Origin of the sequence: Pseudomonas fluorescens (genome assembly GCF_005938625.1) — a bacterium.
Lineage (GTDB): Bacteria > Pseudomonadota > Gammaproteobacteria > Pseudomonadales > Pseudomonadaceae > Aquipseudomonas > Aquipseudomonas fluorescens_BD.
Genome location: NZ_VCNJ01000034.1, coordinates 1 through 57,671, shown reverse-complemented (window position 1 = coordinate 57,671; position 57,671 = coordinate 1). Strand labels below are relative to the sequence as shown.

Genomic DNA, 57,671 nt, shown 5'->3' with positions numbered 1-57,671 from the left:
TCAAAGGCACGATTGCCGCCGCCAGCATCGATGCCAGGGCCGGCAGCCTGAACAACAATGGCGGCACGCTTACCAGCCAGACCAAGCTGCGGCTGGGCGTTGACGGGCAACTCGACAATCAGGACGCCGGCCTGATCAATGCGACCGGCAAACTCGACATCGGCGCCGCCAATCTGAATAACCAGAACGGCGGCTCCCTGCTCGGCAGCGCCATTGCCATAGACTTTGGCAGTGCACTTGGCGACCTCAATAACGCCAAAGGTCTGATCACCACCAAAGGCTTGTTGACCCTCGATAACCTGCGCGATCTTAACAACCAGAATGGTGAACTCTCCAGCAACCTGAGCTATGCGCTCACAGCGCGCAATCTGGACAACAGCGACGGCAAGCTCTTCAGTCGTGAGGGACTGGATCTGACGGCGACCAGTACCCGCAACCTCAACGGTCTGATCTCCGGCTGGCAGCACCTCAGCTTGCGCGGTGGCAGCCTCGACAACCGTAACCACGGTACTTTGTCGAGCCGCGACGGCGACCTGCTGGTGGATCTCACCGGTGACATCCAGAACAGCAACACCGGTGCGCTGGTCAGCAAAGGCACCTTGAACGTCACGGCGGCCAGTCTCGATAACTCTGACAAAGGCGTGCTCTCCAGCGAAGGTGGCCAGACGCTGGTCATCGCTGGCAGCCTGAACAACGCGCAGGGTGGTTTGATCGACAGTGGTGTCAGTCTGGATATCCAGGCCGGTTCCCTGAACAACACCAACGCTACCGTCAATGCAAAACAGGACATTCGCTTCACCGGGACGGATCTGGACAACAGCGAAGGCGTGCTGGCGGCCGATGCAGCCATCACCCTCAACCTGCTCGGCACGCTGACCAACACCCGAGGCCAGTTGGTTAGCGCCGGCCCGCTGGTTATCGAACGCGCTGCGCAGATCAACAACCAGGGCGGCAAACTGCTCAGTCAAGCGCTGCTGACCTTGTCCACCGTTGGTCTCGACAACCGCAACGGTGGTCGTGTCGCCGCCAATGTCACGTTGACGCTGACCGCCAATGGCGCTGTGCAAAACGGCAATGACGGCCTGATCTACAGCGATACCGCTGATCTGACGTTGACGGCCGCCAGCCTCGACAACCAACAAGGCTCGCTGCAAAGCGAGGGTGCGCTGACGGCCAGCGTTGGCGGCGCCATTGATAACCGGGGCGGTCGTGTGGTCGCCAAGTCTGGCGTTCTCGCTATCACGGCGGCCAGCCTCGACAGTCGTGGCGGTGTGCTGTCCAGCCTGAAAAAAACCTTCAGCGCGCAAGTCTCCGGGGTACTGCGCAACGGGCAGGGCGGGGTGATTCAAGCGCAAGGCCTGACCCTCAAAGCCTTGGCCGGCCTCTATAACGACGGTGGCCGCATCACCGCGCAGAACGGCGATGCGATCATCGATAGCGGTCCGTCCGGCAACGTCGATAACCGCAATGGCAGCCTCATTGCGCTGGAGCGTGTCAGCGTTACCGGTAACGACTTCTACAACAATGGCAGCGCCGACAGCCTCGTCGGTGGCAAACAGGTCGACCTCAGCCTGCGCGGCCTTCTCAATAACCGCAAAGGCATTATCGAAAGCGCCAGCACGCTGGGCGTCACCGCTGGCAGCGTCGACAACCAGACCGGGCAACTGCGTGCATTGGGCAGCACTGGTAAAACCGCGTTCAGCATGGATGGCGCATTCGATAACCGGAGCGGCACCGTCGAAAGTGCCAACAGCGATTTCATCCTTGGCGCGGGTGCCTTGCTCAATGCTGGCGGCAACATTCTGCATGTCGGCAGCGGGATTTTCGATATTGCCACCGGGCAACTCGGCAGCGCGGGCGGCAGCTTCGTTACCCGTGGCGGGCTCACCTTGGCGGCGGATAGCTGGACCAACAGCAGCCTGATTCAGGCGGATCGCCTGACGGTCAATATCAACAGTCTGAATCAAACAGCGAGCGGGCAACTGCTGGCGGTGAACAAGCTGACCGGCAATGGCGGCAACTGGAACAATGACGGGTTGATTGCCAGTGATGGCAGCCTCGATCTCACGCTGGGCGGCACCTACTCTGGCGCTGGTCGGGTCAGCAGTCTCGGTGACCTCGGTCTGAGTGCCGCGCAGCTTATTCTGGGCACTGCATCCAGTGTCGGTGGTGGTGGCAATACCACGATCAACGTCGGTGGACTGCTCAGCAATGGCGGTCGCCTGACCTCGGCTGGTGATATGACGCTGGCGGCCGGCAACATCGCCAACAGCGGCACCCTGGGGGCTGCGAAGAACCTGACATTGACGGCGGGTGCGCTTCGCAACGAGCGTGGATTGATCTTCAGCGGCGAAGCCATGCAACTGCTGACGCCCACCTTCACCAACAGTTATGGCCAGGTCTACAGCCTCGGCAGCCTGTTGATCGCCAGGGACAAAAACAAGACGTTGGCCGATCTGCTGGACAACCGTTCCGGCTCGATTGAAAGCTCCGGCGAAATGACGTTGGCCGCTGCCACAGTCAACAATGTGATGGACGTCCTGAAGTATTCCGATCATGAGAAGAGCGGGGCAACCATTACCGAATTGTCTTGCGCGCTGATTGCTGGACCTGGCTGTGATTTTCGTAGTGGCGGCCGCAGAAACGGCCTGTGGATCGTCGATGAAGTCGATCGCCTGAAAGTCGGTGAGCACTCTGAAGCCGCATCGATCAACAGCGGCGCCGGCCTGACGATCAATGGCGGTCAGGTGAACAACACCAGCAGCTTGATCACGGCTTCCGGTGACATCAGGATTACGGCGTCGTCGATCACCAATCAGGGGGTCCAGGAACAGGAAATCAAGACGACCCGCAAGTTCGTCAGTTGGGTCGACCAGACCGCTTCGGCGATCAGACTGGCCGCGATATTCCGAGCCAATAACCCGACACCGTCGGCCACCTATGAACAGGATTTGAGTAACTTCCTGGGGTTGATGGGGGAGAAATTTCAGCCCGTGACCACGGTCACCAACGGGCAGTCGCTGGACGCCATTATCCAGGCGGGTGGCAACATCACCCTCGATGCGACGAACAAAATCGATAACAGCGTCGTACGCCCTTACTACGCTTATGTTACCGGCGGTAAGACCACCACCAATACCGGCGTTGGCAGTGGTTATTCAACACAAGTGCGGATCAATCCGCAGCTGCCGCCGGATCTGGCACAACAACAGGTAGACCCGATCGATTTGCCAGGCTTCAGCCTGCCCACCGGCCAGAATGGGTTGTTCCGTCTGAGTGGCGTGGGCAGCAGCGATCCGGTTGCAACCGGTCCGCAAAGCTGGACCCTCAGCGGCGGTAAAGTCACCGCCGGGGCAACATCCACTGCGCTGACCATCAATCGTGTTCAGGGCTTGCCCAGTAATGCCGGAAAATCCCAGCCGCACAAATACCTGATCGAAACCAACCCTGTGCTCACCGACCTCAAGCAATTCATGAGTTCGGACTATTTGCTGCAGAACCTCGGTTACGACCCTGACCAGAGCGCCAAGCGTCTGGGCGATGGTCTGTTCGAACAAAAACTGGTCCAACAAGCCGTCGTTGCGCGTACGGGCCAGCGTTTCATTGACGGGCAGACCTCCGACGAAGCCGTCTACAAACGCCTGATGGACAACGCCATCGCCAGCAAAACTGCGCTGAATCTCAGCGTCGGCGTCAACCTGACGGCGCAACAAGTCGCTGCACTGACCCATGACATCGTCTGGCTCGAAGAGCGCGTAGTGAATGGCGAAAAAGTGCTGGTACCGGTGCTGTACCTGGCCAACGCCAACAATCGCCTCGCCGCTAATGGTTCCCTGATCCAGGGCAATGACGTTACGTTGATCGCCGGGGAAAACCTGGAGAACTCCGGGACGTTGCGCGCCAGCCAGAACCTCGATGCCACGGCGAAAAAGGATCTGGTCAGCAGTGGTCTGGTCGAGGCAGGCAACCTGTTGAAACTGACCGCTACCAATGACCTGACGAACAAGGCCGGCGGGATCATTTCCGGTCGTGATGTCACGCTGGAAAGCAAAAACGGGGACGTCATCAACGAGCGCACCGTGACGACCCACACCAGCAGCGGTGCGCGTCATGAGGAACGTGCAGATTTCGTCGACAGCGCTTCACGCATCGAAGCCGCTAATGCTTTGGTCATCAACGCCGGACGCGACATCGACAACACCGGCAGCGTACTGAAAAGCGGCGGCGATATCACGTTGACCGCCAAACGCGATGTGCTGATCGATTCAGCCGAGCAGAAATCGGCTTACAACGACGCCAATCACATCAATACCTCGGTGACACAGTATGGATCTGAGGTGAATGCCGGCGGCGCATTGAAGGTCACGGCGCAGCGCGACATCAACGTTGTTGCGAGTCAGGTCGAGGCCAAAGGCGATGTCGATCTCAATGCCAAACGTGATCTGACGATCTCTTCCGCGGCCAACGAAACCCATGCCAGCGGCTGGAACAAGAAGTTCCGCGCCGAAGAGGATCATGTCAGTCAGCAGTCGAGCGTCATCAAGTCTGGAGGCAACCTGACCCTCAATGCCGACAAGGACCTGAATCTGGTCGCCAGCCACGTCAAATCGGCGGGTGAAGCTTACATCTATGCCGGTGATGACCTGAATCTGGTGACGGCCGATAACATCGATCACTCGTTCTATACCAAGACCAAAAAAGGTGACTTCGGCAAGAAAAAATCGACCATGACCGAAAGCGAAAGCATCGCGTCAGTCAGCTCGAGCATTGAGGCCGGTAGCAAACTGGTGATGTCGGCCGGGCAGGACATTAATGCCGAAGGCGCCAAGGTCAAATCTGACGGTTCGTTGCTGGCAACTGCCGGCCGCGACATCAACCTGATGGCGGCCGAGGACTACGCCAGTCAATCCAGCGCCTCATCGAAGAAAGGCTGGTCGTCGAGCAAATCGAGCAGCGCTGAAGTCACCCAGACCCACCTGAACAGTACCGAGTGGGTGGCCAAGAGCATGGAGCTCAAGTCCGACAACGACATCACGCTGAGCGCGGCGTCCTTGCGTGCCGAGGATGAAATCAAGCTGACGGCGGCCAATAACGTATTCATCGGTGCAGCCCAGGAAACGCAGACCTCCAGCCAGTCGCAAAGCTCAAGCAAGACCGGGGCGAATCTGACGGGTTACTTGTCGAACACGCAGAAGTCGCAGAGCGGCCAGCAAAGCTCCACACAAAGCATCGGCAGCGACATCAGCGCCGGTAGCCTGCAAATCAAGAGTGGCCAGGACACCGTCATTGAAGGCAGCACTCTGGTGGCCGACAAGAACATCACGATCAATGCCGGGCGCAATCTGGAGGTCATCAGCGCTGAAAGTACGTCCACTGCCGGATCGTCGTCCGGCAGCAAAAAGGTCGGTGAAATCGGTACCTGGTGGCAGGGCGCGACGGGGATCGTCAAAACCAAGGAAGGTGAGCAAAGCACCGTCACACGCCAGTCGGGTAGCCAGATCGCTTCGTTGGGCGGCAACATTTCGTTGACTGCCGGGGATCATTACACCCAGACCGCCAGCCAGTTGGTGGCGCCGGTCGGCGACATCGATATTGCGGCCAGGCACGTTGATATCGGTGAAGGTTACGACACCCTCAGCGCCACCAAAACCGCCAGCACCAACCGTACGGCGGTGGGTGGCACGGTGAGCATTCCGTTGCTTGATGCCTTGCGTGGCATCCAGCAAATGGGTGAAGCGGCCGAGAAGACGACTGATGGCCGGATGCTTGCACTGGCTGCCGTCAACGCGGCAATGAGTGCCGACCAGGCACTGGACGCCGGCCAGTCGATGATGCAAAACCCTCTGGGTGGGGTGAAAGTCAGCGTCAATCTGAGCAACAGCCAAAGCCAGATGAACAGCAGCCAGAGCGGCAGTAACGTCGTCGGCAGCGGCGTGATGGCGGGCGGCAACATCAATATCGTCGCCAAAGGTGCGGGGGCGGACAGCAACATCAATGTGGTCGGCAGTCGTATCGAAGGCGGCGGTAATGTTTCGCTTGATGCCACTGGCGCGATCAATCTGCTGTCGGCGCAAAACACAGCGCATCAGGAAAGCAGCAACAGCAACAGCGGCTGGAGTGTCGGGGTCGGCTTCGGCTTTGGTGAACAGAACGGTTTCACCCTCGATCTGGCAGCCAACAAAGGTCGTGGCAATAGCGATGGTGATGACGTCACGCACACCAACACCTCGGTCAAGTCCGGTGGCACGCTAAGCCTGAAAAGCGGCGGTGACACCAACATCAAAGGCGCGACCGCCAGCGGTGAAACGGTCAAGGTCAAGGTCGGCGGCGACCTCAACATCGAGAGCCTGCAGGACACCAGCACCTACACCTCGAAACAGTCGAGCGCCAACGTCGGCGTCAGCGTCTGCGTACCGCCATTCTGTGTCGGCAACAGCAGTGTCAGCGGTGGTGTTTCCCAGCAGAACATGAACAGCGAATACGCCAGTGTCTCCGAGCAGTCGGGCATCAAAGCGGGCAATGGCGGCTTCCAGGTTGAAGTGGCGGGCAATACCGATCTGGTCGGTGCTGTCATTGCCAGTACTGACAAGGCCGTGGCTGACGGCAAGAACACCTTGAGCACCGGCACACTCACCACGTCGGATGTGAAAAACAAGGCTGAGTACGACGCCAGCAGTATCAATCTGAGTGGTGGTTATGGCTTCGACGCTGGCAAGGGTGGCACTTCGAACGGTGCGAACTCGAACACTCGGGGCGGGCCTGTCAACTCGGTCAAAGAAGGGGCGAACGCTTCAACGCCGATCGTCCTGTTTGCCAGTGGCAGCTCCAGCAGCACAACCTACAGCGGTATCAGTGGGGCTGCCGTCACTATTACCAACGAGGCCAAGCAGCAAGAGCTGACCGGGAAAACCGTTGAGCAAACCATCGCGGCAATCAACACCGATGTGTCCAGCGATCGTGATGGCAGCAACAAGCTCAAGCCGATTTTCGATGCGCAAGAAATCGGTGTGAATTTTGAAATCGTCGGCAAGTTCGTTCAGAACGTTTCGCAGTTTATTGAGAACCGGGCGAAAGAGGCTGACGACAAAAAGAAACAGGCTGATAACGAGCTACTGGCCGCGCACGACCCACGATTGACCAAGGAGCAGCAGGATGCTCACAAAGTCAGGTACCAGGAGCTTAAGCAAGAGATAAAGGACATTGGTGAAAACTGGGGGCCTGAAGGCACCTATCGCCAGATCGCGACCGCACTGGTCGCTGGCGTGAGCGGCGGCGTAACGGGCAGCAGCGCCCAGTTCGCGCAGAACATGGTGGTCAATTACGTTCAGCAGCAAGGCTCGGCTTACATCGGCAAACTGGTCTTGAAGGGCTTGAAAGAAGGCAGTCCGGTTCACGCGGGTCTGCACGCAATTCTAGGATGTGCCGGTGCTGCTGCCAGCAACCAGAGTTGCTCGGCGGGCGCGCTCGGTGGGGCGGCGTCCAGTGTATTGACGGCATTGTTTGCCGACCCCGACCCTGATGAAACAGCGACGGATAGAGAAAACAAGCGCAACCTTTTGACGGCATTGGTCGCGGGTATTGCCGCGATGACCAATCCGAACGGCGCGGCAACGGCGACCAACGCCGCGATTGCCAACGTCGATAACAATTGGTTGGCCACCCAGCAGGAAGTCCAGCGGGATAAGGAGCTTGCTGCCGAGACTGACCTGTACAAGAAAATGATGATCTCGATGAACTGGGAGCTCATTTCGTTACGTCAGGACGGGTTGACAGGGGTCGGAATTGTTGACGGCTTCAAGGATGGCATGGCGGGAGCTGGGCGCGATGCACTGGATGGTGCTGCACAGTTCATGCGACATCCAAAGGAAGGCGTGGATGCCATGATCGAATTCGCGTCTTCAACCGAGGGGATATCCATCCTCGGCGATGAACTGTCGAAGTCGTTCTCTGCGCAGCTCAAAGAAATGAACAAGGCGCTTGAGGAAGGCGGTGATGCCAACGCCTTTAATCTCGGCAGACAGATGGGGCAGGCTGTTGCACTGGTGGTCAGCACTGTGGCAGGCGGTGGTACGAGTGCAGCGAAGAGCGCGGCTGTCCTGTCCAGGATGGGGTTTGATCTTTCAGTTAGAGCCATCAAAAAAATAGGGTCATCGTTTGATATCGGTACCGTCAAGGATTGGGTTAAGAATTCGAAGAAGAAGACTGTGCCGGATGGCACTCATGATGGTGCAGGGGGAGGCGGGGGCGCTGGTACTCCAGATGCAACTATTCCATATGCGCCACCAGGGACACAGATTTTCCAAGGCCAGGCCCCGGTATGTGGGCCGGCTTGCGCCGCAATGGTAATAACTGATAAAACAGGGAAGTCAGTTAGTCTGGAAAGCGCTATTGGTAGTTTCGTAAATGGTATAAGGGAGTCTGGTGTTAATACCTTGGAGCTGGCGGATGTAATATCCAATGCGGGGGTTAAAAATACAGTCAATTTGTCAATGTTTCCAGAGCAGCTTAATAAGGCGTTGCAGGAAGGTTTGAGTGTCATCATACAAGTTCCTGCTGGTGCGCAAAGGCACTTCCTTATTGTTGATGGTGTTAAAACTGTAGAAGGTGTTAGTTATTATATGACGCGCGATTCAGTTGCTGGGCCTCGCGGTGTTCTTCAAAGGATTTTGGAAGGTGCCATGACAGGTGGTGTTAACGCTATTGTGATTGGGAAATGATAATGAATATTGGTGATTTTGTTGACTTGCAAGGGTGGTTGGTAATTATAGATTATAGGTTGTTCCTTATTCCGGAGAACTACTCGGAAAATTATGAGGAAGGTGACCGGTATGAGATTTCAAAGCCGGAGATAATATTTGCTGTTGCAGAGCTGATTCTCCCGCTTGCTGGGGGGAAGAGCTTTATATTCCATAAGTCAAAATTATCGGGGGTCGTGGTGGGCAGCTCTCCGATAAGAATAGATCCAGTAACTCTGTCTGTTGAAGAGAGAGGGCGCGGGTTTTTGTCCATAAACGTTGCAAATGACTCTTTAGATAAATACAGGGAGCAATATAAGACGTTTCTTGAAAAGGGGCGTTCTGTTAATTCTGATGACTGGTTGGACTATTTTTAGGAAACCAGGAAGCAGAAAAAACACCTGGCAAAACAGATCCGTCTCTAGGGGTTCATTTCGGTTTTCCAAGCCTGAGTTTCGAGAGCGCTCATGTACCTGAAGCATACTTTGCCAGAAATAGGGCAGTGGTTCCACGCAGTTAGTGATGTCGGTTCTGGTGGGCGGATAATGAGGTGGATCACTTTTGAATAAAGCGTGTTTTGTCTCGTGTTCTCCAGAAACGAAATTCGACTAAAGTTTCGAAGTGTCGAGTTTTCGTGATAAATGGGGCTGTTTCAGGAGTCGGTGATTGACGATGACGATTTGACGTTGAAGAATTTGGCATTAGCTTCTACGTTCCGGACATTGCTGATGACGAGCAAGTGTTAGTCAGTACGTTGTACATCAACTTGCGTGCCGCCAATGGTCCCAGCCTTTTTTGCCTAAAGCAAAAGATCGCAGCCTTCGGCAGCTCCTACACATACCCCTTGGAGTTGCCGAAGGCTGCGATCTTTTGCTTTTACTTCGGATAAAGCGGCGGCAACCCACTGTCACCCACCGGATCCTGCACCCGTTCCGCCGCCGGTATAGTGCGGATCGCCCGCCACAAATCCTCACCCTGCCAATGCTGCCCCGTCTCGCTGTACAACGCACCATTGAGCCCATCCAGCGCATCCGACAACGGCACAAACCGCGCCGCCATGTCCGCCAGCGTCTCCGGCTGCTGCCGCGCCCACGCATCCAGTGCCTGCCGCGTGGCCTGCGGATCATTCGCCTGACTCGCCCGCTTGATGTCATCCATCAACGTGCGCGGGCTCGGGCCGGTTTGGGCGGCGCGATGCACCGCCGGTTGCCAGCGTGCGCGCCACCACAGGCCGAAGCCGAGCAGGGTGGTGCAGGCGAGGATCAGGGTGCTGAGTTTCCACCACCACAACACATCGTTATCGACGATGCTCGGCTGCAGGTTGCCGGTCGGGGTGTCGACTTGCAGGCTCGGGTTGGTGGCCACTTGCAGGGTGCGCGCCGGCAGGCTGCTGTGTTCAAGGTGATCTTCGAAGGTGTTCCACCAGACCACGTCTACCGTCGGCAAGTCGATGGCGCCGCTGCGACTTGGCACCAGCGCTTCGCGTTCTTCGCGGCTGCCGACAATGCCCCGGTCAGTGCTCTGGTTGCTCAGCACCGGTTGATCGGGGTAGCGGCGCAGGCCGTTGACGTCGGTAGCGGGCAGCGCCGGCAGTTGCGAGGCGGCCAGGCCTTCGACTTTAAGCGTCAGGCTGCGGGTCAGGGAGTCGCCGACCTGACTGTGTTCCGGTTCCGGGTTCCAGCTTTCGCTCAGGCTCAGGCTGCGCGCGGGCAGCCAGGGCGCGTCGACCGGGTAGGTCAGGGGTTTGGGTTTGACCGTCAGCGGGATTTCGGACGAACTCACGCGCATCAGTTTGCCCGGTTTCGGCCCCTGCGCATTGGCGTCCTGAGACGGCTGCGTATCGACCAGTGTTGCGCTGAAGGTCTGCGGCGTAATGGTCAGCAAACCGCTGTGCTGCGGGTAGATTGCGTAGCGCATTTCGATCACGCCATGGCGCACACCGTTGAGATCTTTTTCGTAGGTGCGCGTGTCGCCGAGTTGCTCGATGCGCGCATCGGCGATTTGCAGCGGCGTCAGGCTGCTGTCGTCGTACAGCGATACCGAGTGGTAGATGCGCAACGTCAGAATCGCCTGCGCCTGCACGTAGACGCTGGACTGATCGAGGCTGGCTTCGATGAACACCGGATCGAGGCTGTTCTGGTTCTCGCGGGTGTCGCTTTCGACCACTTGTACGGTGATCGGCTGGCTCTGCGCGTCGCCCAGTTGTAGCGGCGGGATCACCACGCTGCCGTTCTCTTTGGGCAGCAGGGTGATGATCCAGCGCGTGGTCGCGCGGTTGTCGCCATTGAGCGTGTTGAGCTGGTTGACCTGCCGCGTGCCGCGCACTTCGAACAACGCTTCCAGCGCGGTCAAGTCGGGTTTGCCGAACTGGGTGACGTCGCTGGTTTCAAGGGTGAGTTCGACCGTCTCGCCGGAGTTCAGGCGACTGCGATCCACGCTGGCCGTCAGCTCGGCCGCCTGGGCGGGGGCCGTGCAGAGCAGCAGGGGCAGCAAGAGAGCGGTGAAGCGGGTCATCGAGTGTTTTCCTGATCCTGATGTTGTTGCTGTTCGTACCAGAATTTGCGTCGCAGCAATTCGCCCGGGTCATCCGGGATCTTGCCCAGCCATTGTTCCAGTGCCTGACGCTGCTCCCCCTGGAGGTTGTCTTCACTCGGGCGCAGGGTCGGCACGGTGTCCGTCTGTTCTTCCTCGTCGCTGCCCGGCACTTCATTGGGGCCTGGCTGCGGCGGCGTGGTCGGTGGCGGTTCGCTGGCCGATTCGGTCGGTTGCGCGTCGCTCTGGGTTTCACTTTTTACCGCCGGTGGCGGTGTGGTCGCGGGCGGTGGTTCGTCGCCGGGCAGACTCTGTTCGGCCGGTTTGTTTTCCGGTTCGGCGGGCGGCGGCGTGGTTTTCTGCTTGAGCAGATTTTCCACCAGCGTCTTGTTGGTCTGCGCCGGACGTAAATCCGGTTGCTGTTCCAGCGCCTGCTCATAGGCATCGATTGCCGCTTCCAGCTCACCGCTTTTCGCCAGCGCGTTGCCACGATTGTAGTGGGCGCGGGCATCGCTGCCTTCGGCGAAACGCTGAGCGGCGCCACTGTAGTCGCCGGCCTCGTACAACGCCACCCCTTGCCATTGATGATCGTCAAAATGCTGCGCGGCTTCGGCCGGGCGCTTCTGTTTGAGCAGGTGCAGACCCTGTTGGTCGGGGCGCAGCCACAAATCCTCGAAGTCAAAAGCGTAGCTCGGTTGAGGCAAGCAAAACAGCAACGGCAGGCAGAACAACCAGCCACGCCGTCCGGCACAGGCGGCAAGCAGCAACAGCGGCAACAGCAGCCAATAACCCTGATCGGCCCAGGTGTCGAGGCGCACGGTCTGGCCGTCTTCGCGCAGGCTGCGCGGACCGTTGAGCAGGCCGAGCGCGCCGAGATCAGCCTCGTCGAGGCGGGCAGGGTGGTATTCGCCGCCGACGCTGTTGAGGAATGCGCTCAGGCCCGGACTGTCCAGTTGCGGCACGCGAATCGCGCCTTGTTCGTCCTTGAGGAAGCTGCCGTCCTCTTGGGCGATTGGCGCACCTTCGGCGGTGCCGACGCCGAGCATCAGCAACTGCGCCGATTGTCCGCTGAGTGCGCGGCGAATACCTTGACGTTCTTCTTCATCGAGCGACGAGCCGATCAACAGGATCCGCCCCTGACCGAGCGCACCCTGTTTCAGCAGGGCCAGCGCTTTACTCACGGCCAGATCGGCGCGATGACCGCTTTCCGGCATCAACGAAGGCTTGAGTGCATCGAGCAAATTGCGGCTGGTCGCGAGGTCATCCGACAGCGGCACCAGCGTGTGCGCGCTGCCGGCATAGACGACGATGGCAGTCTGCGCATCGCTGCGCGCCTGCAACAGGTCGAAGAGCTTGCGACGCGCCTGCTCCAGTCGCGTCGGCGGCGAATCGGTGGCGAGCATTTCCGGAGTCAGTTCCAGCACCACGACCAAGGGATCGGCTGGCTTCTGACTGGTCTGTTCGACCCGCTCCCAGCTCGGTCCGAGCAGGGCCAGAATGGTCAGCAACCAAGCCACGCCGAGGGCGACCCATGGCAGTTTGCTGTCGCGACCATTGCCGCCACTGAGCAGCGTGGCATGAAACGCTGGTGGCAAAATCATCTGCCAGCGCCCGGCGCGTTTCTGCCGGTGCCAGAGTTGCCAGATCAGCCAGCCCAGCAGCGGCAGCAACAGCAACCACCACGGACGGAACCAGTGCGGCCAGAGCGCAATCATCGGCGCCTCCGCAGACGCAGGCGCTTGAGACGCTCGCGCCAGTCAGGCAGCGGACTTTGCAGATACAGCTCCTTGGTGAACAGCCGTTGCAGCGGGTTATCCGGCCACAATTCGCGCGCGACGAGCAACAGGCTCAGCCACAACGCCAGCGCCAGAGGCCAGTGATACAACGCTTGCGCCGGACGTGCCTGGGTCGGTTGCTGGGTCACCGGTTCGAGTTGATCGAGGGTGTCCTTGATCGCTTGCAGCTCTTTGCCGTCGTGAGCGCGGAAATATTGCCCGCCGGTGACTTCGGCGATGGCTTTGAGCGCTGGCTCGTCGAGGTCCAGGCTTGGATTGACGCCGAGCAGGCCAGTCGAACCGCTGTCCTCGGGATTAGCGCCGATGCCGATCGGATAGATTTTTACCCCTTCGCGGGCAGCCAGTTTTGCCGCCGTCAGCGGATCGATTTCGCCACCGTTGTTGGCACCGTCGGTGACCAGAATCAGCACACGGCTTTGCGCCGGACGCAGGCGCAGGCGTTTCAGCGCCAGACCGATGGCGTCGCCGATCGCAGTGTTCTTGCCGGCAATGCCGATCCGCGCTTCGTCGAGCCAGACGCGCACGGTGTGGCGATCAAAGGTCAGCGGCGCTTGCAAATAGGCCTGACTGCCAAACAGGATCAAGCCGACACGGTCGCCATCGCGGCTTTCAAGGAAATCACCGAGCAGATGCTGAACCAAGGTGAGACGACTGACCTCTTCGTCCTGCCATTGCATATCAGGGAAATCCATCGAGCCGGACACGTCTACCGCGACCAGCAGATCACGCCCACTGGCAGCAATCGGCAGTGGCTCGCCGAGCCATTGCGGGCGCGCGGCGGCGGTCAGCAGCAACAGCCACAAGAGCATGAACGGCGCCTGTTGACGCCACGCGGGCAGGTTGGCGCGAGCGCGACGGCGGGCGAGGCCTTCCAGATCGGCGAGAAAGCTGACTTTCAACGCGGGTTCGCCGCTGTCCGCCACCGGCAAGACCAGACGCATCAGCCACGGCAGCGGCACCAGCACAAAGATCCACGGCCAGGCGAACTCAAACATGTTTGCGAATCCACGTGTCGACAGCCTGGGTCAGGCCGGCGATGGCTTTGTCGTCGAGTTTGCACTCCGGTTTGTACGCGCCTTCGACCAGCACCATCCAACGGGTCAGGCCCGCCGCCGGGCAGCGGTTGTCGAGGAACGCCAGCCATTTACGCCCGTTGAGGGTATGACTCTGGCTGTAGGGATAGTGGTTGCGGCACAGGCGTTTGAGCAGGCCGTTGAGTTGCTGCAGCCAGGCCCCGGCCGGGGCGCCGTCGTAGGGTTTGGGCATTTGTGCGAGTTCGGCGAGGGCGGCGATGCGCACAGGATCGAGCGGTTGCTCGGCACGGACGATCGGGCGTTTCTTCATCGGGATGAAACGGCGCAGTCGCCAAACGGCGAAACCCAGCAGCGGCAATAACAACAGCAGCAACCACCAGCCCGGCGCCGGCGGCCAGAAGGCAATCGGTGGCGGCGAGATCAGCGGTTGCAGTTGTTCGAGGCCGTTCATCGACCTTTCCCCGGACGCTGCGGATTGAGGAACTCACGCATCTGCTCGACCATTTCACTTTGCGTGCTCAGCGGCATCAGCAGCACCCGCAGTTTTTGCGCGAGCAATTCCCAGCGAGCGATGCGTGCTTCGGCCTGGGCGCGATAGGTCTGGCGCAGGTCGAAATTCAGCGTGTCGAGTTCCAGTTGTGCGCCGCGTTCGGCGAACCGTAGAAGGCCGGCGGCGGGCAGGGCGTGATCAAGGGGATCGGACAGCGGCAGCATCAACAGATCGCAATGGCGCGACAGCAGACTCAGTTGCTGCTCGGCGCTGTCGGACAGTGCACGTTCGTCGCAGATCACGATGGCCAGGCTGCCGGGGCGCAACACTTCGCGGGCACGGCGCAGGGCCACGCCAAACGCATCGCGATCCGGCTCACGCTCGCTGTGCAGCGACTGATTGACCTTGACCAGACGGTTGAGCAATTGCAGCAGGCTCTGTTTGCTACGCCGCGGTTTGATTTCGTAGTGTTCGTTGTCGCCGAACACCAATCCGCCGACGCGGTCGTTATGGCCCAGCGCAGCCCAGCCGATCAACGCCGCGACTTGCGCCGCGAGCACCGATTTGAACATCAGCCCGGAACCAAAAAACAGCCGCGTGCTTTGCTCGACCATGATAAAAATCGGCCGCTCACGTTCTTCATGGAACAGCTTGGTGTGCGGCTCTTGCGTACGGGCGGTCACACGCCAGTCGATGGTGCGCACATCGTCGCCGGCCTGATAGACCCGCACCTGATCGAAGTCGACGCCACGACCACGGAATTTCGAGTGATGCAGGCCGATCAGCGGGCTGCGCTGACTCGGCGTGGAAAACAGCTGCACTTCACGCACGCGGTGACGCATCTCGATCAGCTCGGCGAGGCTGACGCGGATGCCCGGTTCGGACGGCAGGGGGGCGTTCATGGGGGTCAAGCGACGGCTACGACGTCGAGAATCCGCTGCACCACCCGATCCTGATCGATGCCGGCGGCTTCGGCTTCAAACGACAAAATGATGCGGTGACGCAACACATCGAACAGCACCGCTTGAATGTCTTCCGGGCTGACGAAATCGCGACCAGCCAGCCAGGCGTGGGCGCGGGCGCAGCGGTCGAGGGCAATCGAGCCGCGGGGGCTGGCGCCGTAGGCGATCCACTCGGCCATTTCCGGGTCGAACTTGGCCGGGTTGCGCGTGGCCATGACCAGTTGCACCAGGTATTCCTCCACGGCGTCGGCCATGTACAGACCGAGGATTTCCTTGCGTGCGGCGAAGATTGCCTGCTGGCTGACGCGGCGCTCGGGTTTGGTTTCGCCGTTCAGCGCTTCGCCACGGGCCTGCTGGAGGATGCGGCGTTCGACGGCGGCGTCCGGGAAGCCGATTTTTACGTGCATCAGGAAACGGTCGAGCTGCGCTTCCGGCAGCGGATAGGTGCCTTCCTGCTCGATCGGGTTCTGCGTGGCCATTACCAGAAACAACGGCGACAGCTCATAAGTGCTGCGGCCGACACTGACCTGACGTTCGGCCATGGCTTCGAGCAGCGCCGATTGCACCTTGGCCGGGGCGCGGTTGATTTCGTCCGCCAGCACCAGGTTGTGGAAGATCGGCCCTTGCTGAAACACGAAACTGCCGGTTTCCGGTCGATAGATTTCGGTGCCGGTGATGTCGGCCGGCAGCAGGTCAGGGGTGAACTGGATGCGATGGAACTGGGCTTCGATGCCCTCGGCGAGTTCTTTGATCGCTTTGGTCTTGGCCAGACCCGGCGCGCCCTCGACCAGCATGTGGCCGTCCGCGAGCAGGGCGATGAGCAAACGCTCGATGAGTTTTTCCTGGCCGAGAATCTGCGTTGAAAGAAAGGTTCGCAGCGCCAGCAGCGCTTCACGATGTTCCATCGGTGACTGTTCCTGGAAAGGGGTGGCCACAGGCGTTCGGATAACGCCGGGGCTGGGGGCGTTACTTTAATCCATCGTGGGGGGTGGCGACTAACGGCATTTTGCGCAAAGTGCGGGAAATGACTGGGGGAATTGTTGGATTTTTGTAGTGCCGGGGAGGGGTAGTGTTCTTTCGGACGCCTTCGCGAGCAAGCTCGCTCCCACATTGACGGTGTGCACACAGTTCAAATGTGGGAGCGAGCTTGCTCGCGAAGAGGCCTATTCAGACACCATCAAACTTCGTTGATGAGGGTACCCGTCCCATCGAGGATATTCGTCAAGGTCTCGACAACCTCATCCATATCCACCATATCCGGGTTGAAGCTGATCTCCAGCACATCATCCCCATTCAACGCATCGGCATCCGCCGCCGCAATCTCGATCTTCAACAGAGTCTTGCTCAGTGTGACTTTCACCCCGTCGAGAGTCGAAGGCTCGCCATCCAGCGTAATCTCCAGCTCGTCCTCATCCGGATAACGGCTCATCAGGAACATGTCGCCCTTGTCGCTGTGGCAGCAGAGCATGGCCATGTTGTCTTCTTCGTCATCGCACGGGTTGACGATCAGTAGGGCGGTGGTCATTTGCATGGGGGAATTCCTGGTTGGGCGGGCGCGGCAGGCGGGACGCAAAAAAGCGATTTTGCCAGCCTGAGTAAAATTCTGCTGCACATCGTTGAGCCAGGGCGTGATCTTAAGGACGTTTCCTCAATGCGGGTACGAATTGTCCGGCGGCCTCGTAGGTTTTCAGAAAAGGCGATGGATGGCGCAAGTTAGGCGTGTTTTCGCTTGTTTTGGTGGCTTTTTATCGGCAGATTTTGCCGCTCAAACGCAAGGGAGTGCGATGGACGACATGAAAAAAAGGATCTCTTTTGATGAAGCAGTATTTCGAATGGGCGCAAGAAATCCGGCATCTGTCCGAAGAACAGGTTGAAGCGCTTTACCAGCGCTACCTCAATGGCGAAAAAACTGCTGACTTGATCGCCGAGTACAAGCTCGCGGACACGGTACGCAGTGTGCTGAAAGTACTGCCGCCGATTGTCAGCGCCGACCTTAGATGCCCGTATTGCGATTTGCCGATGTGGATGCGCCGGCCCGCCCGCGGCACCCCGGTTTCCCTGCGCAGCGCTTACAAATGTGTGAATTGCGAGCATCAATACTTCACCGCCGGTTTTGGCTCGCGACGCAACGTGTGTGGTTGTGATGCCTGTGTCCGACTGCGCAAACAGCAAATCGCCGATCAGGCCGAACGTGACCGCAGTGATTTAGCCATGCGTTACGGCACGCCACGCCCACCCGTGCCCTTTACCAGTCTTGGATTCCAGCAAAAACTTGCTCTGCTGGCATTACTGGATGACGGCGGCCAAGGCGCAGGCGAACGCATTGCCGCGCTTGATGCTGAAATCAGAGGAGAAAAGCTCACGTCCACTGACACTTTCAGTGAGGAGTTGGTGAAAGGCCTGCACGAGGCGGGCGCCTTGCAGGTCGATACGGCATCGGACATTCGGGCGTTCAATCGGGCCGACGATTTCAGCATCAGCACGTATTCGACCATTTACTGGCGAGCCAACGTCGCGCTGGACGAAGGCGTGCGCTGCTCGCGCGATACGCTCTATCTGGCGCTATACGAAGAGTTGTCCGGGCCTGTGCTGCCAGGATGGAAACGCGAGTTGTACGCATTGATCTTCAGGCTCGCGCGGGAGGAATCGATTCAATACGTTCACTTGCTGGCCAATCAGGTCGGTATGGCGTTCACCGCCGAAGCCCGCGCCGACTCGGTGATCGGCACTTTGCTGCAGAACTTCTCGGTCAGCCAGATCTATTACTTCGCCAGAGTGGCGGTGAAGAGTGCCGCACACTTCTATGCCACCGGAAACTCCAAGGGCCGCACTCACGCCTCGAACACCATTCCGCGCAACATGCAGAGCACCGCGCAACTCGCCTTGGCGGAGAACTGGCGCAAGGACAGCTACCGCGATTCGCGTGTGCCGCAGCCGGCCATGACCCGCCTGCTTTACGACGTCGTGTTCAAGGACAGCGGCGCCGGTTTTTCCAAGTCGCCGGGGCTGCTCTGGCGAGACGAGTTTGTGCCAAGGTTTCTCACGGGGTCGTCGGTCGCCGCGCCGCAATTCGACCATCCGCAGCTGTTCTGCCGCGAGTGCGACTCCAGCAATATTGACGTCAGCATGGATAAATTGACCCTGCAAATGCAGTGTTATGACTGCGCCACCGTGAGCAAATTTCGCGCTTATGAAGAGTTGCCGGACTGACCCGGGTCAAACTTCGATACTGAACCCGATGCCACGCTCAAGGTCGATAAAACGGCCTTGGGCGTTTTCGTTTCTGGATATGTAGCGCTTCAAGAGCTGTTTCTGGCACGAATGTGCCGCAAATCCGGGCATTCAGAGCGCTGGTTTGTCCTGCGCCTGCTAGTGTTTACCGGTGCCAAACCCTCGGTTTACGTGCCAATGACCGAATATGTCGCAGCACCGCAAGCAGACACATTGTCGCACCCTTTAAGCTGCGCAACGGATGAGCACCCGTAAAGGCATTGTCGGCACCGCTGGCAGTCGCTTTTGCAGATGCTCATTCTATGGAAGGTGAATGTGACCTGAGTGTCCCGTCCAGCTTCACCCACCTGTCCCCCTGTTTCCTCTGCCCGAGAATCAGGAACAGGGCGACACAAGCCCCGAAAGGGGTGTTGCACGCGACGCTTTCCATCAATAACAAGCTTAAGCGGAGTACCACAGATGGCGTTCTTCACCGCAGCCAGCAAAGCCGACTTCCAGCACCAACTGCAAGCGGCACTGGCGCAGCACATCAGTGAACAGGCACTGCCACAAGTGGCGCTGTTCGCTGAACAATTCTTCGGCATCATTTCCCTGGACGAGCTGACTCAACGTCGCCTCTCCGACCTCGCTGGCTGTACTCTCTCTGCGTGGCGCCTGCTTGAGCGCTTCGATCACGCGCAACCGCAAGTGCGCGTCTACAACCCTGATTACGAGCGTCATGGCTGGCAGTCGACCCACACCGCGGTCGAAGTCCTGCACCATGACCTGCCATTCCTCGTCGACTCGGTCCGCACCGAGCTGAACCGTCGCGGCTACAGCATCCACACCCTGCAAACCACCGTGCTCAGCGTGCGTCGTGGCAGCAAGGGCGAGTTGCTGGAAATCCTGCCGAAGGGCAGCACCGGCGAAGGCGTTCTGCACGAATCGCTGATGTACCTGGAAATCGACCGCTGCGCCAACGCGGCCGAACTGAATGTGCTGAGCAAAGAGCTGGAACAGGTTCTCGGTGAAGTCCGCGTCGCGGTCGCCGATTTCGAGCCGATGAAAGCCAAGGTGCAGGAAATCCTCACCAAGCTCGACAACAGCGCGTTTGCCGTCGATGCCGACGAAAAGAACGAAATCAAAAGCTTCCTGGAATGGCTGGTGGGCAACCACTTCACCTTCCTCGGCTACGAAGAGTTCGTGGTCACCGATCAGGCCGATGGCGGCCACATCGAGTACGACCAGAACTCCTTCCTCGGCCTGACCAAACTGCTGCGCACCGGCCTGACCTACGATGACCTGCGCATCGAAGACTACGCGGTGAACTACCTGCGCGAACCGACCCTGCTGTCGTTCGCCAAGGCTGCGCACCCGAGCCGTGTACACCGTCCGGCCTACCCGGACTACGTGTCGATCCGTGAAATCGACGCCGACGGCAAAGTCATCAAGGAACACCGCTTCATGGGCCTGTACACCTCGTCGGTGTATGGCGAGAGCGTGCGGGTCATCCCGTTTATCCGCCGCAAGGTCGAAGAAATCGAAACCCGCTCCGGCTTCCAGTCCAAGGCCCACCTAGGCAAGGAACTGGCGCAGGTGCTTGAAGTACTGCCGCGTGATGACCTGTTCCAGACCCCGGTCGACGAACTGTTCACCACGGTGATGTCGATCGTGCAGATCCAGGAACGCAACAAGATCCGCGTGTTCCTGCGCAAAGACCCGTACGGTCGCTTCTGCTACTGCCTGGCCTACGTGCCGCGCGACATCTACTCCACCGAAGTTCGCCAGAAGATCCAGCAAGTGCTGATGGAGCGCCTGAAGGCTTCCGATTGCGAATTCTGGACGTTCTTCTCCGAATCCGTGCTGGCGCGCGTGCAGTTGATCCTGCGTGTCGACCCGAAAAACCGTCTCGACATCGACCCGGTGCTGCTGGAAAAAGAAGTCGTGCAAGCGTGCCGCAGCTGGCAGGACGATTACGCTGCACTGACCGTCGAAAGCTTCGGCGAAGCCCACGGCACCAACGTGCTGGCCGACTTCCCGAAAGGCTTCCCGGCCGGTTACCGCGAGCGCTTCGCTGCGCATTCGGCCGTGGTCGACATGCAGCACCTGCTGAGCCTCAACGAAAAAAATCCGTTGGTGATGAGCTTCTATCAGCCGCTGGGCCAGGTGTCCGGCCAGCGCGAGCTGCATTGCAAGCTGTACCACGCCGACACCCCGCTGGCGCTGTCCGACGTGCTGCCGATTCTGGAAAACCTCGGCCTGCGCGTACTGGGTGAATTCCCGTACCGTCTGCGTCACACCAATGGCCGCGAGTTCTGGATTCACGACTTCGCGTTCACCGCCGCTGAAGGCCTGGACCTCGACATCCAGCAACTCAACGACACCCTGCAGGACGCCTTTGTCCACATCGTCCGTGGCGAAGCCGAGAACGATGCGTTCAACCGTCTGGTACTGACCGCCGGCCTGCCTTGGCGCGACGTTGCGCTGCTGCGTGCTTACGCCCGTTATCTGAAGCAGATTCGTCTGGGCTTCGATCTGGGTTACATCGCCAGCACCCTGAACAACCACACCGACATCGCTCGCGAACTGACCCGGTTGTTCAAGACCCGCTTCTATCTGGCGCGCAAGCTCAGCGACGACGATCTGGAAGACAAGCAACAGCGTCTGGAACAAGCGATTCTGACCGCACTGGACGACGTCCAGGTGCTCAACGAAGACCGCATCCTGCGTCGTTACCTCGACCTGATCAAAGCCACGCTGCGCACCAACTTCTATCAGACTGACGCCAACGGCCAGAACAAGTCGTACTTCAGCTTCAAGTTCAACCCGCACGCGATCCCTGAACTGCCGAAGCCAGTGCCGAAGTTCGAAATCTTCGTCTATTCGCCACGCGTTGAAGGCGTGCACCTGCGCTTCGGTAACGTCGCTCGTGGTGGTCTGCGCTGGTCCGACCGTGAAGAAGACTTCCGTACCGAAGTTCTTGGCCTGGTAAAAGCTCAACAAGTGAAGAACTCGGTCATCGTGCCAGTCGGTGCGAAGGGCGGCTTCCTGCCGCGTCGCCTGCCGCTGGGCGGCAGCCGTGACGAGATCGCGGCCGAGGGCATCGCCTGCTACCGCATCTTCATTTCCGGTCTGTTGGACATCACCGACAACCTGAAAGACGGTGCGCTGGTGCCGCCATTGAACGTGGTGCGCCACGACGATGACGACCCGTACCTGGTAGTCGCGGCGGACAAGGGCACTGCGACCTTCTCCGACATCGCCAACGGCATCGCCATCGACTACGGTTTCTGGCTGGGTGACGCGTTTGCGTCCGGTGGTTCGGCCGGTTACGACCACAAGAAAATGGGCATTACCGCCAAAGGCGCGTGGGTTGGCGTACAACGTCACTTCCGCGAGCGCGGCATCAATGTTCAAGAAGACAGCATCACTGTGGTCGGCGTCGGCGACATGGCCGGTGACGTGTTCGGTAACGGCCTGTTGATGTCCGACAAGCTGCAACTGGTCGCCGCGTTCAACCACATGCACATCTTCATCGACCCGAACCCGAACCCGGCGACCAGCTTCATCGAGCGTCAGCGCATGTTCGACCTGCCGCGCTCGGCCTGGACCGACTACGACACCAGCATCATGTCCGAAGGTGGCGGTATCTTCTCGCGCAGCGCGAAGAGCATCGCGATCTCCACGCAGATGCAGGAACGCTTCGACATCAAGGCCGACAAGCTGACCCCGACCGAACTGCTGAACGCCTTGCTCAAGGCGCCGGTGGATCTGCTGTGGAACGGCGGTATCGGCACTTACGTCAAGGCCAGCACTGAAAGCCACGCCGATGTCGGCGACAAGGCCAACGATGCACTGCGCGTGAACGGCAACGAACTGCGCTGCAAAGTCGTGGGCGAGGGCGGTAACCTCGGCATGACTCAACTGGGTCGTGTCGAATTCGGTCTGAATGGCGGCGGTTCCAACACTGACTTCATCGACAACGCCGGTGGCGTCGACTGCTCCGACCACGAAGTAAACATCAAGATCCTGCTGAACGAAGTGGTTCAGGCCGGTGACATGACCGACAAGCAACGCAACCAGTTGCTGGCGAGCATGACCGACGAAGTCGGCAATCTGGTGCTGGGCAACAACTACAAGCAGACTCAGGCCCTGTCGCTGGCGGCGCGTCGTGCTTACGCGCGCATCGCTGAGTACAAGCGTTTGATGGGCGATCTGGAAGGCCGTGGCAAGCTGGACCGTGCCATCGAGTTCCTGCCGACTGAAGAGCAACTGGCCGAGCGTATTGCTGAAGGCCACGGTCTGACCCGTCCTGAGCTGTCGGTACTGATCTCCTACAGCAAAATCGACCTCAAAGAGCAGCTGTTGGGCTCGCTGGTACCGGACGACGATTACCTGACTCGCGACATGGAAACGGCGTTCCCGCCGACCCTGGTCAGCAAGTTCTCCGAAGCCATGCGTCGTCACCGTCTGAAGCGCGAGATCGTCAGCACCCAGATCGCCAACGATCTGGTCAACCACATGGGCATCACCTTCGTTCAACGACTCAAAGAGTCGACCGGCATGAGCCCGGCGAACGTCGCTGGCGCTTATGTGATCGTGCGCGACATCTTCCACCTCCCGCATTGGTTCCGTCAGATCGAAGCGCTGGATTATCAGGTTTCCGCTGACGTGCAGCTGGAGCTGATGGACGAGCTGATGCGTCTGGGCCGTCGCGCTACGCGCTGGTTCCTGCGTGCCCGCCGCAACGAGCAGAACGCTGCCCGTGACGTCGCGCATTTCGGTCCGCACCTGAAAGAGCTGGGCCTGAAACTCGACGAACTGCTGAGCGGCGAAATCCGTGAAAACTGGCAGGCGCGTTATCAGGCTTACGTCGAAGCCGGTGTACCGGAATTGCTGGCGCGTATGGTTGCGGGCACCTCGCACCTGTACACCTTGCTGCCGATCATCGAAGCGTCCGACGTGACTGGCCAGAACCCGGCTGAAGTGGCCAAGGCTTACTTCGCCGTGGGCAGTGCGCTGGACATCACCTGGTACCTGCAACAGATCAGCGCACTGCCGGTTGAAAACAACTGGCAAGCCCTGGCCCGTGAAGCGTTCCGTGATGATGTCGACTGGCAGCAACGTGCGATCACCATCTCCGTCCTGCAACAGGGCGACGGCACACTGGATGTGGAAGCACGTCTGGCGCTGTGGATGGAACAGCACGAAAGCATGATCTCGCGCTGGCGCGCCATGCTGGTGGAAATCCGCGCTGCGAGCGGCACGGACTACGCGATGTACGCGGTGGCCAACCGTGAGCTGCTGGATCTGGCGTTGAGCGGGCAAGCGGTAGTGCCTGCGGCTGCTGCGAATGCCGAGCTTGAATTGGCGTAAGTAGTGGCTGAATGAAAAAGCCCCGGTGTCGTGAGATGCCGGGGCTTTTTTATGTCTGAAGGTTTTTTGGTGCCTGTTCCGGCCCCTTCGCGAGCAAGCTCGCTCCCACACTTGAAATGCATTCCCCCTGTGGGAGCGAGCTTGCTCGCGAAGGGGCCCTTGACATCAATACAACTTAGATGACGGTTTACTATCGAGCATCGACACTTTATCCGCAGGTCGCGCCACTAAATTGTTGAGCGATTGGTCAAACTTCTGCAACGCCCGAACTTGCACATCCTGTTGCTGATTAATATCGGCAACAATCTCTTCCGACCGCTTGAAGTCCGCCCACACCGGCGTCAACTCCCGTGCATCCGAACCTTTCGCCGTACCGATATAGTTCAACCGTGCATCGTAAAAATCGGCACTGACATCCGCTTTGATATCCGAGCTACGTGAGGTGATCAGTTGGCTATGGGTATCAACGATCGCCACCACATCCGGTCTGGCCGCACGCAGGCTTTGCATGTCCGGGTACACCGTCACTGAGCCGAACTGGCGTTGCAGCGAGGCGTTGACCCAGTCCACCGCCATGTCCGGTTTCGAGCTGGCGACGTAGGCGTCATGGATCGGCTGCACCAGCAGGCTCTGGCCGAAACCGGTGCCGGCATTGGCCTGATAGTCGCGCAGGTATTCACGGTTGGTCTGGGTGCTTGGGCTGTAGACCACGCCGAGCGACACGCCGGGGCCGCTTTTTACCTGAGTGGCGCTGCTGCGGCCGGTGGGATGGGGGAGCAGGGTGTCCAGAGATGAAACCGCTGTTGGCGCAGTGGGCACTGAGCATGCGGACAACGCTAAAACCGATATCGCCAAGACACTGGTGAACGCAAGTTTCATGGTGTTTCTCCCGTGAAACAACATCAGTCGGAAAGTTTGAGTGGTCGTTATTGGCGACCGTTAATTCAGACTAAACCCGCCGCGCGGTAAGTAACCTGACAATTTGCTGTCTGAGTTAGCATTGAATAGTCTTATTTGCTGTAACCCTGAGCGGTTAATTGCGCCGGGAAATAAAAAGGCCCAAATCAGCGATTTGAGCCTTTTTATTTATGGCTGATTAAACATCCATCAGTTTTTCAGCGGGATCAGCACTTGTTCGTCTGGGGACAGCACCATGAATACCAGCAACTTGGCCGGTTTGGTCTTGCTGGCGTTTTTCGAGACCAAATGTTCGGAGCCGGCAGGCTCGTACCAGAACTGACCCTTCTTGTAGGTAATCGCCTGTTCGCCTTTGACTTGGGAAATCACTTCGCCTTCGAGTACGTAAGCCATAGCGGTGCCGTCGTGTTTGTGGGCGATGGAGGACTGGCCGGGTTTGTAGTCGACTTCGATCATCATGGCTTTTTTGCCGGGGGCGTTTTTCAGCATTTGGTCTTGCAGGACGGTGACTTTTTCCGATGGGTCGTGGGCGAAAGCGGCCGAGGTACAGAGGCTCAAGGCGAGGGCGGCGGAGAAGATGTGCAGGGCTTTCATGGCGGGTTACCTGTGAGGGTTGGGGGTGCTGATCACAGTAGTCCGCAGGGCAGGGCATTCAAACGGCCAATATTCGGGAAGACCAGGTGACCAATTCAAGTATTCCCAAAATCAAAAGATCGCAGCCTTCGGCAGCTCCTACACCGATCTCTGTAGGAGCTGCCGAAGGCTGCGATCTTTTGATCTTGCTTTTAAACAATAGGAAAGCTGTTGAAATCCACACTATTGGCCAGCCGACTATCGATCAGATCAATAAACCCCTGCGCCTCGGGCCGGTTGAAATGCGCCTGCATCGCCGCTTCCGATTGCCAGCGGGCACTGACCGTCCAGCGGTGGCTGTCCTCGGGGCAGCGGTCGACCAGGTAGGAATCGCAGCCCGGCGTTTCGCGTAGGGTTTCGACGATCTTCTGCAGTTGTCTGCCCAGCTCATCCGAGCGGCCGGCCGCAGCCTGCACCTGGACTGTATTGATCACTTCGTTGGACATTGCTCACACTCCTGAATCAGGCCGGACGAATCCTGCTCATTGAGGGATAACGCCTGTGCAGGATAGGCCTGCCCCCCCTGAACACCAATGACCAATCGGCGGTTAATCGCCCAGACCAATCATTCAGGCAACTTGTTGCAGAATGTCGCGCAGACGATCCAGCGCGATGTCGATGTCCAGGGTTTCGATGGCGCCGAAGCCGAAGTACAAGCCGTTTTTCGCCGGTTGCTGATAATAGAAGCCGTTGATCGAGTACAACCCGACTTCGACTTTTTTCGCCAGTTCGATCACCAGCGGCAAATCGATGGGCACCTTGCAGAACACCGCCATGTGAAACCCGGCGCTGGCTGGCACGGCTTCCAGCCATGGCGCCAGATCGGTGGCCATGCGCGCCAGAATCCGCTCGCGGCGCTGCGCATAAATCGCATGACAGCGGCGGATATGTTTGAGCAGGCAGCCCTCGGCGATGAACTTGGCCAACGCCCATTGCGGCAAGGTCGAGGCGTGCAGGTCGGTGAGCTGCTTGGCGCGGATTACTGCTTCGATGATCGCCGGCGGCAGGATCCCGTAACCCAGACGCAGCTCGGGTAACAAGGTTTTCGAGAACGTACCGACGTAAGCGACGATGCCGCGCTGGTCGAGATTGAACAGCGAATCGGTCGGCCGGCCTTCGTAGCGAAACTCGCTGTCATAGTCGTCCTCGATGATGATCGCCCCCAACTCATGAGCGCGGGCCAGCAAGGCTTCACGGCGCGCCTGACTCATCGGCATGCCCAGCGGAAACTGGTGCGAAGGCGTGACATAGATAAGGCGCGTGCCATCGGGAATCTGTTCAACCTGAATGCCCTCGGCATCCACCGGAATCCCGACCACCTCGGCGCCGTGGGTGCCGAACAGCAGGCGTGCCGGCGGATAACCGGGATCTTCCATTGCCACCAGACTGCCGGGGCGGATCAGCACGCGGGTGATCAGATCCAGCGCCTGTTGCGCGCCGTTGCACACGACGATGTCTTCGTCCTGACAGTTGATCCCCCTGGAAAACGCGATGTGCCGAGCAATCGCATTGCGCAGCGCCGGCAGGCCTTCGGCGACACTGTAGAAACCCTTGGACTGGCCCATTTGGCGCATCGCATGGGCGACGCAGCGGCGCCAGTCATCCTGCGGAAACTGGCCCTTGCTCGTCGCGCCACCAATGAAGTCGTAGCGCAGCGAGCCTTCCAGTGTCGGATGGCGCAGAAACACCGGCAGATTGCGCCAGCTCTCGATCACCTCAGCGCCGGCCAGTTCAGTGTGGCTTTGCTTGCGCTGGATCTGCGCCGGACGGGCGTTGACGTAGGTGCCTTTGCCGATCACCCCGGTGAGGAAGTTTTCGTAGGTCAGCTGCGCGTAGGTGTCGGAAATGGTCTTGCGCGAGATGCCCAGTTGCTCGGCGAGGAGGCGACTGGGCGGCAATTGCGTGCCAGCGGCCAGACGCCCGGATTCGATGGCGCCGCGCAACTGCTGATACAACTGACCGGCAAGATCCTTGCGGCCGTTGATCACGACGTGAAGTTCCATACCGACGAGGCTCCTGGGGCTATTAGGCGTGCCCGCCAGATTACCGCTGTTGTTTGATTGGCAATAGTTGCCTACCCGAAAAACCCGAAATTGGCCTAGATCCCTGTAGGAGTGAGCCTGCTCGCGATCACGGTGGCACATCCGACATCAATATTGCCTGACACACCGCTATCGCGAGCAGGCTCACTCCTACAGGGATTTGTGCTCGGCTCATGGTGATTGGTGTAGCGACTTTTCGTGCAATTGGGGCTGTAATGCATCGCTGTCGGCGTTTACGGTGAACTCATTATTCCGTCTACCGAGACCTGACCATGTCCCCGCGCCTGGATTACTACAACGCTTCGCCCAAGGCGATGAAAGCGATGATTGCCATGGAGGCGCTGACCGCCAACCTCAGTATCGAGCAGCCGCTGCTGCAACTGATCAGGATCCGCGCCTCGCAACTCAACGGCTGCGCGTTCTGCACCGACATGCATTCGGTGGACGCGCGGCGGGCCGGGGAGAGTGATCGGCGCCTGTATGCGATCGCGGTGTGGCGCGACAGCAACTTCTTCAACCCGCGCGAGCGTGCGGCGTTGGCCTGGGCGGAGGCGGTGACGTTGTTGGCGGACAGCCGCGTACCTGATGAGGTGTATCAGCAGGCGCGCGAGCAATTCAGCGAAGGGGAACTGGTCGACCTGACCATGGCCGTCACCACCATCAACAGCTGGAATCGACTCGCCGTCAGCTTCCGCCAAACCCCAAGCGATTGAGCCCGCCCTGATCGTTCCCACGCTCTGCGTGGGAATGCCTCAACGGACGCTTCGCGTTCGGCTCTGGATGGGACGCAGAGCGTCCCGGGCTGCATTCCCACGCGGAGCGTAGGAACGATCGGTAAGCGACTGAACACCACAGGATCGTTCCCACGCTCTGCGTGGGAATGCCTCAACGGACGCTCCGCGTTCGGCTTCGGGTGGGACGCAGAGCGTCCCGGGCTGCATTCCCACGCGGAGCGTAGGAACGATCGGTCAGCGACTGAGCCCCCCATGATCGTTCCCACGCTCTGCGTGGGAATGCCTCAACGGACGCTCTGCGTTCGGCTTCGGGTGGGACGCGGAGCGTCCCGGGCTGCATTCCCACGCGGAGCACGGGAACGAGCGGTCAGCGACTGAGCCCCCCATGATCGTTCCCACGCTCTGCGTGGGAATGCCTCAACGGACGCTCTGCGTTCGGCTCTGGATGGGACGCGGAGCGTCCCGGGCTGCATTCCCACGCGGAGCGTGGGAACGATCAAAATCATTGCGGGGGGCGTTGCGGTTTCACCGACGTGCCAAAGGTATTGCCCATCCGCGTACTGGTGGCGGCAGGTGTCGCCAGTCCAACCTGATTCGGCGGCCGTTTGTTCACCGGCACATTCAGCGCCTCTTGATTCTTCTCCGCCGCCGCAGCGCCTTCCGGGTTGTTGCCCATCTGCTGGCTCAAACAGTCGTAATTCGGCGCCTTGTAGCCGCCGACCGTCACCTCGACACAGCCCAACGGCTGCTCGGCATAAGCGCTCGACAGCGCTATCAACAACAGCCCGCCAAGGCTCAATCGCCACAGTGTGTTCATGCTCGCCTCCTGGCCGGCCCGACGGGGCCGCGCTATGGCGTGAGTCTAGTGCAAGCCGTGCGCAATTCCCGTGATGGTTTTTTTGCACCGCCCGTCACACCAGATTCATAAACAGCCCTCAGGATGACGATTTCCAAGGATTCGTCAGCCGTGCAGCGAGGCAATTCCACGGACGGTTTTCAGCGTTCAACAAGGCTTGTGCGCCGGATGTGTCTGGGGTGGCTGCTTGGCTGTGCGGCGGGCCATGCCATGGCCGATGCGGTGCCGGCGGACTTGCGCATGACGCTGCATATTCCGGCACAGGATCTGGCGCAAGCGCTGGATCAGTACAGCCACGCCACAGGCGTTGCGGTGCTGGTCGACAGCCAGTTGAGTCGCGGTCGTCGCTCGCTGGCGGTGGACGGTGAATTCACCGCCGCCGATGCCCTGCGTCGATTGCTCGGCGGCAGTGGTTTGATGGCGCGTTATGCCCGCGACGACGCGTTTACGTTGCAAGTGGCGCAGGTCGAAGACGTACCGGCGCCGGCACAAAAACAGACGCCGGAAAGCGTCGCGGTCAACCGCAGTTACGCCACGGCGGTGCAAGCGGCGATCGAGCGCAATCTGTGCCGCTCGCCGCTGACCCGGCCGGGCAGTTATCGCGCGGTGTTGCAGGTCTGGGTCGGCCGCGATGGTTTGGTGCAGCACAACCGGTTGGTCACTTCGACCGGCGATGTACGGCGCGACAACGCGCTGGTGGAAAGTTTTCGCAACCTCAAAATCGACCGGCCGACGCCCAGCGCCTTGCGTCAGCCGGTCACGTTGCTGTTGTTACCGGAGTCGTCAGGGAAACGCATGGAATGCACCAAATGGGAAGGAGTTTCCGGGGGATGAAAGACACCGGACAAGGTTCGATGGTCCAACTGTTCCTGACGTCCTACGAGGACTTTCGGGTGCGCCTGCGCAGGCGTCTCGGTTCGGAAGATCTGGCCAACGACGTGCTGCACGAAACCTACCTGCGCGTCGACCGCATGGAGACGCCGCCGAACGTTCTGCGGCCCAACGCTTACCTCTATCGCATGGCCCTGAACATCGCCGCCGACCGCCGCCAGGCCGATGCGCGCCTGCTCACCGGCGAGGAAGTCGAGGAACTGCTGCAGATCGGCGACGAAGCCCTCGACCCGGCGCGAGTAGTGGGCGGGCAAAAGGAAGTCCAGTCACTGCTCAGTGCGTTGTACGAGCTGCCCGCACGGCGTCGGAAGATCTTCATCGCGGCGCGTCTGGAAGAGGCGCCGCACCTGGAAATTTCTCAGCGCTTCGGCATTTCCACGCGCATGGTCGAGAAGGAAATCAAAGCTGCATTGGGCTTCTGCGCCGCGAAACTGGAAAGAAAAGTGTTTCAGCGGTTCGGTCGCGGGGCCGGAAAACCGTCTTCTGAATAGTGCCCGATCAATTCGTTGAGAATCTGCGCGTTTGAACATCTTTCGACTGACACCTGCCGAGCCATCGGCGGCCGACCATCTGCACAGCGAAGCCCGCGACTGGCTGGTCCTGCTGACCTCCGGCCGCGCCACTGTGGCCGACGCCCGCGCCCTGCGCGAATGGTGCGCGCAGAGTGCCGAGCATGCCCGCGCGTTCGAAGAGGCCAAGCGGTTGTGGCAGCAACTGCAACCGGCCGTGGAGCAAATGCAGGCGCCGCGCGGGTTTGGTCGACGTGCTTTTCTCGGTGGTGCGATTGCTGCGTCGGCGGCGTTTTTGCTGGTGCGCGGGACGATTCCCGGCGGCTTCGAAGGGCTCGGCGCCGACTACATCACCGAAGTCGGCCAGCAGCGCCGCTTCGAACCGGCGCAAGGCGTGAGCCTGGAGCTGAACACCCAGACGCGGATCAATCAGCGCTCCATCGATAACGGCGTGCAGGGCTTTGAACTGGTCAGCGGCGAAGTCGAAGTGCAGACCGCACGCTTGCCGCTGGCGATGCAGGCTGGAGGAGGGTGGTTGCGCGCCAGTCAGGGGCGTTTCAACCTGCGTAATACTGATCAACAAGTTTGCGTAACTTGCCTCGACGGCGCCGTTGAAGTCGACGTGGAAGGCCGCAGCCTGCGCCTCGAACCGGGCCAGCAAGTGACCTACGACGCGCGGCAAGTCGGCAGCGTACAAAGTGTCGACACAGCCGCAGTGATGAACTGGCGCCAACAAGTGCTGGTCTTCAACGGCGCGACCCTCAGCCAGATGATCGACGAAATCAACCGCTACCGCCCCGGCATGTTGCTGCTGCTCAACCGCGAACTCGGCCAACGCCGCGTCCAGGCCCGCTTCAGCCTCGACCAACTCGCCGGCGTCGCACTGCTGATCCGCGACGCCTACGGCATCAAATGCACCGAACTCCCCGGCGGCGTCGTCGTCCTCAGCTAACCCACACCCGCCAACACACCACCACCCCCTGTGGGAGCTGCCAGCGATGGCGGCCTCACAGCCAACCAATCCCCAACTGACCTCACCCAATCCCAATGTAGGAGTGAGCCTGCTCTCGATGACGCCCTCACAGCCAACCACCCCCCAACTGACTACCCCCAATCCAAATGTAGGAGCTGCCGAAGGCTGCGATCTTTTGATCTTCAAAATCAAAGTCAAAAGATCGCAGCCTTCGGCAGCTCCTACAGGAATATCCGATCAGAAGGGATATATGTCACTCCAACGGCCCAATCACCTGCCGATACTTCTCCACTCCCTGCGCCGTCCCCCGACTCAACCGAATCTCCAACCCCAACGGATCCTCCCGCCGATTCCCGCTCAACTGCCGCCAGCCCTTATCCACCTCCCAAACCCGCACCTGCACATCACTGACATCACTCAAAACAGCCACCCCATTCCCAGGCGCCGGCAGCGGATACCGACTCCGCGCCTCAGCCACCGCCCGATACAAAGTGTCGCCCTTGACCCACCAGCGCACCCGCTGCAAAGCTCCCGGCTGATCCGCCGCCGTACGAATAATGTCCAGGCGAAACCCCTTACTGTCGCTACTGCGTACAGTCAGAGCGGGCGGTGCGCTCGGCGGTTCATCATCCACCCCAACCTTCTTCGGCTCAGTCAACTCAACCCCCGCCCGCATCTCCACATCCCGCTGCAACTGATTCAGCGCCCGCAACAAACCGTCACTCTGCTCACTGCTCGCCTGCAAATGACTGTCCGCCCGCGTCACACTGTCCAGCCCCCGCCAGGCAATCAGACTCACCACCGCCATCAGCAAAATCGCGACCATCACCTCAATCAACGTAAACCCTTGCTGGCGCTTCATTGCAGGCTGATCCTTCCACTGCCATCACGCAGCACACTCAAGCGATTCAAGCCATCCGACAACGTCAATTGCAGCGGCGGATTGATCCACTCAGCGTTCAGCACAACCCTCTGTTTCGGCTCCACCCGCACCTCCATCTTCGGACTCTGCCAGGCACGCGGCCGCAACTGCGGATCCTGCGCGAAATGATCAAACCCCTTGCCACTGTCACTGCGCCGACTAAACCGAAACCCCTTGGCATTGCTCAGCCACACAATCGGCCGGCCATCCGCCCGCGCCTCCGCCTGCGCCACCTGCAGCAACTGCGCCACACGCTCGGCATCCTTGCGCAGCAACTGCAACGGATCGGGCTTGATACTCAAGCTGATCGCCGCACTGGCGATGCCGATGATCACCAGCACCACCATCAACTCGATCAGCGTAAAACCCTCTTGCCTGTTCATCGCGCGCGCGCTCCTTTGCGTCCTGCGCCATCGTGCACGGCCAACATGTAAGGCGTGTGAAATAAAACGGAGAGAATTGCCGCGTACGCTGACAGCAGGATAAAAAGGAGATTCAACCCATGACCTTCACCACACGCTTTTCCCCACCCCAAATGGTCCAGGCCCTCGCGCTGCTCGCCGCGCTGGTCGGCGTGGCGACATGGTCGTCGCTGCTACTGACCACCGCCGAATCACACACCCCGGCAGCGGCCCCGCAGTTGCTGGCGGCGCGCAGTGATAGCCCGGCGTTGCAGTGGTTTTCCAATCAGACGGCGCCGATGGATATCAAGGTGAGCGGGGTGATGGCGGGAAGTCGGGGGGCGGTGGCGATACTGAGCCTGAACGATGGGCCGCCGAGGAGTTTTTTGCAGGGAGAGAAGGTTGGGCCTGGGGTGAAGTTGGTGGCGGTGGAGGGGGATGGGGTGGTGATTGAGCAGGGTGGGGAGAGGGTGCGGTTGGGTGTGGAGAGGTTGGGGGAGGGGGTGGTGTTGCCGAGACTTACGAGGCCCTGATTTGTAAGGGTTACGTCGTTATTTTTGCCGTTTAACTGAATGCCAGTTTAAGCGCCTCTGCAAAAGCAGAGAGCCGACAGCAAGGGAATGCTTGTGGTCGCTTTTGGCCGAAAGCGGGCAGTCGAGAATGTCCGCTATCGGCCAGAAGCGGACCCTCCACCATCGCATCACATAGACTAAGAACCCCATTGGGTAGTACAAACAGCAACTGCGCTGAAAGCCAAAACCCGGCATTGCGCCGGGCCTTCGTCAACAACCCAAACACATTGACTTTAAATGCGCTTCAAGCTTTCCAGCCGCCTGACGCATAGAGACTCACGCGCAATTCGAGCCTGATCCGATTGAAAAAGCTCAAATCAGCGGCGCAGTGATAAAGCGTCGCGGTTCGGCGCTACGCCGAAAGCCTTCTTGTATTCTCGACTGAACTGAGAGGGGCTGGCGTATCCGGTCTCAAATGCGACACCTGTAACATTTGATGCTCCGGATGCGAGCAGCCGTCGAGCAGCGAGTAGCCTAAGTTGTCGCTGGTAAGCGAGCGGACTATGTGCAGTAACCGCCTTGAAATGTCGGTGGAACGACGTGACGCTCATACCGACATGAGCGGCAAGCCAATGCACACTCATCGGCTTATCGGCGTTCGCGCTGATCCAGTCTGCCGCGATTTTGATTTGTCCGAACCGGGTGTTGTGCATTCCAATTTGGCAGAGCCTGGAGCCTAGCGGACTTAACAATAGGCGGTAGTAGAACTCGCGCTCGAACTGGGAGCCAAGCACCTTAACCTCTGCTGGCGTGTCAAGCAGACCGATGAAGCGAACCAACGGCTCGACAAAACTGCTATCGGCTTGGGCGATAGAGATAGCGCCCGCCTGCGGATACGGTTGGGTGGACTTGCTCATATCGAGAAGCAAGCCAGCGACGATCCCTGCATCGAGCATTAATTCGACACTGATATAAGGTTTTTCCGGGCTCGCCTCTACCACTTCACTCACGAACGGTAACCCGACCGATGCCACTGCACAGGTGCCCGGATGGCAGTCAAACGTGCTATCGGCAATGTTCATCCGCTTGGCGCCTTGCAGCAGCAGATAGAACTTCGGCGCAAATAGAGCCGGGGTCGGAGGAACCGGAGCATCTGTGGATCTGATTGTCAGTCGGGGAAGAGTGTTTGATAGATCGGCGCAACCGCGATGTCGGCTCACTATTGCGAGAAGATGTTCCAGCATGATGGCTATCGATCCTGGTCGCACTCGCGACAGGCCAGTGGTTTCTCAAACTAAAACAGTTGGTAGGATCAGGCAAGGCTTTAGCACTATCGAGGATGTGGTCGGGCCGGATGTTCGCGAAAGTGGAGGCATCCAATATAACCCTGGCTTAGAGGGCCGATGATGTCAGACCAACCTTCTCGCTTGCAGCAATTCATGGACGAGGCGTCCATCCGGAACACCATTGCACGTTTCGCCGACAGCGCGACTCGCGCAGACCTCGCAATGTTTTACTCGGTTTGGGCAGATGATGGCGAATTCATCATTGGTCAAGCCCCTCACGGCCAGTACTCCAAAGGCCCAGACAACAACGTGGCGCTGCTTCACAAACTGCGCGCAGGCAAGGAGTTCTTCGTCCAATTCGCACTGCCGGGGGTGATTGTTATCGACGGTGATCAGGCAACTACCCGCACATTCGTGCATGAATCTGCACGCGGCCCAGGCGAGAAGTACTACCGCAATCACTGCATTGCGTTCGATGTGCTGCAACGCTCGGGAGACGATTGGGTTTTCAAGAGCAGATCCTTTCAGTACCTCTGGCTCGACACCGAAGCGTTCTCCGGAACCGGATTCCCGCTATTTCCGGCGGCATAATGCCTGGCCTGACTACCTGATCCCTTTGACAGGGCTATTCATATGTCGAAACAGATGTGTTTTTTGGGCTACAGCGGGCGCGATGCAATCGACCCGCTTCCAACGATTTTCGCCCAGGCAATAAGGCACACGCGGGTTCTCAGAACGCTTACGAGTTTCGCAAACGCGTCAGCGGCCACGCTGTGATACCCATTGTTTCGGCGATACAGCACCACTGTGCGACCAGGCAACGATAGGATTGTCCGAAGCTCACGTAATCCAGCTTGCTCACGCACTATCGCGTCGAGAAGGATAGTCGCCAAGCGACATTGCTTGAGTACATTGTTCAAGATGGCAATCGAGTTAGCTTCCAGCACGATGTTCGGACTAAAACGTTGCTTCTGGCGCCAGGCATCCACCGCCATCCGTGTCATTCGGCCAAGTTCTCCCTGTCGCGACCGTTCGCTTTGGGTCGTAAGCAACCTTCTGTGACTGGCAGCTATTGGCCGATTGCTGTCTGTCATGAGAGGCAGAAAACGATCCATTGCAGGCGTTCGCGGCAGGCAGCTATGACCGTTTACTGCCTATGCGACGGGCATCTTTGGTGCGTTTTCAGCCGGTCGCGAAAGCCAGAAGCCGGTCATAAGCTACCCCTGAATTGATTTGGCACTGTCAGGGGCTTTGCTCATTGTGAGCCTGGGTGGAATCTGGCAAGTGTAACTGAGTGCCAAATCCCAATGGAGGTGTTTGCTTCAGTGGCAACTTACCGAATTAGGTTTCTTAGGGAAGCACTCGCTGTTTCCTCAGACTGTCCAGCGCGTCCAACAGTGATGCTGTTGAGTCAACTCTTTCAGTAAATCCGTAACGGTAGATTTTGTTGGTGTCTGAAATGATGTCTGTCTCAGTGTGGAAGATGAAATCGCCGAAACCCCATCCCACCAGTTTTCCCAAGTCCGGCTGGATCAAGCCGTGACGCTTGGAGATCTTGCTCCACAGTTCGGCCTTGTCCGGCATATGACGCGCCAGCGTCAGGGGCACCACAGATGCCGTTTCCATCCCCAGATGCGTGGCCGCGTCTTGCCACATGCGTTCCCAACGGAAAATGTCACCGTTGGTAATATTGAACGCCTCTCCACCCGCCGACTCGCTGAGTGCAGCCCAGACACTGGCCCGGGCCAGCAAGCCGGCATCGGTGAATTGCTGCAACTGGCCGTAGGCTTTATCGGTGCCGGGGAAACGCAGCGGGATACCCAGCTCCCGAGACAGTTCCGCGAAGACGCCAATGACCAATGCAATGTTCATCGGGTTGCCAAAGATATCCCCGATCACCAAGTCAGGGCGCAAAGCTACATAGTCCCAGCGAGCCTTATCCGCGCGCTGTTTGAGTTGCGCTTCCTGAGCGAGATACAGGTTCGGCGGCATATGCCCAGCGTCACTTTCCCGCGCAGGCGTGCGCACGTTCGCGCCGAGGTGAGAGCCGTAGATTTTGAAACCCTGATAGATGACCACCCGCTCAAGAGCCGAGTCGGCTCGTTCCAGTCCGTCGAGGACGTTGGCCAACATATCGGCATTGCGATTGGCTTCTACCGCCAGGTCCGGATCGGGACTATAGGCCGCGTAAAAAACATGCGTGGTATCCCGGGCAGCCTTCACCGCGATGGCAACGGCATCGGCGTCCGTCAGGTCGGCGATGACCGTCTCGGTGCCGGTGACCGTTCGACGATCAAGCGCTCTGACACGCCAGCCTTCACGCTTGAGTTCCTGCGCGACGGCGTTGCCGATGATGCCGTTTGCGCCGACGACCAGCGCGACCTTTGAATGGGGCCGTGCTGGGATCATGCGGTCTTCCCCGTTTTGAATATCACTCATCAGTTCTCTCCTTGTGCACGTTGTGTGCGGTAGAGAGAGAATGCCTTCGCCAGCATCTGTGATATAGACTGCAATCACGACTGGCTTCTATGACATACATTCACAATGGCACGTTGGGATATCAATCGTCTGGCAGAGATGGAAGTGTTTGCCCGGGTCATGGAGCTCGGCAATTTTTCAGCGACTGCACGGGAATTTCGCATGACGCCTTCGGCTGTCAGCAAGCTGCTATCGCGCCTTGAAGCGCGGCTTCAGGCACGCTTGCTCAATCGAACGACGCGTCGGCTGATGCCGACACTTGAAGGCCATGCGTTCTATGAACAATGCGTCAGAATACTTGCAGATGTCGAAGACGCTGAACGTGGCACCTCAGGACAGGGCGATCCGCGGGGGCGTTTGCGGGTCAGTGCCAGTCTGCCTTTTGCAAAGGACGTCTTATTACCCTTGGTCGACGATTTCCTCGCGCGGTTCACGGGTGTAGCACTCGATATCGTACTGACGGATCAAGTGGTCAATCTGGTCGAGGAGCGCACCGACGTGGCGATTCGTCACGGCCCGCTGGAAAGTTCACGCCTGGTGGCGAGAAAACTGGGTGAGACGCGTATGGTCGTCGTCGCGTCGCCCCACTATCTCGAGCGCCATGGCCTGCCGATCGTGCCAGACGATCTGGCCGGGCATAATCTCCTGGACTTCGGTTACACACGCACACTCAAGGGCTGGCCTTTCATCGTCAAAGGTTCATCACATCTAGTCACGCCGCAAGGCAATCTGACGGCCAGTGATGGAGAGGCCTTGCGCCAGTTGGCGGTGGCAGGAACAGGCTTGGCGCGTCTTGATGAATTCCAGGTGGTTGACGACATTGCCTCAGGAAGACTCCTGCCCGTGCTGCAACCTTTCAATCCGGGAGATATTGACCCCGTACATGCAGTCTTTCTCGGCCAAGGTACTCAGATGCCAGTACGGGTTCGCGTTTTTCTCGATTACCTTGTTGCGAATGTACGACTCAAAGGATTGGAAACGTTGATTTAGGTAGAGGGCTTTTCTCAGAAAATTAGCCATCCGCATGCACATCGAATGACCGCTCTTGGCCGAAAGCAGCCATCGGGTGTGAAAGATAGCTCAACGCACGCAATTCAGCTGTTAACGCAATGGGGTGGCTTACAACCATCCTCCCTCACCAGTTATCCTGCGCACCCCGCGAATGACAGGAATCAGCCGTTCGGGCACAGATTTTTAGGCTTTGTCCTACAGCCAGCACTCGGGCTTTTCGATAGCGTCGGACTGTCGAAACCTCAAATCGGGATTCCCGAAGTGAACAAGGATGATTCATGAGTGAATATGGAAATGTACCAAGGCCCGCACTACCTAACCCGCCAAGAAAACAGGTCTACCGTGGCGTAGAACCGACCGATCTGCACGCCAAGCACTGGGCAGAATACCCTGAGGCTCCCGCAGAGAAACCGGCTGTTGCGAAGCCCGCAGCGGAACCCGGTTTCTACATCGTTCAGCAAGTTATGCCGCGCTCTGCGCTGGAAGCAGCATTGTTCGATAAGCCAGATGGTGCAACGCTTGAGAAGTTCACCCGCCTCAACCCTCACGTCACCGGGTACGCCAAGCCCGGGCAGCTCATCGTGTTGAGTGATCCGAACAATCCTCAGTGCACACCTGAAGAAGCGTTGCTCATGGAAGCGGCGCAGAAAGTGGACGCGGCGCTCAAACCCATGACCGATGAAGAGGCGAGCTTCATGGTTCGCTATCAGAGCCAGATTGAGTCCATTCTTTCGCAAGGCTCAACATCAATCGGTGTGGGTGAATCAATCTTCGCCAAGAACCTGGGAGACGTGACAACCTCGCTGAAGGAAATCGAAACGCTGCACCAGAAAAGTTTTCAGCGTGATGGTCACTTGCGTAGTTCGGAGTTCTTTGATGAGCGCGCACGACTGTTTGCCAAGCTTGATAGGCAGCTCACCGGGTTAACCAGAAAGGGCATTGGTTTCCCTGATCACCCAAGTCTGAAATCAGCCCTCGGCATCTCAAGCAAAAGCTTGGTGCACCACTGGACGCTGGCCGGTGCTCCGGGACAGATTCCCGGTTACGCCACTCACGCAGAAGGTGTCGCCAGAGCAGCGAAGGTTGTGAAGTATGGTGGGTGGATTGGTACTGCCGTAGGGGGCGGGGCGTCTTACATGAAGGTTCAAGAAGTCTGTGCGGCAGGCAACAAAGATGCCTGCGAAAAGATTAAATACACCGAGGGCGGTAGTTTCATTGGTGGGGTGGCCGGTGGCGCGGTGACAGGTGCAGCACTAACTGCTCCAGTGGTAGGTGCAATCTGTGTAGGGCTTGGCGTGCCTACGGGTGGGTTGGGAACCCTCGCTTGCGGCGTGGTAGTTGTAGCGGCAGGCTCATATGCTGGTGGGGCGGTAGGAGGGGCTGGCGGTGAAATGTTCGGCGAAGTGATTTACGAGGTGACTAAATGAATACCGCTGAACTGATAGTCGGAGGATTGTGTGGCGTAGTGATTATCTCGATGCTCATCTGGATCGGAATTGCTCTCTACATTGCACATATCAAGATGGACGTGATCCTTGAACACCTCAAAAACAGCTCTGCCGGCACCAGGTTAGCTTCGCTTAAGCACGGAGGTGCGTGGGGAAGATTGCTTTTAGTAGGTGGTGCCTCTGGTCTCGTTACGTTCACGAATTTCTATATGAGACGCGGCACGCTGAGCGCCGATGACGTAGAGAATTTTCCTTCGTCACTCAAGCAGAGACTTGTGTTGATGCAATGGAGCGCAATAGTGCTGCTTTCTGCGATGGTTGTGCTGGTTGCTTTGGGGAAATCAGGAGTACTCAAGTAACCGGATAAGAAGCGTGCTCAGCCCCGTTTGGACGCTTGGAGACTAAAAGCGAGTGAACTGGTGCAAAAATCTACTCGGCAGGGAAGTGAGTTTGAACGTCGTTGATAAGGTACTTCTGTCCATTGCCATCGTTGATCTGGCAGGGCTGATTCTTTGGATAGGCGTCTGTTTGCACCTGGCCTATACGAAGATGGATTTGATGTTGGAGCACCTGAAGAATTGCTCAGCCATCATGACTCGGGCACCGCTTCGGTATGGTGGGCCTTGGGGAAGGCTTCTGCTTGTAGGTGGTATTTCGGGAGTTGTGACGTTCCCTCAGTTCTATTTGAAAAGGGGTGAGCTGAGCTCTGAAGATTTGGCCAGTTTCCCAGCTCCCCTCAAACGGAAGCTAGTAATGCTGCAATGGAGCGTCATTTCTCTGTTGGTGGTTATGATCAGCTTTGGGATCGCTGTTAAGTCAGGTTTTGTTTAGCGGTGCTGAGCACTGAGTTATCAAAGCCAAAAAAATCTAATTCCACCTCCGGCACCGAAAAAATGGAAAAGCTTTTAATCGCGGCAATCCTCGTTGTGGCGACCATGCTCTACGTCGGCTACTACAACGCCGTTGAGGATGGCGACATCGAGACGATTGTCTTCATCAAAAAGCACCCCACGTTTCAGATGAAGTTCTACAACATCCACGCCAATGATGGAGAGATCAGGAAGGTAGAGCGCCTGACGGCAGAGGAGCGGGGGTGGATTATTGATTACTGCAGGTACCGGTTGGGCATCGATACAGACCTGAGCACTCAGGGTGACGTCGATATGTGCTGGAAGAAATAGCACTATTTATATGGTCGAGGTTGTCAGTTATGACTGGCAATCTCGGCCATTTTCTTTCGTCTGTTGGGATGAGGGAGCGGATCTGTTGAGGGATCTGTCACGGAATGACGGGCCAGATAAACGCCAATGTTTAAAAAGACATCTCCACACACTCTCTCAGGCTACATATCCTTGCGCCTTTGCCTACAGCTACGCCAGAATCCGCCGGCTTGTGCGCCTTGGGGGTGGGTTTTATTGTGGTCCGGTCGCTGACGAATCAGCGATCGGGTTTGGTAGCCCGGCTTAGACTTGGCGCATAGCGTCACTCGATACAGGCCTTTTTGGGGCTGTGTATTTATGGTGGCCATGCGCAGGGCGTCTTCGGGCGCGCCGGTTCTCCAAGTCACCGGTCTACCAACCTTCGTATGGCCACCACCCCTTCGTTTGGTAGCGAAAGATGATGGCTCCTTTTCTATAGATTTGGAGATTCACTCATGATCAAACCAACACCCAACCCGCCCGAAACCGCCTCGGTTTCCCCCTATGAATCCATCGATTCAAAAAAACTCCACGAAGCCGCCGACCGCGCGCTCGACCATTACCTCTGTCCGCCCGGTTCCACACCGCCCCCACGTAAAAACCGTGGGATGTACGCCGTGACGGCGGACAACAAAACCGAAGAATTGCTGGTCGATGCCAGTGAAACACTCGCTTCGGCCAAAACCATCGCCCAGAACGTCTCCAGCCTGTTGCCGTCATCGCAGCGCCAGGCGCTGGCGGGGATTGCGCAGTTGATCATGCTCGGGGAGTTGGCGGTGAATCGGGCGTTGGATAATTTGCAATTGCCGGAGTGATGCGGGTGCCGGGATCACCTGGTGATTGATCGGGTGTTCATTTTGGCGCCTTCGCGAGCAGGCTCGCTCCCACAGGGTTTTATGCTGATTGCAGATGCTGTGTACGACGCTGAAACCTGTGGGAGCGGTTGATTATTACCGTGCCGTTTTCGTGTGGTTATTGAGGCGCTTCAGGACATTCGCGGGTCCATCGCGTCACGGTTATGTCATTGAATTGTTCACCGATGGTATCGACGCGTAGGCAAGTTCCTTTCTTCGCGTAGTACAAGATGCAGCGCGAGCTATCAAAAGAGCAGCTACCCAGTTCGAAGAACTTGCGTGCAGCCAACTCCCGCTCCACGCCACTGTATTCATAGCCGTCATTGGTATGCATCCGCGTCGGCTTCCATCCTTGTTTGAGTAGCTTGGATTTGGCCGCAGCCAAACGCTCACCGACGGCTATGTCTGCTGGCCCGCGCTGGTCGTTTGGCGCATGTGAGGCATCGGCAAACGCTGCGCTGATACCCATGCAATAAAGTGCGACGAGTACGAGGGTTGAAGCCTTCATTTGATGGCTCCTATCTCCGATTTTCAGCACGACAGACACTTCGGATACTCGGCGTAAGGTTGCGGATCAGTTTATTGCTGCTTTCGGCATCGCGCCCGGTATGTCACCGACCTTGAACTTCGGCAGACCTGATAAATCAGTTCCCCGCCGCCTCTCTCAACCGCACCAGCTTAAGAATGGCCTCGTACAGGCTGGTCGCGCCCTTGTTGCTTTGGGTCAGTGGCACATCCACCTTGGTTCCATCACGCTTGGCAATCGTCAGCTTTTTATTCATCAGGCCGCTGATGGTAACGTCGGCGATATCAGCAAGTGCCACGCGGTGCGACTCCTTGAATGGCAAGTACGCATAGACGCGCTCAAGATCAACCAATACGCCCTTGTCGCCGGAACCAAACACCGTGTCGTCGAAGTAGAACACCACCTCGTCCTTGGCAATGTTCAGCGCGTTTTTGGATTCGAATGTCAAAATTTTCTTCGCCGGCAAGTCCGGCGCTGCATAGAACTTGTGGTCGGCATTGGACCTGAAGCCCTCGGCGGCCATCGCTACGGTCAACCCGCTGGCGTTGTGTTTTGCGGCGCCCGGTAGTGCGGAGGTTATGGCAGATGGCGAGCTTGTCTGAGTCTCGCGCGCCACGATTTTCTCGATCACTCGCTCACAGTGTTCGTCGAAACGGTCGTAACAGATGAATTGCGCATAGCGTTCGATGTCCGGACGACTGGCGTTGAAACTTTCCACCGTGCTCAGATCGCACTGGCGCATTTGCTCCTGGATCAGCGTTTGCTTTTCCTTGAGCAGGCCTCCCATGCCGAAAAACTCCACTACATCATCCAGCCGCCCTTGATCACCGCCGAACTTGCGCAGCAGGATCGGGTAGATGCGCTCGTTGTAGGGATAAGCACTGATCGCCTTGATCGCCGACGGCAGCACGGCATCGTCGGGGATCAGGCCTTTTTCAATGTTCTCGGTAATCGCTTGGGACTTTCTGATCTCGTCCTTCGAGTAGCCATGCAACTTTCCGGGTGAGTCGGCATTGATGGCGTCGAGCGTCGCGAGGTACGCCGCATTGACGATATTGCTGGCACCGTCTGCAAAAGCCTTGACCGTTGCCGGGCTCTTGAAAATCTCGTCTTTCTTGAACGAGTTGCCGAGTGCGCTGACCCCTTTGGCCATCAGGTTGAATACACCATGACCAATATTGGACATGAGGTTTTTCGCGTCGGCATCGTATACCGCTTTCTCTGAGCCGTAGCCTACCCATTGGCGGCGGCCATGGCGGCGATTGGTGCGATGCGCATCCTGCTCGGCAGTGCGCTCGACAATGGCCTCGTATTGCTCGGCCAATACGCCGAAGTCTTCATCCCACGAGTCGTAGCGCTCCATGAAGGCGTCATAGAAACGTTCTTCGTCGATATCGTAGATCCCGTGGGTCACGGTGAGTTTGATACTTTGACCTATTGCCTGGATGCGGATCTCGTGTGCCAGATCGTCACCGTCTTCGTAGAGGTTATCCAGGTCGGAAAACAGGTCGTAGAAGCCGCCATTGATTTTCCGCGACCATGTCGAGGCAATCGTCGAGAATGCTTGCCTGACCAGGTTGGTATCAAGCTTGCTCTGCGGTGTGTCGAGGGCGTGGCCGTAGAGTTCGATCTTCTGAATGCTTGCATCCATTGCGTGTCACCGTTCCAGGTTCGCGGGGAAAAGTAGGGGGGTAGGGCAGCTCTATCAAGGTGTAGCGCGGCCTTGATAATAGTGGCACAAGGCCGCCGCATACTACCTGCATTACTTCCCGTTTTCGACAGCAACTAAAGTCGCAATAGACCTGACCCGCGACAGCGGGCGCCTTGGATAAGGGGAGGGATCTATTTAGGGCCAAGTGGTGGAATGCTGTCTCGATAAACACCAACGTTTAAAAAGACATCTCCAAACACTCTCCCAGGCTACCTATCCTTGCGCCTTTGCCTACAGCTACGCCAGAATCCGCCGGCTTGTGTGCCTTGGGGGCGAGTTCTATTGTGGTGCGGTTGCTGACGAATCAGCGATCGGGATTGACCGCCCGCCCAATATCAAGGCGCGCCAGCGTTCTGCACGTGTTCAGGCATTGTCTGAAATCATGTCGCGGTGGCTGTGCGTGGGACACCTTCGGGTGTGCCGGGGTCCTTGATGTCCGGTCGGTCAACCCGCGTACAGCTGCCACCCTGTTTGTTTGACCGCGAACGGTGGCGGCTCCAGTTATCAAGGAGCTTTACCATGATCAAACCAACACCCAACCCGCCCGAATCTAACTGCACGTCCCCCTACGAATCCATCGACTCCAAAAAACTTCACGAAGCCGCCGATCGCGCGCTCGACCATTACCTCTGTCCACCCGGTTCCACGCCGCCTCCACGTAAAAACCGTGGGATGTACGCCGTAACCGCCGACAACAAAAACGAAGAACTGCTAACCGATGCCAGCGAAACGCTCGCTTCGGCCAAGACCATCGCGCAGAACGTCGCCAGTCTGTTGCCGGCGTCGCAGCGTCGGGCGTTGTTGGGGATTGCGCAGTTGATCATGCTCGGGGAGTTGGCGGTGAATCGTGCGCTGGATAATTTGCAGTTGCCGGAGTGATGCGGGTGCCGGGATTACCTGCTGATTAATCGGGTGTCTATTCTGGCGCTTTCGCGAGCAAGCTCGCTCCCACCTTTGAGTGTGTTCCAAGGTGGGAGTGCGCTGGCTCTTCAGCCGCGATAAGTTTCGAGACGATGTGCGCGTATCTGTTCCCGCGAATGGCGGGTCGCTTTCTTTGCGTCAATCGACTGCCAGGTTGTCTCGAGCCCACTGTTCAGCCGTAGTGACCTGAATCGACTGCTGTTCGTTGAAAGTCCCCGCTTTTGGCCACGACACGCCTCTGCCTTGGGCAAATACGGCGCGGTATTTTTTGATGTGGTGAGTGGGGTCTTTTTCCAGTTCCTGCATCAGGTACGGAACCGTCCAGACGTTACGCTTGAACGGCCGCCCCAGCACACGCTCAAGCAGGCTCGCCACTTGCCCATAGGTCACCGTGTCGCCAGACAGGTACACGATCTCATTGCGAAATCGCGGTTCGAAGAAAACGACGTCTGCTGTCAGCTTGCCGATGTCCTCCGGTGTCGTGAGCGTCACGCTGGTTTCCAGGCTGCCCAAGGCGTTGACGGTGTGGTTCTCAAAGTCGACGACTTCGAATACCGGCTCGAACAGAAAACTGGTGAACATGCCGGTCGAGATGATCGCCCATTCGGTTTTGTCCTGAGCGCGGAGCAACTCGCGCACGTCGAGTTGCGCATCGAACAAATCCTGCGGACTGCCCCGGCCAATTACTTCGAAATCTACGCCAAACTGCCAGGGGAAGTAGCGCTTCACGCCGGACCTGAGCGCTGCTGTCGCCAGTTTCATCGGCGTTTCACGGCCCGCGACCATGCCGGCGCAGCCTATGACGGTATCGAATGCTGCGAACACTTCGGCCAGTTGATCGATGGAATCGTTAACCAGGTCTGCAGCGACTAGCTGGATGCCCAGACTGCGCAGTTCATCGATTTCCCGCTTTTTCTCAGGGACTTGTGTGTTGATGGTCGAATCCCTGAGCAGGACGCTGATGGTGCTGCCGGGCGAGCGTTTTGCTACCCGCGCAAGATTGCGCAGCACCGGCAGGCCGAGTTCGCCGGCGCCGAGTACGAGAATGGATTGTGGGGAAGGGGGGGGCGATGCGGTCATGATGTCTCCTGAGATCTGTCGTCTGTATGATTTTGCGATGCTGGCACGATTGCGCAGCGCTCAGAAGAAGGCACACGCGTGATACCAGGGGGACATATGACCGATGAGGAAACCCTTAGCCAGGCAGAAGCGATCTGCCAGACGCTAAGACGAGACGATGATGGCGTGCGGCGCGAAGTCCTGGCTCACGCCGGTAGCCGCTGGTCACTGGGTATCCTGCATGCCCTGGGTGTGTACGGCACGATGCGTCATGCCGAGATCAAACGGCAGATGACGGGCGTGACTCAGCGCATGTTGACCAAGACGCTGCGGGCGCTGGAACGCGATGGTCTGCTGATACGGCGGGAGTTGGATCAAGTGCCGCCCCATGTCGAGTATGAGCTGACGGCGTTGGGGATGGAGCTGTTGGTTCGTATGTCGCCGATTTGGACGTGGGTTGTGGAGCACGTCGATGATTTTCGCGAGGCGCGTCGGGTGTTTGATGGTCAGAGTGGGAAAAAGCCTTCGTGGCAGGTTCCGGTGGTGGGGCTGGTTGATTTGGATGGGGCTGATTGATTGGTTGCTTTGGTTCAGGCCATTGCGCAGAACGTGGCGAGTCTGTTGCCGGGTTTGGGGGCTTGCGAGTTGAAGCGGCCCTTACCCCAGCTCTCTCTCCCAGGGACGCTTGCTCATGCTAAATTTCGTGAAATCAAATAGTTGAAAATAGAGTTCGAACGCTATGTTGACCCTTTCCAAGGGCGAGAATTACGGCTTGAAGGTCAAGCCTCGCTGGCCATCCTCTGAAGTACTCATTGAACAAAATGTCTTCCTTAAATTGATTGAGGCCCAGTCGAAGCTTCCCCCGTCAGTTCAACTACTGCTCGTTCGCGGATATGAAAATAAAAGCAGTCAGCTGGGGTTATTCAGGTTCCTGTCGAGGTGGCTGGGCATCCGATTGTTTTGCACTTGCTACCCAGGCCGAAAAGACGAAGTGAACGATATATTCGGCTCCAATGGGCATGACGTGGATGGCTCTCATGTCGATGTTTCCATCATTCTGAATGGAAGGAGACTGCGATTTTTGCCGTTGGGCGTATTTACATCGCCGAGCCTTCAACACACCAGGGCGGCTGAACATCTCAGTGTTCTCGAAGAGGTCAAGGCTGTGCTGGTGCAGTGCGGCTTCAAGATTCACCGCAACCCGACAGAGAGCATGCAGATACATTGCGACTTTGAAGGGTAGTTGGTTGGTGCGGCTGATGATCTTTTCCAGGAACAGGTAGCGCGACAGGGTCACTGATCAACGAAGATCCGCAGCCGTTCTACCGCTGATTCGGCGGCATCGAGTGCACCTTCCATGTAACCGTTGTGCTCAATGGATGCCTCGGTCCCTGACACCAGTAACCGCTTGGACCAGGCATCCTGATCTGGCCTGCTGTAACCCGTGGCGAAGTGGCGCTGTCTGGTTTCGAGATCAGCAGGGGAGGCGGTCAGTCGGTCGGCGGCCCAGTCTTTGATGTAGTGCGCAACAGGTGTGGCAGCTTGTCCGCCGAAGAGGCGAACCAGCTGAAGGCGGCATTGTTCCAGCAGCGCGGCCTCGCCCATTGCCAGGCGTTCTGTTGCCGGGATACCGACAAATCCAAACAGTGCGGCGCTCGCACTGGCATCGGATGCGTCATGGATTTCGACCATCGGTCCGACATGACTTTGCGCCGTTCCGCTGAGCCCCTCGTCGTGCCAGAAAGGGCGGTCGTAAACGGCGACGTACTTGGCATGGGGAGCCATCCATGTCGGTGTCCCGGACCAGCGCTGGATAATCGTTGGTGACCGCCGGGGTTCGAAGTGGATGTCTTGTGCAAGCAGGCGTAACGGCACAGCGCTGATGACGTGAGTGAAGGATTGCTCGCTCACCCCTTGCCCAGCGTCTGTGTGTAGCGTGATGCCGGAGTCTGACAATCGCATGCCACTGATTCGGGCATTCAAGACGACTCGCTCAGGGGCAATTTGCGCGGCGAGGGCTTGTGTCAGTTGCGAGACGCCGCCCTGGATGCGCATCGAGAGATTGCCTGATGCGTACCCGCGGACACGCTTGGCCGTTTCATGCGGGGACTTTTCCAGCAATGTCGCGCCATCGCTGTACTGGGGGAAAACGATGAGTCCCAGCGCCGATATGAGTGCCGCCATGCGAGGCTGAAAATCCGGCCACCACCACGCGGGACCGAGATCATGGGCGGGGCCGTTACCGGGCGTCGAGAGGATCCGTCCGCCCAGCCGCTCGCGGGCTTCGAATAATACGAAAGCGACGTTCATCTGCGTCAACAATCGGGCCGTGTATAGCCCGCTCAAGCCGCCTCCGATAATCGCTACCCTCAGGTTGTTCATGGTCATGCTCCGGGGACATGCCTAAACCCGCATGCCCGGAGTGTTTTCGGGCGTGCGGGGGGCTTCGGGATTAACGACCAGTTGTTTTCGAGCGCTGCATAGGCGTCGAGAACCCGAGCTGAATAGGTCACCGCGGCGCCGGCATTGAGTGCGATGGCCACGCCCAGTGCTTCGGCGATTTCTTCACGGGTAGCGCCGTGCCTGGCCGCTGCTTTGGTGTGGACGGCGATGCAGCCATCGCAGCGTGTAGTGATGGCTACGGCCAACGCGATCAACTCATGCGTCTTGGCGTCCAGATGCCCGGTTTTTGCACCTGCGCCGTCCATCACTTGAAGGCCTCGAACAGTATCCGGTGATAGCTTGGCAAGATCGCCGACGCGGTTCAGCAGATTTTCGCGATAGTCATTCCAGTCCGGCATCATGATGCGCTCCTCAAATGCGGCCGGCAGTTACGCCGCCGTCGACAGGCAGGACGGTACCGGTGATCCAGGACGCCTGCTCGGACGCCAGGAACAGAATCGCTTCTGCGACATCGGCTGGCTGGCCATTGCGCCCCAGCGGATGGAATGCGTTGAAAGTCGGCAGTACGGCCTTGACCTGTTCGCTGTCCATGAAGGTGTTGTACACCGGCGTTTCAACCACGGCTGGCGCAACGGTGTTGATGCGAATGTTGGAGGAGGCCAGTTCAATGGCCAGGTTTCGGGTCAGTGCATGCACGCCCGCATTGGCCGCCGAATAGGCCGCAGAAGGGGTGGCGCCGATGGCTTGCAGTGCCCACAGGGAACCGGTTTGCACGATGACGCCGCCGCCACGCAGTTGCATCGCCTTGGCCGCTGCCTGGGCCATGAAGAACTTGCCCTTGAGGATGATATCGATGAAACCGTCGTATTCATCCTCGTCCAACTCCAGGAACGGTTTCGGATTAAACACGCCAGCGTTGTTGATCAGAATGTCCACTGCGCCGAACTCGGCAGTTGCAAGCGCCACCAGCGCTTTGGCAGAGGCGGGTTTGGCAATGTCCGCAGCCAGGACGCGTACGTGCTTGCCGGTAGGGTCGATCTGGGCTGCGGCTTTGTCGAGTTTGGCTGCATCGCGACCAGTGATCACCACACTCGCGCCTTCGGCAACCAAGCGCTGTGCGACTTCTTTACCGATACCTGAACCACCACCGGTGACGATAGCGACTTTGGAAGAAAATCTTTTCATGTTGAGGATGTCCTGTGGCTGAGTAAGATAGGAGCGTTTGTGCCATTGATTGGGGCTGTCTATCGGTTGCCCTTATGAGCGTTGGCCTTGGCTGCTATTCTTCGCTTCGGACAGGTGTCGCACAAACCAGAATTCTTTTTCATCCATTAAAGAAAATCTTTAACCAATGAATACGCCAATGTATCTCAACGCTCTCCGGGCATTTGAAGCCGCCGCCCGGCATCAAAGTTTTTCGGCCGCAGCCACTGAGCTGCACGTGACGTCGGCAGCAGTGGGGCAGCAGGTGCGTACGCTGGAGTCATGGCTGGGGGTCGCGTTGTTCAATCGGGCATCCAGCGGTTCTGCGCGGCTGGTTCCGACCGACGTTGCTCGGGAGGCATTGCCCGATATCCGGGAGGGATTCGACTACCTGCGCATGGGGCTGGCGCGGTTGAAGGAAGGTTCGCTCAGCAGTGGATTGACGGTGGCAGTGAGCCCGGCGTTTGCTGCCAAATGGCTGTTGCCCCGCATCGAGCGTTTTCAGTTGGCGCACCCTCAGATCGATGTCCTGTTGGACACCAATCTCAGGCCTGTGGATTTTGTTGCCGAAGGCGTGGACATCGGCGTGCGTTATGGCACCGGACGTTGGCCGGGGCTGACGGCGATCAAACTGATGGACGAAGAGATGTACCCGGTCTGTGCGCCGACTTATCCGTTGCTTGAACAGGGACGACTGTTAGCCAGAAAACTCGCCGAAGCGACGTTGATCCACGACTTGTCGATGGTTGCCGATCCCGATTATCCGACGTGGCGGACATGGCTCGACGCCTCGGGACACTCCGCTATCAATGCCGAACATGGGCTGCGAATCAACAATTCTGCCGCCGTGCTGCAGGCGGCGATTGACGGGCAGGGCCTGGCGCTTGGGCGCAGTGTCATGCTGCGGGATGACCTGGAGGCAGGGCGGTTGGTCCGTCCCTTTGGCGAAGCAAGTTGTCCGCTGGCGTTCGCTTATTACATCGTTCATCGGCCCGAAGTGGCGGATCTGGCGAAGATAAAAGCCTTCCGCGAATGGCTGCTTGCGCAAGCTTCAGGAAGGCTCGGCGACTGAATCTGTGGTGCGCCTGCGCTTGATCCAGATACGAGCGCCGGCATTTCCGATCATTGCCCGTAACGCAATGCCCGGCGGCAGTCGTAGCCAGGATAAAGGCTGGAGCAGGTCACCGTTTTCAACCGCAGAGCCGGACAGTATCAATAACTCGAGACCTGCTTCGTTGGAGAGTTCCAGCATTGTGCCTGCCGGACAGTCATGCAGGGTCACGTGTTCGTCGTGGCCACTGAAGAGCGTTCGGGTGTCGGAGTGCGTTTGATGCTGGTCGGGATAGACGACGCACTCGTGCCCATCATCTTTCTCGAATTGCTGCAGCCTTACAAAAATCTCGCAACCCGAGGTTGATGCCGGTGCGTGGCTGCTGCCGGGAGGATTGCGCACGTAGGTGCCAGCGGGGTAGTCGCCGCGTTCATCTTGAAAGATCCCTTCAAGCACCAGAAATTCTTCACCCCCGGGATGACTATGCGGGCGGAAGGTGCTCCCCGCTGCATAGCGAACCAATGAAGTCGCCCGGGCTTTTTCTTCCCCGTCGCGATAAAGCATGCGCCGCTGGACGCCCGCAACCGGGGATGCGACCCACGGCAGCAGTGCGCCATGAACGAGGGTGCGGCGTGTCTGATCAGTATTCAGTCGCAAGATTCAAAGCTCCGCCCGACCGCCATCAACCACGATCTCCGCTCCGAGCATCAATCGTGCTGTGGCGAGGCCAATACCTGACGAGCCACCCGTAATCAGCGCAGATTTACCGTTGAGCATGTTGCTTAACCTTTTCGGGGATGGAAGATACCCCAAGAGTGGCGCGTATCGAGTGATGAGACGAGGCAGATATTCCTTGCGACGGAGAAAGAAAAACTTGTCCACGGCGCTACCTTGTTGCCGCGAATAATGGCCATGTTTTCGTTCACACGGACCGACATCCTGCAACTAAAGCGTCCTGCCTGTTTAACTCAAGGTCTTCAAACGTGACTGGATTGCAATGCGCAGCACAGGCATGTGAATGTCTGGCTGAGATGGCAAGTTAGTCAGTCATCGGGCGGAAGCCGCCCCCTCACCCCAGCCCTCTCCCGGAGGGAGAGCGGGCCGACCGAGGTGTCTTGCGGGGTACGTCGACCTGGAAGATTTTGGCGATTATGGTTCGGTGAAGGACCTTCGATTTGGCTTTGTGAGCTTGGCCATTTTGGATTCAATGAATGGCTTTCAAGTCGGTGTAGCTCTCGAACATCCCCGAATCGGTTCCCTCTCCCGTGGGAGAGGGCTAGGGTGAGGGGCTTTCCGTTCGGGACATCAAAGTCTCCAGCCTGGCCAACGGCGGCGCATCCTGGTTGCGGTCGAATACCTGGATGCCAATCTTGAGTAAGCGGCCATTTTCGGCTGAGCTGATCAGCTGTTCACAGCGCAGCAACAATCGCCCCTGATCACACTCTTGCGCCTTCATCCCCATCGGTAACCTGCCTTCCAACCGCAACTCCGCCATCCGACTCTGCGCCGCAATCATCGCCACCGACCGATCCCGTAAAACCCCACTACTCTGCGTCATCAACCCCGCCACGCGCACAGCCGCCGACATCGCCACGGCAATAATCGCCAGCGCCACCAGCACCTCAATCAACGTGAAACCCGCTTCCCGCGAACGCGCACGCATAAACCGCCCAAAACCAAAACCCAGCCCTCGACGCTAACCCGCGTCCTTGAAGGCTTGACGACGAAAACACCCGAGGATTTTCAACATCACTGACATATCTTCTTGCAACACTGCGCGTCGAATCGAATCAAGCCAGGGTATGTCGAGATGGATATCGCACCTTTCAAATCGCTTCAGCAACCGATGCGCACGCCGCGTGGGCAGCAGGGTTTTACCCTGATCGAGATCATGGTGGTCGTGGTGATTCTGGGGATTTTGGCGGCGATGGTGGTGCCCAAGGTGCTCGACCGGCCGGATCAGGCGCGGGCGACGGCGGCGAAGCAGGATATTGGTGGGTTGATGCAGGCGTTGAAGTTGTATCGCCTCGATCACGGCACTTACCCGAGCATGAACCAGGGCCTGAAGGTGTTGGTGGAGCGGCCGGCGGATGCGAAGAACAGCAATTGGCGCTCGTATCTGGAGCGTTTGCCGAACGATCCGTGGGGGCGTCCTTATCAGTACCTCAACCCCGGCGCCAATGGCGAGATCGACATCTTTTCCCTCGGTGCCGACGGTCAGCCGGACGGCGACGGCGTGAATGCCGATATCGGTTCCTGGCAGTTGTAAGGCCGGCCATGAACAGCCGCTCGCCTGAGGGGGCGAAGCAACAGGGCATGGCGATTATCAGCGCGTTGTTGATTGCCGCCGTGGTGGCGGTGATTGCGGCGGGCATGTTGACGCGCCAGAGCGTGTCGACCCGTGCGCTGGAAGCGGATCAGCAGCGCGTGCAGGGGCGTTGGCTGGTGCAGGGTGGGTTGGAGATCAGCCGTCAGTTGCTGTGGGATGCACGGCAGCGCGACCCGTTGACCCGGCTCGATCAGCCGTGGGCGCAACGTCTCTCCGCGCAAGGTTTTGAGGGGCGACTGGAGGATGAGCAGGGCAAGTTCAACCTGCGCAATCTGGTGGCCAACGAGCGGGTTGATGAGGCGCAGGTTGCGGCGTTTCAGCGCTTGTGCGAGTTGATCGGGGTCAGTGCCGGGTTGAGTCAGCGCATCAGTCAGCGGGTGATTGCCTCGTACCCGCGACTGCTGAATGCGCAGATGGCCGAGGCGCCGAAAAGTGGTTTCGACAGCGGCCGCGCCACCTCGCCCAACGCTTCACACAAACCGCAGAATCCGACAATGCCGATGCTGCGCAGCCTTGATGATTTGCGCAGCCTGGACGGTGTGAATGAGGCGGTGATGGGCAAACTGGCACCGTACCTGACGGTGATTCCGGCGACGACTTGGCTCAACGGCAACACGGCCACCGCGCCGGTCTTGGCTGCGTATGTGCCGGGGCTGTCGCTGGAGCGCGCGAATGCGCTGATTGCCGAACGCGATGCCGGGCGCTGGTTTATCAACCGTGGCGATTTCGTTAACCGTTTGCGCATGCCGCAATTGGAGCTGACCAGCGTCAAGGTCGGCATCACCAGTGACTGGTTTCGCCTGCGCGGTGAGGCGCGGCGTGATCAGCGGCGGGTCAGTCTTGAGGCGTTATTGCATCGGAGTCAGGACCGCTTGCCGCAGGTGATCTGGTCGCGGGTGGGCGTATGAGCCAGTTGAAGATTGCGTTGCCGCCCTTGGCGGAGCTGGATCTGCACAGTCAACTGCATTGCGCCTGGCTGGATCGTCAGGGTCAGGTCACGCGGGAAGAACGCCACAGTCTGAGCCAGTTGAGTCAGCTGTCGAAAGTGCTGCCGCTGGTGTGTTTTCTGCACCCGGCTGACAGTCTGTTGGCGAGTCTCGATTTACCGCCGTTGCCGGCCAACAAGATTGTCGCGGCGGTGCAGTGTGCGGCGCAGGCGTTGATGCTGGGCGACAGCAGCGAGATGCACATTGCGCACAGCGCGCGGGATGAGGCAGGGCAGGTGCAGATCGCCTGGGTGCCTCGGCAGCACTTGTTGCGGTTTGGCCAGTTGCTGAAAAGTGCTGGGCTGAACCTGCGCGGTCTCTACCCGGCGCCGTACTGTTTGCCGGTGCTGCCCGGCACCGTCGCTTGCGTGCAGGACGGGCATTTGTTGTTGCGCGACAGTGTGCAAGCGGCGCGTGTGCAGCCGTTGTTCGATGACGGCCTCGACGGTGTCGTGTGGGAGCCGGGCATCACTTTGCATTGGGTCGGTGAGCAACCGCCCCCGGGCGCTGAGCTGCCGATGGCGGATGCGCAGCGCTGGGCTGGACCGTTACCGGGTTGGGGACTGCATGGCGCAGTCCAACAGCAACACACTGAGCATCGCGGCTGGGGCAGGGCGATCGCCCTCTCAGCGTTGGCCGTGGCGGTGTGGGTGATCGGTTTGAACCTGTATGCCGCTCGCGAGGCCGGGCAGGGTCAGCAGTTGAAAACTCAGATGAACCTGCGGGTAAAGCAGGCCTTCCCTGAGTTGCCGGTGATCCTCAACCCATTGCAACAGGCGCGTCAGCAATTGGCGGCGCGGCAGAAGGGCGCGGCGGATGACCCGGCGCAGACTTTCAATCGTCTGGTATTGCAGGCGGGCAGCGGCATGCCATCGATGGCTGGCAGTGTCGAGCGGCTGACGTTTGTCGACGGCGCCTTGCAGTTGAGTCTGCTGAGTGAAGCCCGTCGCGGCGGCAATGATCAGGAGTGGCAAAGCACGTTGGCGCAGGCCGGTATCAGCGTCACGGCAGATGACGAGGGCTGGACCTTGCGTCCCGCCACTGAAGCCACCCCAAGCGACAGTGATGACAGCGGCGGAGCAGACGAAGATGAATAAGGCCTCGCTCGCGCTCTATCGCGCCAAGTGGCAACGCTTCAACGCTCAGTTGCAGGCGCGGTGGCAGCCGTTGGCCTTGCGCGAAAAACGCATGGTCGCCGGCATGGCCGTTGCGCTGATCGGCTTGCTGCTGTGGGTCGCGCTGATCCAGCCGCCGCTGAAGAAAATCGCTTATTGGCAAGCCGAGACGCCAAAACTCCGCGCGCAGACCGAAGCGCTGGAAGTGCTGCTGCGCGAAGTCAGCGTGCGCCCGGACGGGCAAAGCGTGGCGCAGTCGCTGGAGCAAACCCTTCAGGCCAGCGGCCTGGCGGGGCATTACCAATTACAGGAGGCACAGGGCGCCTGGCAGTTAACCTTCGACGCGGCGCCGGCCGACGCCGTGCTCGACTGGCTGTTGAGCAACCCGGCACAACTTTCTCTGCAAGTGGTCGAGGCCCGTTTGCAACGCGCAGACAACCCCTCGACCGAAGTCACTGCCGGCACTTTGTCAGGCACCGTTCGCATGGATCAGGCGCTGGGCGCTAAGGAAGCTTCATGAAGGGGTCAGGATCCAAACCGGCACGTCTGGCGTTGCCGATGCTGCTGATGGCGTTGAGCGCGTGCAGTAACACCACCGCACCACAGAATCAGCCGCCGTTGCTGGTCGACAGTGAACTCGGGCGGCCGCTGGCCAACACCCAGCGCAGCGGCGACGCCGTGCTCGACCGCGAGCGCGCACAGGCGCAGGCGCGACCTGTGCCGAAGCAATTGCACAACATCAGCAAGAGTGCGCGCAGTGGCGCGGCGGCTTCGGGTATTGCATTGCCGAGCAATCCTTTGGGTGATCAACCGGTGACGCTGAATTTTGTCGATGCGGATATTCAAGCGGTGGTCCGGGCGTTGTCGCGGTCGACCGGCCAGCAGTTTTTGGTCGACCCTCGGGTCAAGGGCACGTTGACGCTGGTCTCGGAAGGTCAGGTGCCGGCGCGGCAGGCGTACGACATGTTGTTGGCGGCGTTGCGCATGCAGGGTTTCAGTGTGGTTGATGTTGGCGGTGTCGCGCAGGTGGTGCCGGAGGCGGATGCGAAGTTGCTCGGCGGGCCGATCTACAGCGCTGACAAACCGGCGGGCAATGGCATGCTCACGCGCACGTTTCGCCTGCAATACGAGAACGCGGTGAACCTGATTCCCGTACTGCGGCCGATCGTTTCGCCGAACAATCCGATCAACGCCTACCCGGGCAATAACACCATCGTTATCACCGATTACGCCGAGAACCTGACCCGCGTTGCGCAGTTGATTGCGAGCATTGATTCGCCGAGCGCGATCGACACGGATGTGGTGCAGATTCAGAATGGCATCGCCGCTGACATCGCGCCGATGGTCGCGGATCTGCTCGATGCGCCGGGCAATGATCCGACGCAGAAAATCGCAGTGATCGGTGATCCGCGTTCCAACACCATCATCATTCGCGCCGGTAGCCCGGAGCGTACCGAGCTGGCGCGCAATCTGATTTACAAACTGGATAACGCGCAGAGCAATCCGAGCAATCTGCATGTGGTTTATTTGCGTAATGCGCAGGCGGCGAAACTGGCGCAGGCGTTGCGTGGTTTGCTCACGGGAGAGAGTGACAGCGGCACCAGCGACAGTGCGCGCTCGGTGCTCAGTGCCATGGGCGCAAGTACCGGCGGTAGTGCTGGGCAGAACGGCCAGAGCGGTACGCAAACCAGCGGCACAACATCGACTAATAGCAGCGGCAGCACGGGCGGCAGTTACGCGCAGGGCAGCAGCGGCAGTACAACCGGTAGCGGCGGCGCGCAAAACAGCGAGCAGAACGTCGCCTTCAGCGCCGGTGGCGTGACCATTCAGGCTGACGCCACCACCAACACCTTGCTGATTTCCGCGCCGGAGCCGCTGTATCGCAACCTGCGTGAAGTGATCGATCTGCTCGACCAACGTCGCGCGCAAGTGGTGATCGAAAGCCTGATCGTCGAAGTGGGCGAGGACGATGCCAGTGAATTTGGTGTGCAGTGGCAGACCGGCAACCTCGGCGGTAAAGGCGTGATCGGTGGGGCGAATCTGGGTGGTTCGGGCATCAACACCAACGGCAAGACCAGCATCGACGTGCTGCCGCAAGGTTTGAACCTGGGCTACGTCAACGGCACCGTCGATATCCCCGGCATCGGCAAGATTCTTGACCTGAAAGTGCTGGCCCGGGCGTTGAAGAGCAAGGGCGGCACCAACGTGCTGTCGACGCCGAACCTGCTGACCCTGGACAACGAAGCGGCGAGTATTTTTGTTGGCCAGACCATTCCGTTTGTCAGCGGCAGTTATGTCACGGGCGGTGGCGGCACCAGCAACAACCCGTTCCAGACCGTGACCCGAGAAGAGGTCGGTTTGAAGCTCAATGTGCGCCCGCAGATTTCCGAGGGCGGCACGGTGAAGCTCGATATCTATCAGGAAGTCAGCAGCATTGATGAGCGGGCTTCGGCCAGTGCCAATTCGGCGGGGATTGTCACCAACAAGCGTGCAATCGACACCAGTATTTTGCTCGACGACGGGCAGATCATGGTGCTGGGCGGTTTGCTGCAGGACGGTTACAGC

49 protein-coding genes and 2 pseudogenes (1 of these 51 running past the window's edge) are annotated in these 57,671 nt (G+C 58.8%); 24 read left to right on the top strand and 27 right to left on the bottom strand.

Annotated features, from left to right (window positions below):
• Positions 1–8,717, top strand: partial view of a hemagglutinin repeat-containing protein gene (locus FGA82_RS21140; RefSeq protein ID WP_141128593.1) — the 3' portion only. It extends 1,930 nt beyond the left edge of the window; only the last 8,717 of its 10,647 coding nucleotides appear in the window; the start codon falls outside the window, past its left edge; it ends in the stop codon at positions 8,715–8,717.
• 2 nt (positions 8,718–8,719) lie between these two features.
• Positions 8,720–9,112: a hypothetical protein gene (locus FGA82_RS21135; RefSeq protein ID WP_141128592.1), complete on the top strand. Its 393-nt coding sequence runs from the start codon at positions 8,720–8,722 to the stop codon at positions 9,110–9,112.
• Positions 9,113–9,611: 499 nt separating this feature from the next.
• On the opposite strand, the gene FGA82_RS21130 is transcribed toward FGA82_RS21135, so the two are convergent.
• The 7 genes from FGA82_RS21130 to FGA82_RS21100 all read right to left on the bottom strand — a co-directional run bounded on the left by FGA82_RS21130 (position 9,612) and on the right by FGA82_RS21100 (position 17,080).
• Positions 9,612–11,249 carry a BatD family protein gene (locus FGA82_RS21130; protein WP_141128591.1) on the bottom strand — a complete coding sequence of 546 codons (1,638 nt, stop codon included), beginning with the start codon at positions 11,247–11,249 and terminating at the stop codon, positions 9,612–9,614.
• Entirely contained in the window at positions 11,246–12,982 is a 1,737-nt protein-coding gene (locus FGA82_RS21125; RefSeq protein WP_141128590.1) for a vWA domain-containing protein, read from the bottom strand. Before FGA82_RS21125 ends, FGA82_RS21130 begins: the two co-directional genes overlap by 4 nt.
• Positions 12,979–14,058, bottom strand: a complete 1,080-nt coding sequence (locus FGA82_RS21120) for a vWA domain-containing protein (protein WP_141128589.1) — start codon at positions 14,056–14,058, stop codon at positions 12,979–12,981. The genes FGA82_RS21125 and FGA82_RS21120 overlap by 4 nt, the downstream gene beginning before the upstream one ends.
• Positions 14,051–14,548, bottom strand: a complete 498-nt coding sequence (locus tag FGA82_RS21115) for a DUF4381 domain-containing protein (protein ID WP_095050116.1) — start codon at positions 14,546–14,548, stop codon at positions 14,051–14,053. The genes FGA82_RS21120 and FGA82_RS21115 overlap by 8 nt, the downstream gene beginning before the upstream one ends.
• Positions 14,545–15,489 (bottom strand): DUF58 domain-containing protein, encoded by a 945-nt coding sequence (locus FGA82_RS21110; protein ID WP_141128588.1) that lies wholly within the window; start codon positions 15,487–15,489, stop codon positions 14,545–14,547. The genes FGA82_RS21115 and FGA82_RS21110 overlap by 4 nt, the downstream gene beginning before the upstream one ends.
• A gap of 5 nt (positions 15,490–15,494) precedes the next feature.
• Positions 15,495–16,454, bottom strand: a complete 960-nt coding sequence (locus tag FGA82_RS21105) for an AAA family ATPase (protein ID WP_007913915.1) — start codon at positions 16,452–16,454, stop codon at positions 15,495–15,497.
• Positions 16,455–16,726: 272 nt separating this feature from the next.
• The gene (locus FGA82_RS21100; RefSeq protein ID WP_141128587.1) at positions 16,727–17,080 is read right to left on the bottom strand and encodes a hypothetical protein; all 354 of its coding nucleotides are present in this window, start codon (positions 17,078–17,080) and stop codon (positions 16,727–16,729) included.
• Between the two features lie 284 nt (positions 17,081–17,364).
• Here FGA82_RS21100 and FGA82_RS21095 point away from each other — a divergent pair, with 284 nt between their 5' ends.
• Complete coding sequence (locus FGA82_RS21095; protein ID WP_141128586.1) at positions 17,365–18,759, top strand: hypothetical protein; 1,395 nt, start codon at positions 17,365–17,367, stop codon at positions 18,757–18,759.
• Between the two features lie 480 nt (positions 18,760–19,239).
• Complete coding sequence (locus FGA82_RS21090) at positions 19,240–24,135, top strand: NAD-glutamate dehydrogenase (RefSeq protein WP_141128585.1); 4,896 nt, start codon at positions 19,240–19,242, stop codon at positions 24,133–24,135.
• 165 nt (positions 24,136–24,300) lie between these two features.
• Here the strand turns inward: FGA82_RS21090 and FGA82_RS21085 are convergent, their stop codons facing one another.
• The 4 genes from FGA82_RS21085 to FGA82_RS21070 form a co-directional block, all read right to left on the bottom strand.
• A complete protein-coding gene (locus FGA82_RS21085; protein ID WP_141128584.1) occupies positions 24,301–25,014 on the bottom strand; it encodes an ATPase in 714 nt (237 codons plus the stop codon).
• A 228-nt stretch (positions 25,015–25,242) separates the two neighbouring features.
• Positions 25,243–25,647 (bottom strand): cupin domain-containing protein, encoded by a 405-nt coding sequence (locus tag FGA82_RS21080; RefSeq protein ID WP_141128583.1) that lies wholly within the window; start codon positions 25,645–25,647, stop codon positions 25,243–25,245.
• Positions 25,648–25,838: 191 nt separating this feature from the next.
• On the bottom strand, positions 25,839–26,132 hold the full coding sequence (locus FGA82_RS21075; protein ID WP_016984406.1) for a putative quinol monooxygenase: 294 nt from the start codon (positions 26,130–26,132) through the stop codon (positions 25,839–25,841).
• Positions 26,133–26,255: 123 nt separating this feature from the next.
• Positions 26,256–27,689 (bottom strand): PLP-dependent aminotransferase family protein, encoded by a 1,434-nt coding sequence (locus FGA82_RS21070; protein WP_141128582.1) that lies wholly within the window; start codon positions 27,687–27,689, stop codon positions 26,256–26,258.
• A 311-nt stretch (positions 27,690–28,000) separates the two neighbouring features.
• Between FGA82_RS21070 and FGA82_RS21065 the strand changes: the two genes are divergently transcribed.
• Positions 28,001–28,441, top strand: coding sequence for a carboxymuconolactone decarboxylase family protein (locus tag FGA82_RS21065; RefSeq protein ID WP_016984408.1), 441 nt, complete (start codon positions 28,001–28,003; stop codon positions 28,439–28,441).
• 523 nt (positions 28,442–28,964) lie between these two features.
• On the opposite strand, the gene FGA82_RS21055 is transcribed toward FGA82_RS21065, so the two are convergent.
• Positions 28,965–29,279, bottom strand: a complete 315-nt coding sequence (locus FGA82_RS21055; RefSeq protein ID WP_141128581.1) for a hypothetical protein — start codon at positions 29,277–29,279, stop codon at positions 28,965–28,967.
• Between the two features lie 207 nt (positions 29,280–29,486).
• Here FGA82_RS21055 and FGA82_RS21050 point away from each other — a divergent pair, with 207 nt between their 5' ends.
• The 3 genes from FGA82_RS21050 to FGA82_RS21040 are packed head-to-tail and all read left to right on the top strand — an operon-like array spanning position 29,487 to position 31,670.
• Positions 29,487–30,152, top strand: coding sequence for a secretin and TonB N-terminal domain-containing protein (locus tag FGA82_RS21050; protein ID WP_141128580.1), 666 nt, complete (start codon positions 29,487–29,489; stop codon positions 30,150–30,152).
• Complete coding sequence (locus FGA82_RS21045; protein WP_141128579.1) at positions 30,149–30,700, top strand: RNA polymerase sigma factor; 552 nt, start codon at positions 30,149–30,151, stop codon at positions 30,698–30,700. Before FGA82_RS21050 ends, FGA82_RS21045 begins: the two co-directional genes overlap by 4 nt.
• A gap of 31 nt (positions 30,701–30,731) precedes the next feature.
• Positions 30,732–31,670 carry a FecR family protein gene (locus FGA82_RS21040; protein ID WP_141128578.1) on the top strand — a complete coding sequence of 313 codons (939 nt, stop codon included), beginning with the start codon at positions 30,732–30,734 and terminating at the stop codon, positions 31,668–31,670.
• Between the two features lie 274 nt (positions 31,671–31,944).
• Here FGA82_RS21040 and FGA82_RS21035 read toward each other — a convergent pair whose 3' ends face one another.
• Together FGA82_RS21035 and FGA82_RS21030 are read right to left on the bottom strand one after the other, a co-directional pair.
• A complete protein-coding gene (locus FGA82_RS21035; RefSeq protein WP_008087982.1) occupies positions 31,945–32,553 on the bottom strand; it encodes a prepilin-type N-terminal cleavage/methylation domain-containing protein in 609 nt (202 codons plus the stop codon).
• Complete coding sequence (locus tag FGA82_RS21030) at positions 32,550–32,996, bottom strand: GspH/FimT family pseudopilin (protein WP_141128577.1); 447 nt, start codon at positions 32,994–32,996, stop codon at positions 32,550–32,552. Before FGA82_RS21030 ends, FGA82_RS21035 begins: the two co-directional genes overlap by 4 nt.
• A 119-nt stretch (positions 32,997–33,115) precedes the next feature.
• Between FGA82_RS21030 and FGA82_RS21025 the strand changes: the two genes are divergently transcribed.
• Complete coding sequence (locus FGA82_RS21025; protein ID WP_141128576.1) at positions 33,116–33,547, top strand: type II secretion system protein N; 432 nt, start codon at positions 33,116–33,118, stop codon at positions 33,545–33,547.
• A gap of 356 nt (positions 33,548–33,903) precedes the next feature.
• On the opposite strand, the gene FGA82_RS21020 is transcribed toward FGA82_RS21025, so the two are convergent.
• On the bottom strand, positions 33,904–34,770 hold the full coding sequence (locus FGA82_RS21020) for an AraC family transcriptional regulator (RefSeq protein WP_069556797.1): 867 nt from the start codon (positions 34,768–34,770) through the stop codon (positions 33,904–33,906).
• Between the two features lie 195 nt (positions 34,771–34,965).
• On the opposite strand from FGA82_RS21020, the gene FGA82_RS21015 reads away from it, so the two are divergent.
• Complete coding sequence (locus FGA82_RS21015) at positions 34,966–35,403, top strand: nuclear transport factor 2 family protein (protein ID WP_163005358.1); 438 nt, start codon at positions 34,966–34,968, stop codon at positions 35,401–35,403.
• 134 nt (positions 35,404–35,537) lie between these two features.
• On the opposite strand, the pseudogene FGA82_RS32495 reads toward FGA82_RS21015, so the two are convergent.
• Positions 35,538–35,822: pseudogene (locus FGA82_RS32495) on the bottom strand (LysR substrate-binding domain-containing protein); the annotation flags it as partial.
• 340 nt (positions 35,823–36,162) lie between these two features.
• A complete protein-coding gene (locus FGA82_RS21005) occupies positions 36,163–37,251 on the bottom strand; it encodes an SDR family oxidoreductase (protein WP_249384270.1) in 1,089 nt (362 codons plus the stop codon).
• Between the two features lie 105 nt (positions 37,252–37,356).
• Between FGA82_RS21005 and FGA82_RS21000 the strand changes: the two genes are divergently transcribed.
• From FGA82_RS21000 to FGA82_RS20975, 6 genes are all read left to right on the top strand, one after another.
• The gene (locus FGA82_RS21000) at positions 37,357–38,280 is read left to right on the top strand and encodes a LysR family transcriptional regulator (RefSeq protein ID WP_141128574.1); all 924 of its coding nucleotides are present in this window, start codon (positions 37,357–37,359) and stop codon (positions 38,278–38,280) included.
• A gap of 299 nt (positions 38,281–38,579) precedes the next feature.
• Positions 38,580–39,728 (top strand): hypothetical protein, encoded by a 1,149-nt coding sequence (locus FGA82_RS20995; protein ID WP_141128573.1) that lies wholly within the window; start codon positions 38,580–38,582, stop codon positions 39,726–39,728.
• Complete coding sequence (locus FGA82_RS20990) at positions 39,725–40,108, top strand: hypothetical protein (RefSeq protein ID WP_141128572.1); 384 nt, start codon at positions 39,725–39,727, stop codon at positions 40,106–40,108. Before FGA82_RS20995 ends, FGA82_RS20990 begins: the two co-directional genes overlap by 4 nt.
• An 85-nt stretch (positions 40,109–40,193) precedes the next feature.
• A complete protein-coding gene (locus tag FGA82_RS20985) occupies positions 40,194–40,580 on the top strand; it encodes a hypothetical protein (RefSeq protein WP_141128605.1) in 387 nt (128 codons plus the stop codon).
• Between the two features lie 62 nt (positions 40,581–40,642).
• Complete coding sequence (locus FGA82_RS20980) at positions 40,643–40,930, top strand: hypothetical protein (protein WP_141128571.1); 288 nt, start codon at positions 40,643–40,645, stop codon at positions 40,928–40,930.
• A 473-nt stretch (positions 40,931–41,403) separates the two neighbouring features.
• On the top strand, positions 41,404–41,763 hold the full coding sequence (locus FGA82_RS20975) for a DUF6124 family protein (RefSeq protein WP_141128570.1): 360 nt from the start codon (positions 41,404–41,406) through the stop codon (positions 41,761–41,763).
• 157 nt (positions 41,764–41,920) lie between these two features.
• On the opposite strand, the gene FGA82_RS20970 is transcribed toward FGA82_RS20975, so the two are convergent.
• Both FGA82_RS20970 and FGA82_RS20965 read right to left on the bottom strand, forming a co-directional pair.
• Complete coding sequence (locus tag FGA82_RS20970) at positions 41,921–42,310, bottom strand: hypothetical protein (protein WP_141128569.1); 390 nt, start codon at positions 42,308–42,310, stop codon at positions 41,921–41,923.
• Between the two features lie 136 nt (positions 42,311–42,446).
• Positions 42,447–43,979, bottom strand: a complete 1,533-nt coding sequence (locus tag FGA82_RS20965; protein WP_141128568.1) for a hypothetical protein — start codon at positions 43,977–43,979, stop codon at positions 42,447–42,449.
• A 579-nt stretch (positions 43,980–44,558) separates the two neighbouring features.
• On the opposite strand from FGA82_RS20965, the gene FGA82_RS20960 reads away from it, so the two are divergent.
• The gene (locus tag FGA82_RS20960) at positions 44,559–44,918 is read left to right on the top strand and encodes a DUF6124 family protein (protein WP_141128567.1); all 360 of its coding nucleotides are present in this window, start codon (positions 44,559–44,561) and stop codon (positions 44,916–44,918) included.
• A 180-nt stretch (positions 44,919–45,098) separates the two neighbouring features.
• On the opposite strand, the gene FGA82_RS20955 is transcribed toward FGA82_RS20960, so the two are convergent.
• On the bottom strand, positions 45,099–46,040 hold the full coding sequence (locus FGA82_RS20955; RefSeq protein WP_141128566.1) for an aromatic alcohol reductase: 942 nt from the start codon (positions 46,038–46,040) through the stop codon (positions 45,099–45,101).
• Positions 46,041–46,136: 96 nt separating this feature from the next.
• Between FGA82_RS20955 and FGA82_RS20950 the strand changes: the two genes are divergently transcribed.
• Complete coding sequence (locus tag FGA82_RS20950; RefSeq protein ID WP_141128565.1) at positions 46,137–46,595, top strand: winged helix-turn-helix transcriptional regulator; 459 nt, start codon at positions 46,137–46,139, stop codon at positions 46,593–46,595.
• Positions 46,596–46,938: 343 nt separating this feature from the next.
• On the opposite strand, the gene FGA82_RS32155 is transcribed toward FGA82_RS20950, so the two are convergent.
• The 4 genes and pseudogenes from FGA82_RS32155 to FGA82_RS20930 form a co-directional block, all read right to left on the bottom strand.
• Positions 46,939–47,316, bottom strand: coding sequence for a hypothetical protein (locus FGA82_RS32155; RefSeq protein ID WP_171057321.1), 378 nt, complete (start codon positions 47,314–47,316; stop codon positions 46,939–46,941).
• Positions 47,313–48,401, bottom strand: coding sequence for a flavin monoamine oxidase family protein (locus FGA82_RS20940; protein WP_171057320.1), 1,089 nt, complete (start codon positions 48,399–48,401; stop codon positions 47,313–47,315). The genes FGA82_RS32155 and FGA82_RS20940 overlap by 4 nt, the downstream gene beginning before the upstream one ends.
• Before the next feature lie 101 nt (positions 48,402–48,502).
• Positions 48,503–48,820 (bottom strand): annotated as a pseudogene (locus FGA82_RS20935) (carboxymuconolactone decarboxylase family protein); the annotation flags it as partial.
• Positions 48,821–48,833: 13 nt separating this feature from the next.
• Positions 48,834–49,607 (bottom strand): SDR family NAD(P)-dependent oxidoreductase, encoded by a 774-nt coding sequence (locus FGA82_RS20930; RefSeq protein ID WP_141128562.1) that lies wholly within the window; start codon positions 49,605–49,607, stop codon positions 48,834–48,836.
• A 166-nt stretch (positions 49,608–49,773) separates the two neighbouring features.
• On the opposite strand from FGA82_RS20930, the gene gcvA reads away from it, so the two are divergent.
• On the top strand, positions 49,774–50,697 hold the full coding sequence (gene gcvA, locus FGA82_RS20925) for a transcriptional regulator GcvA (protein WP_141128561.1): 924 nt from the start codon (positions 49,774–49,776) through the stop codon (positions 50,695–50,697).
• On the opposite strand, the gene FGA82_RS20920 is transcribed toward gcvA, so the two are convergent.
• The 3 genes from FGA82_RS20920 to gspI all read right to left on the bottom strand — a co-directional run bounded on the left by FGA82_RS20920 (position 50,677) and on the right by gspI (position 52,339).
• Complete coding sequence (locus tag FGA82_RS20920) at positions 50,677–51,333, bottom strand: cupin domain-containing protein (protein ID WP_141128560.1); 657 nt, start codon at positions 51,331–51,333, stop codon at positions 50,677–50,679. The genes gcvA and FGA82_RS20920 overlap by 21 nt on opposite strands.
• Before the next feature lie 3 nt (positions 51,334–51,336).
• Positions 51,337–51,558, bottom strand: a complete 222-nt coding sequence (locus FGA82_RS32490) for an SDR family oxidoreductase (RefSeq protein ID WP_141128559.1) — start codon at positions 51,556–51,558, stop codon at positions 51,337–51,339.
• A 394-nt stretch (positions 51,559–51,952) separates the two neighbouring features.
• Positions 51,953–52,339, bottom strand: a complete 387-nt coding sequence (gspI, locus tag FGA82_RS20910; protein ID WP_141128558.1) for a type II secretion system minor pseudopilin GspI — start codon at positions 52,337–52,339, stop codon at positions 51,953–51,955.
• A gap of 147 nt (positions 52,340–52,486) precedes the next feature.
• Here gspI and gspG point away from each other — a divergent pair, with 147 nt between their 5' ends.
• From gspG to gspD, 5 genes are all read left to right on the top strand, one after another.
• Positions 52,487–52,945, top strand: a complete 459-nt coding sequence (gene gspG / locus FGA82_RS20905) for a type II secretion system major pseudopilin GspG (RefSeq protein ID WP_038368790.1) — start codon at positions 52,487–52,489, stop codon at positions 52,943–52,945.
• 8 nt (positions 52,946–52,953) lie between these two features.
• A complete protein-coding gene (gene gspK / locus FGA82_RS20900) occupies positions 52,954–53,913 on the top strand; it encodes a type II secretion system minor pseudopilin GspK (RefSeq protein ID WP_141128557.1) in 960 nt (319 codons plus the stop codon).
• Positions 53,910–55,088 carry a type II secretion system protein GspL gene (gene gspL / locus FGA82_RS20895; RefSeq protein ID WP_141128556.1) on the top strand — a complete coding sequence of 393 codons (1,179 nt, stop codon included), beginning with the start codon at positions 53,910–53,912 and terminating at the stop codon, positions 55,086–55,088. Before gspK ends, gspL begins: the two co-directional genes overlap by 4 nt.
• Positions 55,081–55,626, top strand: a complete 546-nt coding sequence (gene gspM / locus FGA82_RS20890; protein WP_141128555.1) for a type II secretion system protein GspM — start codon at positions 55,081–55,083, stop codon at positions 55,624–55,626. Before gspL ends, gspM begins: the two co-directional genes overlap by 8 nt.
• On the top strand, positions 55,623–57,671 hold a 2,049-nt coding region (gene gspD, locus FGA82_RS20885; RefSeq protein WP_141128554.1), incomplete at its 3' end, for a type II secretion system secretin GspD. The genes gspM and gspD, both read left to right, overlap by 4 nt.

Bases quoted from the DNA above. Each gene is read 5' to 3' on its own strand.
- gcvA (WP_141128561.1), top strand. From the start codon at position 49,774: ATGAATACGCCAATGTATCTCAACGCTCTCCGGGCATTTGAAGCCGCC.
- FGA82_RS20970 (WP_141128569.1), bottom strand. From the start codon at position 42,310: ATGAAGGCTTCAACCCTCGTACTCGTCGCACTTTATTGCATGGGTATC.
- FGA82_RS20950 (WP_141128565.1), top strand. From the start codon at position 46,137: ATGACCGATGAGGAAACCCTTAGCCAGGCAGAAGCGATCTGCCAGACG.
- FGA82_RS21085 (WP_141128584.1), bottom strand. From the start codon at position 25,014: ATGAAACTTGCGTTCACCAGTGTCTTGGCGATATCGGTTTTAGCGTTG.
- FGA82_RS20980 (WP_141128571.1), top strand. From the start codon at position 40,643: ATGGAAAAGCTTTTAATCGCGGCAATCCTCGTTGTGGCGACCATGCTC.
- FGA82_RS21015 (WP_163005358.1), top strand. From the start codon at position 34,966: ATGGACGAGGCGTCCATCCGGAACACCATTGCACGTTTCGCCGACAGC.
- gspM (WP_141128555.1), top strand. From the start codon at position 55,081: ATGAATAAGGCCTCGCTCGCGCTCTATCGCGCCAAGTGGCAACGCTTC.
- FGA82_RS21090 (WP_141128585.1), top strand. From the start codon at position 19,240: ATGGCGTTCTTCACCGCAGCCAGCAAAGCCGACTTCCAGCACCAACTG.
- FGA82_RS21080 (WP_141128583.1), bottom strand. From the start codon at position 25,647: ATGAAAGCCCTGCACATCTTCTCCGCCGCCCTCGCCTTGAGCCTCTGT.
- FGA82_RS21105 (WP_007913915.1), bottom strand. From the start codon at position 16,454: ATGGAACATCGTGAAGCGCTGCTGGCGCTGCGAACCTTTCTTTCAACG.
- FGA82_RS20930 (WP_141128562.1), bottom strand. From the start codon at position 49,607: ATGAAAAGATTTTCTTCCAAAGTCGCTATCGTCACCGGTGGTGGTTCA.
- FGA82_RS20975 (WP_141128570.1), top strand. From the start codon at position 41,404: ATGATCAAACCAACACCCAACCCGCCCGAAACCGCCTCGGTTTCCCCC.
- FGA82_RS21120 (WP_141128589.1), bottom strand. From the start codon at position 14,058: ATGTTTGAGTTCGCCTGGCCGTGGATCTTTGTGCTGGTGCCGCTGCCG.
- FGA82_RS21110 (WP_141128588.1), bottom strand. From the start codon at position 15,489: ATGAACGCCCCCCTGCCGTCCGAACCGGGCATCCGCGTCAGCCTCGCC.
- FGA82_RS21115 (WP_095050116.1), bottom strand. From the start codon at position 14,548: ATGAACGGCCTCGAACAACTGCAACCGCTGATCTCGCCGCCACCGATT.
- FGA82_RS21000 (WP_141128574.1), top strand. From the start codon at position 37,357: ATGGCACGTTGGGATATCAATCGTCTGGCAGAGATGGAAGTGTTTGCC.
- FGA82_RS21050 (WP_141128580.1), top strand. From the start codon at position 29,487: ATGTGTCTGGGGTGGCTGCTTGGCTGTGCGGCGGGCCATGCCATGGCC.
- FGA82_RS21095 (WP_141128586.1), top strand. From the start codon at position 17,365: ATGAAGCAGTATTTCGAATGGGCGCAAGAAATCCGGCATCTGTCCGAA.
- FGA82_RS21035 (WP_008087982.1), bottom strand. From the start codon at position 32,553: ATGAAGCGCCAGCAAGGGTTTACGTTGATTGAGGTGATGGTCGCGATT.
- FGA82_RS21075 (WP_016984406.1), bottom strand. From the start codon at position 26,132: ATGTCCAACGAAGTGATCAATACAGTCCAGGTGCAGGCTGCGGCCGGC.
- FGA82_RS21130 (WP_141128591.1), bottom strand. From the start codon at position 11,249: ATGACCCGCTTCACCGCTCTCTTGCTGCCCCTGCTGCTCTGCACGGCC.
- FGA82_RS20990 (WP_141128572.1), top strand. From the start codon at position 39,725: ATGAATACCGCTGAACTGATAGTCGGAGGATTGTGTGGCGTAGTGATT.
- FGA82_RS21020 (WP_069556797.1), bottom strand. From the start codon at position 34,770: ATGCTGGAACATCTTCTCGCAATAGTGAGCCGACATCGCGGTTGCGCC.
- FGA82_RS21025 (WP_141128576.1), top strand. From the start codon at position 33,116: ATGACCTTCACCACACGCTTTTCCCCACCCCAAATGGTCCAGGCCCTC.
- FGA82_RS21065 (WP_016984408.1), top strand. From the start codon at position 28,001: ATGTCCCCGCGCCTGGATTACTACAACGCTTCGCCCAAGGCGATGAAA.
- FGA82_RS20995 (WP_141128573.1), top strand. From the start codon at position 38,580: ATGAGTGAATATGGAAATGTACCAAGGCCCGCACTACCTAACCCGCCA.
- FGA82_RS20940 (WP_171057320.1), bottom strand. From the start codon at position 48,401: ATGAACAACCTGAGGGTAGCGATTATCGGAGGCGGCTTGAGCGGGCTA.
- FGA82_RS21055 (WP_141128581.1), bottom strand. From the start codon at position 29,279: ATGAACACACTGTGGCGATTGAGCCTTGGCGGGCTGTTGTTGATAGCG.
- FGA82_RS20965 (WP_141128568.1), bottom strand. From the start codon at position 43,979: ATGGATGCAAGCATTCAGAAGATCGAACTCTACGGCCACGCCCTCGAC.
- FGA82_RS21070 (WP_141128582.1), bottom strand. From the start codon at position 27,689: ATGGAACTTCACGTCGTGATCAACGGCCGCAAGGATCTTGCCGGTCAG.
- FGA82_RS20960 (WP_141128567.1), top strand. From the start codon at position 44,559: ATGATCAAACCAACACCCAACCCGCCCGAATCTAACTGCACGTCCCCC.
- FGA82_RS21045 (WP_141128579.1), top strand. From the start codon at position 30,149: ATGAAAGACACCGGACAAGGTTCGATGGTCCAACTGTTCCTGACGTCC.
- gspK (WP_141128557.1), top strand. From the start codon at position 52,954: ATGAACAGCCGCTCGCCTGAGGGGGCGAAGCAACAGGGCATGGCGATT.
- FGA82_RS21125 (WP_141128590.1), bottom strand. From the start codon at position 12,982: ATGATTGCGCTCTGGCCGCACTGGTTCCGTCCGTGGTGGTTGCTGTTG.
- gspG (WP_038368790.1), top strand. From the start codon at position 52,487: ATGGATATCGCACCTTTCAAATCGCTTCAGCAACCGATGCGCACGCCG.
- FGA82_RS20955 (WP_141128566.1), bottom strand. From the start codon at position 46,040: ATGACCGCATCGCCCCCCCCTTCCCCACAATCCATTCTCGTACTCGGC.
- FGA82_RS21030 (WP_141128577.1), bottom strand. From the start codon at position 32,996: ATGAACAGGCAAGAGGGTTTTACGCTGATCGAGTTGATGGTGGTGCTG.
- FGA82_RS21005 (WP_249384270.1), bottom strand. From the start codon at position 37,251: ATGAGTGATATTCAAAACGGGGAAGACCGCATGATCCCAGCACGGCCC.
- gspL (WP_141128556.1), top strand. From the start codon at position 53,910: ATGAGCCAGTTGAAGATTGCGTTGCCGCCCTTGGCGGAGCTGGATCTG.
- FGA82_RS21100 (WP_141128587.1), bottom strand. From the start codon at position 17,080: ATGCAAATGACCACCGCCCTACTGATCGTCAACCCGTGCGATGACGAA.
- gspI (WP_141128558.1), bottom strand. From the start codon at position 52,339: ATGCGTGCGCGTTCGCGGGAAGCGGGTTTCACGTTGATTGAGGTGCTG.
- FGA82_RS21135 (WP_141128592.1), top strand. From the start codon at position 8,720: ATGAATATTGGTGATTTTGTTGACTTGCAAGGGTGGTTGGTAATTATA.